The 55,765-nt window shown below is 72.7% G+C and carries 54 protein-coding genes and 1 pseudogene (1 of these 55 cut by a window edge); 9 read left to right on the top strand and 46 right to left on the bottom strand.

Features of this window, described 5'->3' with window-relative positions; all coding sequences use genetic code 11:
• The 14 genes from ACZ3YO_RS36160 to proS all read right to left on the bottom strand — a co-directional run.
• On the bottom strand, positions 1–481 hold the 5' portion of the coding sequence (locus ACZ3YO_RS36160; RefSeq protein ID WP_465578021.1) for a YraN family protein. 170 nt of this gene lie to the left of the window's left edge; 481 of the gene's 651 nt are visible here — the first part of the coding sequence; its start codon is at positions 479–481; its stop codon lies off the left edge, out of view.
• Positions 482–649: 168 nt separating this feature from the next.
• Positions 650–976 carry a DUF2469 domain-containing protein gene (locus ACZ3YO_RS36155; protein WP_030306725.1) on the bottom strand — a complete coding sequence of 109 codons (327 nt, stop codon included), beginning with the start codon at positions 974–976 and terminating at the stop codon, positions 650–652.
• Positions 977–1,031: 55 nt separating this feature from the next.
• Positions 1,032–1,505 (bottom strand): NUDIX hydrolase, encoded by a 474-nt coding sequence (locus tag ACZ3YO_RS36150; protein ID WP_465578018.1) that lies wholly within the window; start codon positions 1,503–1,505, stop codon positions 1,032–1,034.
• A 178-nt stretch (positions 1,506–1,683) separates the two neighbouring features.
• Positions 1,684–2,370, bottom strand: coding sequence for a signal peptidase I (lepB, locus tag ACZ3YO_RS36145; RefSeq protein WP_465552098.1), 687 nt, complete (start codon positions 2,368–2,370; stop codon positions 1,684–1,686).
• A 217-nt stretch (positions 2,371–2,587) separates the two neighbouring features.
• Positions 2,588–3,592, bottom strand: a complete 1,005-nt coding sequence (lepB, locus tag ACZ3YO_RS36140) for a signal peptidase I (RefSeq protein WP_465578016.1) — start codon at positions 3,590–3,592, stop codon at positions 2,588–2,590.
• A 245-nt stretch (positions 3,593–3,837) separates the two neighbouring features.
• Positions 3,838–4,602 carry a signal peptidase I gene (gene lepB / locus ACZ3YO_RS36135; protein ID WP_465578014.1) on the bottom strand — a complete coding sequence of 255 codons (765 nt, stop codon included), beginning with the start codon at positions 4,600–4,602 and terminating at the stop codon, positions 3,838–3,840.
• Positions 4,603–4,804: 202 nt separating this feature from the next.
• A complete protein-coding gene (gene lepB, locus ACZ3YO_RS36130) occupies positions 4,805–5,506 on the bottom strand; it encodes a signal peptidase I (protein WP_465578012.1) in 702 nt (233 codons plus the stop codon).
• Between the two features lie 365 nt (positions 5,507–5,871).
• On the bottom strand, positions 5,872–6,222 hold the full coding sequence (gene rplS / locus ACZ3YO_RS36125; protein ID WP_063347674.1) for a 50S ribosomal protein L19: 351 nt from the start codon (positions 6,220–6,222) through the stop codon (positions 5,872–5,874).
• A gap of 154 nt (positions 6,223–6,376) precedes the next feature.
• Positions 6,377–7,195, bottom strand: a complete 819-nt coding sequence (trmD, locus tag ACZ3YO_RS36120; RefSeq protein WP_465552103.1) for a tRNA (guanosine(37)-N1)-methyltransferase TrmD — start codon at positions 7,193–7,195, stop codon at positions 6,377–6,379.
• Positions 7,196–7,341: 146 nt separating this feature from the next.
• Entirely contained in the window at positions 7,342–7,899 is a 558-nt protein-coding gene (gene rimM, locus ACZ3YO_RS36115) for a ribosome maturation factor RimM (protein ID WP_465577992.1), read from the bottom strand.
• A gap of 142 nt (positions 7,900–8,041) precedes the next feature.
• Entirely contained in the window at positions 8,042–8,281 is a 240-nt protein-coding gene (locus ACZ3YO_RS36110) for an RNA-binding protein (protein WP_030306741.1), read from the bottom strand.
• A gap of 2 nt (positions 8,282–8,283) precedes the next feature.
• Positions 8,284–8,712, bottom strand: coding sequence for a 30S ribosomal protein S16 (rpsP, locus tag ACZ3YO_RS36105; RefSeq protein ID WP_396325485.1), 429 nt, complete (start codon positions 8,710–8,712; stop codon positions 8,284–8,286).
• Between the two features lie 581 nt (positions 8,713–9,293).
• Entirely contained in the window at positions 9,294–9,872 is a 579-nt protein-coding gene (locus tag ACZ3YO_RS36100; RefSeq protein WP_380327407.1) for a hypothetical protein, read from the bottom strand.
• A 598-nt stretch (positions 9,873–10,470) separates the two neighbouring features.
• Positions 10,471–11,883: a proline--tRNA ligase gene (gene proS, locus ACZ3YO_RS36095; RefSeq protein WP_465577989.1), complete on the bottom strand. Its 1,413-nt coding sequence runs from the start codon at positions 11,881–11,883 to the stop codon at positions 10,471–10,473.
• 219 nt (positions 11,884–12,102) lie between these two features.
• Between proS and ACZ3YO_RS36090 the strand changes: the two genes are divergently transcribed.
• Positions 12,103–12,927: a class I SAM-dependent methyltransferase gene (locus tag ACZ3YO_RS36090; protein ID WP_396325483.1), complete on the top strand. Its 825-nt coding sequence runs from the start codon at positions 12,103–12,105 to the stop codon at positions 12,925–12,927.
• Between the two features lie 311 nt (positions 12,928–13,238).
• Here the strand turns inward: ACZ3YO_RS36090 and ACZ3YO_RS36085 are convergent, their stop codons facing one another.
• The 6 genes from ACZ3YO_RS36085 to nsdA form a co-directional block, all read right to left on the bottom strand.
• On the bottom strand, positions 13,239–13,781 hold the full coding sequence (locus tag ACZ3YO_RS36085) for a GNAT family N-acetyltransferase (protein ID WP_465577987.1): 543 nt from the start codon (positions 13,779–13,781) through the stop codon (positions 13,239–13,241).
• A gap of 150 nt (positions 13,782–13,931) precedes the next feature.
• Positions 13,932–15,497 carry a signal recognition particle protein gene (ffh, locus tag ACZ3YO_RS36080; RefSeq protein ID WP_465578064.1) on the bottom strand — a complete coding sequence of 522 codons (1,566 nt, stop codon included), beginning with the start codon at positions 15,495–15,497 and terminating at the stop codon, positions 13,932–13,934.
• Positions 15,498–15,645: 148 nt separating this feature from the next.
• Positions 15,646–18,144 (bottom strand): [protein-PII] uridylyltransferase, encoded by a 2,499-nt coding sequence (locus tag ACZ3YO_RS36075; protein ID WP_465577985.1) that lies wholly within the window; start codon positions 18,142–18,144, stop codon positions 15,646–15,648.
• Between the two features lie 143 nt (positions 18,145–18,287).
• On the bottom strand, positions 18,288–18,626 hold the full coding sequence (locus ACZ3YO_RS36070) for a P-II family nitrogen regulator (protein ID WP_371479378.1): 339 nt from the start codon (positions 18,624–18,626) through the stop codon (positions 18,288–18,290).
• Positions 18,626–19,993, bottom strand: coding sequence for an ammonium transporter (locus ACZ3YO_RS36065; RefSeq protein ID WP_396325480.1), 1,368 nt, complete (start codon positions 19,991–19,993; stop codon positions 18,626–18,628). Before ACZ3YO_RS36065 ends, ACZ3YO_RS36070 begins: the two co-directional genes overlap by 1 nt.
• 333 nt (positions 19,994–20,326) lie before the next feature.
• Entirely contained in the window at positions 20,327–21,781 is a 1,455-nt protein-coding gene (gene nsdA, locus ACZ3YO_RS36060) for a transcriptional repressor NsdA (RefSeq protein WP_465577982.1), read from the bottom strand.
• Between the two features lie 621 nt (positions 21,782–22,402).
• Here nsdA and ACZ3YO_RS36055 point away from each other — a divergent pair.
• A complete protein-coding gene (locus tag ACZ3YO_RS36055; RefSeq protein ID WP_465577980.1) occupies positions 22,403–23,068 on the top strand; it encodes a bifunctional DNA primase/polymerase in 666 nt (221 codons plus the stop codon).
• A 66-nt stretch (positions 23,069–23,134) separates the two neighbouring features.
• Here the strand turns inward: ACZ3YO_RS36055 and ftsY are convergent, their stop codons facing one another.
• The 6 genes from ftsY to ACZ3YO_RS36025 all read right to left on the bottom strand — a co-directional run bounded on the left by ftsY (position 23,135) and on the right by ACZ3YO_RS36025 (position 31,504).
• On the bottom strand, positions 23,135–24,343 hold the full coding sequence (ftsY, locus tag ACZ3YO_RS36050; protein WP_465577978.1) for a signal recognition particle-docking protein FtsY: 1,209 nt from the start codon (positions 24,341–24,343) through the stop codon (positions 23,135–23,137).
• 241 nt (positions 24,344–24,584) lie between these two features.
• Positions 24,585–28,232: a chromosome segregation protein SMC gene (gene smc / locus ACZ3YO_RS36045; RefSeq protein ID WP_465577976.1), complete on the bottom strand. Its 3,648-nt coding sequence runs from the start codon at positions 28,230–28,232 to the stop codon at positions 24,585–24,587.
• Positions 28,233–28,427: 195 nt separating this feature from the next.
• Positions 28,428–28,631 carry a hypothetical protein gene (locus tag ACZ3YO_RS36040; protein WP_030243474.1) on the bottom strand — a complete coding sequence of 68 codons (204 nt, stop codon included), beginning with the start codon at positions 28,629–28,631 and terminating at the stop codon, positions 28,428–28,430.
• Positions 28,632–29,055: 424 nt separating this feature from the next.
• Complete coding sequence (locus tag ACZ3YO_RS36035; protein WP_396325475.1) at positions 29,056–29,355, bottom strand: acylphosphatase; 300 nt, start codon at positions 29,353–29,355, stop codon at positions 29,056–29,058.
• Between the two features lie 35 nt (positions 29,356–29,390).
• Complete coding sequence (locus tag ACZ3YO_RS36030) at positions 29,391–29,888, bottom strand: winged helix-turn-helix transcriptional regulator (RefSeq protein WP_465552128.1); 498 nt, start codon at positions 29,886–29,888, stop codon at positions 29,391–29,393.
• A 269-nt stretch (positions 29,889–30,157) separates the two neighbouring features.
• The gene (locus tag ACZ3YO_RS36025) at positions 30,158–31,504 is read right to left on the bottom strand and encodes a hypothetical protein (protein ID WP_465577973.1); all 1,347 of its coding nucleotides are present in this window, start codon (positions 31,502–31,504) and stop codon (positions 30,158–30,160) included.
• A 312-nt stretch (positions 31,505–31,816) separates the two neighbouring features.
• Here ACZ3YO_RS36025 and ACZ3YO_RS36020 point away from each other — a divergent pair, with 312 nt between their 5' ends.
• On the top strand, positions 31,817–32,740 hold the full coding sequence (locus ACZ3YO_RS36020) for a DMT family protein (RefSeq protein ID WP_465577971.1): 924 nt from the start codon (positions 31,817–31,819) through the stop codon (positions 32,738–32,740).
• Between the two features lie 7 nt (positions 32,741–32,747).
• On the opposite strand, the gene mutM is transcribed toward ACZ3YO_RS36020, so the two are convergent.
• The 10 genes from mutM to ACZ3YO_RS35970 form a co-directional block, all read right to left on the bottom strand.
• Positions 32,748–33,644 (bottom strand): bifunctional DNA-formamidopyrimidine glycosylase/DNA-(apurinic or apyrimidinic site) lyase, encoded by an 897-nt coding sequence (gene mutM, locus ACZ3YO_RS36015; protein WP_465577969.1) that lies wholly within the window; start codon positions 33,642–33,644, stop codon positions 32,748–32,750.
• Between the two features lie 93 nt (positions 33,645–33,737).
• Positions 33,738–34,526 carry a ribonuclease III gene (gene rnc / locus ACZ3YO_RS36010; protein ID WP_396325470.1) on the bottom strand — a complete coding sequence of 263 codons (789 nt, stop codon included), beginning with the start codon at positions 34,524–34,526 and terminating at the stop codon, positions 33,738–33,740.
• 20 nt (positions 34,527–34,546) lie between these two features.
• On the bottom strand, positions 34,547–34,720 hold the full coding sequence (gene rpmF, locus ACZ3YO_RS36005) for a 50S ribosomal protein L32 (RefSeq protein ID WP_030056747.1): 174 nt from the start codon (positions 34,718–34,720) through the stop codon (positions 34,547–34,549).
• A 2-nt stretch (positions 34,721–34,722) separates the two neighbouring features.
• On the bottom strand, positions 34,723–35,367 hold the full coding sequence (locus ACZ3YO_RS36000) for a YceD family protein (RefSeq protein WP_465577966.1): 645 nt from the start codon (positions 35,365–35,367) through the stop codon (positions 34,723–34,725).
• Between the two features lie 283 nt (positions 35,368–35,650).
• Positions 35,651–36,856, bottom strand: a complete 1,206-nt coding sequence (locus ACZ3YO_RS35995; protein WP_465577964.1) for an ATP synthase F0 subunit B — start codon at positions 36,854–36,856, stop codon at positions 35,651–35,653.
• 196 nt (positions 36,857–37,052) lie between these two features.
• Complete coding sequence (gene coaD / locus ACZ3YO_RS35990) at positions 37,053–37,544, bottom strand: pantetheine-phosphate adenylyltransferase (protein ID WP_465552142.1); 492 nt, start codon at positions 37,542–37,544, stop codon at positions 37,053–37,055.
• Between the two features lie 51 nt (positions 37,545–37,595).
• Positions 37,596–38,180 carry a 16S rRNA (guanine(966)-N(2))-methyltransferase RsmD gene (gene rsmD, locus ACZ3YO_RS35985; protein ID WP_465577962.1) on the bottom strand — a complete coding sequence of 195 codons (585 nt, stop codon included), beginning with the start codon at positions 38,178–38,180 and terminating at the stop codon, positions 37,596–37,598.
• Positions 38,181–38,393: 213 nt separating this feature from the next.
• Positions 38,394–38,927 (bottom strand): hypothetical protein, encoded by a 534-nt coding sequence (locus ACZ3YO_RS35980; protein ID WP_396325463.1) that lies wholly within the window; start codon positions 38,925–38,927, stop codon positions 38,394–38,396.
• Between the two features lie 103 nt (positions 38,928–39,030).
• Positions 39,031–41,250, bottom strand: coding sequence for an ATP-dependent DNA helicase RecG (gene recG / locus ACZ3YO_RS35975; RefSeq protein WP_465577959.1), 2,220 nt, complete (start codon positions 41,248–41,250; stop codon positions 39,031–39,033).
• Between the two features lie 52 nt (positions 41,251–41,302).
• The gene (locus ACZ3YO_RS35970; RefSeq protein ID WP_465577957.1) at positions 41,303–42,934 is read right to left on the bottom strand and encodes a DAK2 domain-containing protein; all 1,632 of its coding nucleotides are present in this window, start codon (positions 42,932–42,934) and stop codon (positions 41,303–41,305) included.
• Positions 42,935–43,233: 299 nt separating this feature from the next.
• Between ACZ3YO_RS35970 and rpmB the strand changes: the two genes are divergently transcribed.
• Complete coding sequence (rpmB, locus tag ACZ3YO_RS35965; RefSeq protein WP_014138233.1) at positions 43,234–43,419, top strand: 50S ribosomal protein L28; 186 nt, start codon at positions 43,234–43,236, stop codon at positions 43,417–43,419.
• 152 nt (positions 43,420–43,571) lie between these two features.
• Here the strand turns inward: rpmB and thiD are convergent, their stop codons facing one another.
• The 3 genes from thiD to ACZ3YO_RS35950 all read right to left on the bottom strand — a co-directional run bounded on the left by thiD (position 43,572) and on the right by ACZ3YO_RS35950 (position 46,598).
• Positions 43,572–44,399: a bifunctional hydroxymethylpyrimidine kinase/phosphomethylpyrimidine kinase gene (gene thiD, locus ACZ3YO_RS35960; RefSeq protein ID WP_465577955.1), complete on the bottom strand. Its 828-nt coding sequence runs from the start codon at positions 44,397–44,399 to the stop codon at positions 43,572–43,574.
• Between the two features lie 23 nt (positions 44,400–44,422).
• The gene (locus ACZ3YO_RS35955) at positions 44,423–45,448 is read right to left on the bottom strand and encodes an ATP-dependent 6-phosphofructokinase (protein WP_465577953.1); all 1,026 of its coding nucleotides are present in this window, start codon (positions 45,446–45,448) and stop codon (positions 44,423–44,425) included.
• Positions 45,449–45,632: 184 nt separating this feature from the next.
• Positions 45,633–46,598, bottom strand: coding sequence for a thiamine-phosphate kinase (locus ACZ3YO_RS35950; protein ID WP_465552153.1), 966 nt, complete (start codon positions 46,596–46,598; stop codon positions 45,633–45,635).
• Positions 46,599–46,805: 207 nt separating this feature from the next.
• Between ACZ3YO_RS35950 and ACZ3YO_RS35945 the strand changes: the two genes are divergently transcribed.
• A complete protein-coding gene (locus tag ACZ3YO_RS35945) occupies positions 46,806–47,039 on the top strand; it encodes an Lrp/AsnC family transcriptional regulator (protein ID WP_396325456.1) in 234 nt (77 codons plus the stop codon).
• A gap of 19 nt (positions 47,040–47,058) precedes the next feature.
• Positions 47,059–47,571: a DUF3515 domain-containing protein gene (locus ACZ3YO_RS35940; RefSeq protein ID WP_465577950.1), complete on the top strand. Its 513-nt coding sequence runs from the start codon at positions 47,059–47,061 to the stop codon at positions 47,569–47,571.
• Positions 47,572–47,675: 104 nt separating this feature from the next.
• Here the strand turns inward: ACZ3YO_RS35940 and ACZ3YO_RS35935 are convergent, their stop codons facing one another.
• The 3 genes from ACZ3YO_RS35935 to ACZ3YO_RS35925 form a co-directional block, all read right to left on the bottom strand.
• Complete coding sequence (locus ACZ3YO_RS35935; protein ID WP_465552157.1) at positions 47,676–48,818, bottom strand: D-alanine--D-alanine ligase family protein; 1,143 nt, start codon at positions 48,816–48,818, stop codon at positions 47,676–47,678.
• Between the two features lie 62 nt (positions 48,819–48,880).
• Entirely contained in the window at positions 48,881–49,882 is a 1,002-nt protein-coding gene (locus ACZ3YO_RS35930) for an NAD(P)H-dependent glycerol-3-phosphate dehydrogenase (protein WP_465577948.1), read from the bottom strand.
• The gene (locus ACZ3YO_RS35925; protein WP_465577946.1) at positions 49,879–50,709 is read right to left on the bottom strand and encodes a lysophospholipid acyltransferase family protein; all 831 of its coding nucleotides are present in this window, start codon (positions 50,707–50,709) and stop codon (positions 49,879–49,881) included. Before ACZ3YO_RS35925 ends, ACZ3YO_RS35930 begins: the two co-directional genes overlap by 4 nt.
• A gap of 220 nt (positions 50,710–50,929) precedes the next feature.
• Between ACZ3YO_RS35925 and cofC the strand changes: the two genes are divergently transcribed.
• Together cofC and ACZ3YO_RS35915 are read left to right on the top strand one after the other, a co-directional pair.
• Positions 50,930–51,637, top strand: a complete 708-nt coding sequence (cofC, locus tag ACZ3YO_RS35920) for a 2-phospho-L-lactate guanylyltransferase (protein WP_465577944.1) — start codon at positions 50,930–50,932, stop codon at positions 51,635–51,637.
• Positions 51,638–51,680: 43 nt separating this feature from the next.
• Positions 51,681–51,902 (top strand): hypothetical protein, encoded by a 222-nt coding sequence (locus ACZ3YO_RS35915; protein WP_396325450.1) that lies wholly within the window; start codon positions 51,681–51,683, stop codon positions 51,900–51,902.
• A gap of 99 nt (positions 51,903–52,001) precedes the next feature.
• On the opposite strand, the gene ACZ3YO_RS35910 is transcribed toward ACZ3YO_RS35915, so the two are convergent.
• The 4 genes from ACZ3YO_RS35910 to leuC form a co-directional block, all read right to left on the bottom strand.
• Entirely contained in the window at positions 52,002–52,718 is a 717-nt protein-coding gene (locus ACZ3YO_RS35910) for an HU family DNA-binding protein (RefSeq protein ID WP_396325449.1), read from the bottom strand.
• A 133-nt stretch (positions 52,719–52,851) separates the two neighbouring features.
• Positions 52,852–53,118, bottom strand: a complete 267-nt coding sequence (locus tag ACZ3YO_RS35905) for an SCO5555 family protein (protein ID WP_465552180.1) — start codon at positions 53,116–53,118, stop codon at positions 52,852–52,854.
• Between the two features lie 285 nt (positions 53,119–53,403).
• A complete protein-coding gene (gene leuD / locus ACZ3YO_RS35900; RefSeq protein WP_465577941.1) occupies positions 53,404–54,000 on the bottom strand; it encodes a 3-isopropylmalate dehydratase small subunit in 597 nt (198 codons plus the stop codon).
• Between the two features lie 5 nt (positions 54,001–54,005).
• On the bottom strand, positions 54,006–55,427 hold the full coding sequence (gene leuC / locus ACZ3YO_RS35895; protein WP_465577939.1) for a 3-isopropylmalate dehydratase large subunit: 1,422 nt from the start codon (positions 55,425–55,427) through the stop codon (positions 54,006–54,008).
• A 231-nt stretch (positions 55,428–55,658) separates the two neighbouring features.
• On the opposite strand from leuC, the pseudogene ACZ3YO_RS35890 reads away from it, so the two are divergent.
• Positions 55,659–55,765: pseudogene (locus tag ACZ3YO_RS35890) on the top strand (IclR family transcriptional regulator); the annotation flags it as partial.

Genomic DNA, 55,765 nt, shown 5'->3' with positions numbered 1-55,765 from the left:
CGGCCATCCAGCGCTCGGCGAGGCGCTGGAGCCGGGCGGCCTTGGCCCGGTCGATGGCCTCGCTAGGCTGCTGGAACCCCCGCTCGGAACGGGTTTTGACCTCGCAGACCGCGAGGGTGTCCCCGTCGAGGGCGACGATGTCCAGCTCACCCTCGACGCAACGCCAGTTGCGGTCCAGGATGCGAAGCCCGTCCTCGGCGAGGCGGCGGGCGGCCACCCGCTCCCCGTAGCGGCCGAGACCGTTGTTGGTACTGCGCCCGGCGCCTGCCCCGTCCGGACGCGGCCTCTCCGCGGCGGCTCCGGCCTCGCCGCCCCTGTCCGCTCCGGCCCGTTCCGCGCGCGGCGGAGCGGACCCACCCGGCGCGGACGGCCCTCCCTCCGGCCGTCGCGCCGCCTTGCGCCGGGGCTGAGCGCCCTGCTGGGCCTTCGGTGCCTGCGCCGACGGTGTCTGCTTGCGTGTGGTGCGCTTGGTGTCCTGCACGGTGACCACCTCCGCCGGGGAGGTTGCCGTGCGGCCCGGGACGGGACCAGAGAGTTGTCGATTCCTGTGGACAACTCAGGCCTGTGGATAACTTCTGTCACCCGCAGGGGTGGGAATCCCGGAATAGTCGAAATTCCCCTGGACACCGCGGGACCGGGCGGTCCAACGTCAGTTCCCGAAGCCCGGCTCGTCCGAGGGCAGCTCCAGATCGCTCTTCGCGAGCTCCTCGATGTTCACGTCCTTGAAGGTCAGCACCCGGACCTTGCGGACGAACCGGGCCGGCCGGTACATGTCCCAGACCCACGCATCCGCCATCGACACCTCGAAGAAGACCTCGCCCTGCACCGAGTGCACCTGCAACTCGTAGTCATTGGTGAGGTAGAAACGTCGCTCGGTCTCGATCACGTACTTGAACAGGCCGACGACGTCCCGGTACTCCCGGTACAGCTTGAGCTCCATCTCGGTCTCGTACTTCTCGAGATCTTCGGCACTCATCCAGGCGTCCCCTCAACTTGTCACGTCCACCCATTGTGGACCACCGCACCCGCCCTCAGAGCCTTACCGGAACGACTGGGGGCCCCTCGGCCACCAATCGCTCCAGGAAGTCCGCCAGCCCGACCGGGTAGACCGTCTCGGCGGTTTCCCTCAACTCCTCGATCGTCCACCAGTGCACCGCCAGCAGTTGCGCGTGCTCGTCCGCCCCCATTCCCGAGTGGTCGAGCACTGTCTCCGTGGTCCGCGCCAGATGGAACCACTGCTCCTGCTCGTAGCGCTGTCCCCGAAAGGAGAACGAAGCCGTGCCGTACGCGACCAGTGGACCGAGCTCCACGCCCCGCAGCCCGGTCTCCTCCGAGAGCTCCCGCACCGCGGCCTCGTGCACTCCCTCGCCGGCCTCCAAACCGCCCCCGGGGGTGAACCACCAGGTGACGCCCGGCACCGCCGGGTCGGAGCCCCGGAAGAGCAGGAGGCGGTCCTGCCGGTCGAGCAGCAGGATCCGGGCGGCCTTGCGGCGCTGCGGTTCCATGACGGCTCTTCCCCCTCCCCTCGTGTACCTCGCTGACTCTCCCGATCCTGCCACCCGGCACGACCGTGCGGGGCATTGTTCGGCAGAGCCACACGAGCGGCAGCGGGGCTGGCTGCGGCTGCCCCGGCTGCGGTCGCCGTTCCGGCTGACCCGACGGCGATCGCTGCGGCCGTGGTGGTCAGGCCTCCGCGCGGCGGCGGCCGAGCCGCCGGGCCAGGCCCGCCACCCCACCCACCGCGGAGGTCACCACGATCGTCGCCGCGCCTACAACGGTGGCGTAGAAGGCGGGCTCCAGCGGTCCCGGTTCACCGGCCTTCGGCCCGCCGATCCCGTCGAAGGCCGTTGTCCGGGCGAACATTCCGGTGCGGCCGAACGGCAGGACGGTGGCCTCAACCCGGGCCTGCACCTCACTGGCCGGGATCGTGCCTCCGTCGATCTCCAGATGGAGACGGGAGTCGAGCGACCCCTGCCGGTTGTCGCCCATCAGGAAGAGACGGCCAGGCGGTACTTCCACACTGAACGCGCTGCCCTGGGGTCCCTGCGCCGCCAGGTAGGGCTCATCCACCGGCTTGCCGTTGACGGTCAGACGCTGGTCGTCCCCGGTGGTGGCCACGGTGTCGCCGCCGACCGCGACCACCCGCTTGACCATGAGCTCACCGCCCCAGGCCTGGTCGCGGAAGACCACGACATCGCCCCGGCCGACGGTCTTGCCGTCGATCTGCCGGGCGACCACGGTGTCCCCGACCTTGAGCGTGGGGGTCATCGAGCCCGTCGGAATGCCGTACGGCCGGTAGTCGACCGCCATGACGACGAAGCCACCGACCATGAGCACCAGGCCGAGCCCGATCAGCAGGCCCTGAAGCATGGCCGCAGTCCGGCGCCGGGGCCGCGTGACGGCAGGCGGGCGATCCGTCGTCTCGTCCACGACACTGCTCATCGACACCGTCCAACCCCGACCGAACCGGAAACGCTGATGGCGCGCCGGGGCCACAGGCGGAAAACCCGGCGGGCCGTGGCACGTCCGAGCAGATTACTCGTCGGTACTACGGCCCGCGCAAGACCCGGGGTCGACCCGGCTGAGGTCAGGACGTCTTCTTGCGGTCCGCCCGGTCCCTCAGCCGACGCGTCAGCGGCAGCAGGCCGACGGCGCCGACGGCCCCGGCCACCGGCGGCACGAGCGGCGCGGCCGCCGCCAGCCCCTTCTGGTCGAAGGTGGCCGGCACCGGGAGCGTCGCCCAGTGATCGACCGGCCAGGCCACCACGAACGCGCGGCCGATCACGTCGTCCACGGGGACGGTGCCGCCGCCCGGCTGGTCCATGTGGAAGCGCGAGTCCAGCGAGTCCCCGCGGTGGTCGCCCATCACCCAGATCCGGCCCTCCGGCACCTTCACCGGGCCGAAGTCCTTCAGCTGGCAGGGGGTGTTGCCGGGGAAGACGTACGGCTCGTTAAGTGCGATCCCGTTGACCTTGACCGGCCCGTCGCCATGGCACTCGACGGTGTCCCCGCCGACGGCGATGACGCGCTTGATGAGGTCCTTCTCGTTGTCGGAGGGCATCAGGCCGACGAAGCTGAGCACGTCCTGGACGCCCCGGACAAAGGAGTTGCTGCTCTGACTGGTGGGCTCGTCGGCCAGCCAGCCGCCCGGATCGTGGAACACCACGACCTCTCCGCGCTCGGGCTCGGCCCCGAACCACGGGGTCAACTTGTCCACCAGGACACGGTCGCCGACCTGAAGCGTGTTCTGCATCGATTCCGACGGAATGGAGAACGCCTGGACGAAGAACGTCTTGATCACCAGCGCCAGGACGAGCGCGATACCGACCAGGATCGGCAGCTCTTTCCAGAAGGACCGCTGCTTGCGCTCCTGGTCGGCGGGCTTCTCCTCCGACTGCTCGGCCGACCCCGCCTCGTCCTGGAAGTCGTCCGGCACGTCACCGGTGCCGTTGCCCTGTTCGTCGGCGGACTGGGCCGCCGAGTCCTCGGCGGATGCCGAAGACACTGCGGACTCCGCGGACCGGGCCGCCCGGCCGCCGGAGCCCTCGGGCTCTCCGGCGCCTGAGCGGGCGCCGATCACCAAATCCCCCACAACGTCTCCTCCCTGCTGTGCGGACGCCTGTGCGCCCGCGCTCACAGTGCCGCACAGCGGGCACCACGCTCCACCATCGACCGTGAACGCCCCAGGGCCGCCCGTCTCGGGCACACCTGACACCAGCACAGCCTTCGGACGCGGCCGTTGTCGCACACCGGCCGCATCAGCACTTCTCTATCACTCCCAGACGTCCGGCTCGCGCTCCCACGAGCCCGGCCCGGCCGGTCACCGGCCGGCCCGCGCTACTCCGGAGATCGCTCCGGCCTTCGGCCTACAAGCGGAAGGATGCCCAACACACCCATAACGAGCGGAGGTTCCTCCGGAAGCGGCCCAACCCCCATCGAGTTCGGCGCAGTTCCGCGAGCCTCCGGAGCCCTCGCCACCTTGGAGAGTGAAGCCGGCACATCAAGTTGATGGACCCGACCCACCGGCCAGGCGATCACGAACGCCCGGCCCACCACATCGCTCAGCGGGATGGTTCCCTGTCCCTGATTCCCCATGTGGAAGCGGGAGTCGGCGGACACGTCCCGGTGGTCGCCCATGACCCAGAGCCGCCCCTCCGGCACCTTCACCTTGAAGGGCTGGCGTGACGGCGGGTTCCCCGGAGCCAGGTAGGGCTCGTCCACCGGGGTGCCGTTGACGCTCAGCCGGCCCTGCTCGTCACAGCACTCCACGGTGTCCCCACCGACCCCGATCACGCGCTTGATCAGATCCTGCTCGCCGGCGGACGGCAACAGCCCGACGTAGGTGAGGGCCTGCTTGGCCCCACGCAGAACCGGCCCGTCCGTGGACGGCTTGCGATCGGCCTCCAGCCAGCCGCCCGGATCCTTGAACACCACGACATCGCCGCGCTCCGGCTCGGCACCGAACCAGGGGGTGAACTTGTCCACCAGCACCCGGTCCCCGATCTGGATGGTCTGCTCCATCGAACCGGAGGGAATCACGAAGACCTGCACCATGAACGTCTTCATCACCAGCGCCACCACCAGCGCCACCAGGACGATCAACGGGAACTCGCGCAGCAGCGAGCGCTTGCGCCGGCGGGCCGCCCGGCGGGCGGTGCGACGGCGCTCGGCCCGGCCGCGTGCCGGCGCCTCCGGGGCGGCCGCACCCGTTGCCTCCGCCGCAGGCCCTGCGGCGGGCCGGTCGGCGAACCGGTCGGTGGAGCGGCCCGCCGCGCGGTCGGCCGGGCGGTCGGCCAGTCGGCCTCTACCTCTGGTCCCCATGTCCACCGGTCCCCCCTGTCGCGGCGAACGCCGCCGGCCGGTCCAGGCTGGTCCAGTGGCCGACCGGGAAGACCACCCACTCCGCCCGTCCGATCACCTTGTCCTCTGGGACGAACCCGCCACCGGGCTCGCCCAGGTGGTCGCGGGAGTCACGGGAGGCACTGCGGTGGTCGCCCATCACCCAGAGCGCGCCGGACGGCACCACCACATCGAAGGCCACGCTCGACGGATCGTCCCCCGGCGCGAGGTAAGAGGACTCGTCGATCGGCACGCCGTTGACGGTGATCCGCCCGCCCGGGCCGGTGCTCGTCACCCGGTCGCCGCCGACGCCGATGACGCGCTTCACGTAGATCGAGTCGCCGGCGGGGGCCAGTCCGAGGTCCTGGCCGAGCGCCCGCAGTCCGTCCCAGAAGCCGGACGGCTCGGCCGGCCCCTGCCGGAAGGAGCCCGTTCCGTCGAAGACCACGACATCGCCGCGCCGGGGGTGGCCACCGAAGGAGTAGGCCAGCTTGTTCGCGATCAGACGGTCGCCGGTGCGCAGGGTGTTCTCCATCGATGCGGACGGCACCGCGAACGGCCGTGCCACGAAGGCATTCACCAGCAGCAGGGTGAGCAGGCAGATACCGGCCAGCAGGAGGAGGTCACGCGACCGAGAACGACCCGGCTCTCCGACGCCCACGCCCACGTCCGCGTCCTCGTCACCGCCCTCATCAGCTCCCTCATCAGCGCCCTCTTCGGCACCCTCATCAGCGCCCTCTTCGGCACCCTCCGGGGCATCCCCTTCGGAATCCTCCGCCGCCTCCGCAGCCGCAGCCGCCCCGGCCGCCGGCTCACGCCGGAGCCCCTGCCCGGGCCCCTGCTCGGAGCCCGGCGCCGGGGCAACCGCAGAAACGACCGCGGACCGCGACGGCGAGTCCGCACCGGTGGGTGCGGGACTGCCGTCGCGGTCCGCGGATGGTTCGTGCGTGCTCATCGGGGGCTGAGCTTACCTTGCGGCAGCGGCGCCCCCCAGAGCGCTCCGATCCCCCGGCAGAACCAGGGGCCGGTGGATCAGCGGTCGCGCTTCTCCTTGATCTTCGCGGCCTTGCCGCGGAGGTCACGCAGGTAGTACAGCTTGGCGCGGCGAACCGCACCGCGGGTCACGACCTCGATCTTCTCGACGACCGGGGTGTGCACCGGGAAGGTGCGCTCCACGCCGACGTTGAAGCTGACCTTGCGGACGGTGAAGGTCTCACCGACACCGGCGCCGTGGCGGCGGATGACGACGCCCTGGAAGACCTGGACACGGGAGCGGTTGCCCTCGATGACCCGGACGTGAACCTTCAGGGTGTCACCGGCGCGGAAGGCCGGAATGTCGCTACGCAGCGAAGCCGCGTCGACAGCAGCGAGCTTGTTGCTCATGTTGCTCTCCATCGCAGGCGCCACGGGCCGCCCACGGAAGTTCGTCACAATGGGGTCAGCTGCGGGCCGCGTCGGTTGGCGATGAACCCCCCGTGGCGGGGGCACCGGACCACGTGACTCCTACAGGAGGAGCCCAGCGACAGACAGCAGCCGCCTATTCTTCCACACCATCGGCCACGGACCGAAATCGGCCGAGCCGCTCGTCCCAGGCCAGGCCGAGGATGCTGAGCGCCTCGCGGTCCTTCTTGTCGAAGGCGCCGTACTGCCAGCGTTCCACCAGGTCGGACCGGTTCGCCAGGGTGCGGGCGAACGCCTGCTCGCGCCGCCAGCGGGCGATCCGGCCGTGGTTGCCGCTGAGCAGCACGTCCGGGACGGTCCGGCCGCGCCACTCGGCGGGCTTGGTGTAGACCGGGCCTTCCAGCAGGTCGGCCATCGCACCGGGCGCGAAGGAGTCGTCCCGATGGGACTCCGCGTTGCCGAGCACACCCGGCAGCAGCCGGGCGATCGCCTCGACCATGACCAGGACGGCAACCTCACCGCCGGCCAGGACGTAGTCGCCGATCGACGCCTCGACCACCGGCATCCGGGTGGCCGCCTCGTCGATCACGCGCCGGTCGATGCCCTCGTACCGGGCCGGGGTGAAGGTCAGCCACGGACGCCCGGCGAGTTCCTGCGCGAGCTCCTGGGTGAACGGGCGCCCACTGGGGGTGGGCACCACCAGCGTGGGCACCTCGCCGGCCGGGCCCTGGCCGATGACGGCGTCCAGCGCCTCGCCCCACGGCTCGGGCTTCATCACCATGCCGGGGCCGCCGCCGTAGGGGCTGTCGTCCACGGTCCGGTGGATGTCATGCGTCCAGGTGCGCAGGTCGTGAACGTGGACGTCGAGCTGGCCGCGGGCGCGGGCCTTGCCGACCAGCGAGATGTCCAGCGGCTCCAGGTACTCCGGGAAGATCGTGACGACGTCTATCCGCATCCCGTCCTGCACGGACGGCGCAGGCGCGCCGGACGACGCAGGCCCGGCGGACGACGCAGGCCCGGCGGACGACGCAGGCCCGGCGGACGGCGAAGACGGGCCGGACGGCGCCTCGGGGCGCTCCTGCGGCGGCAGTCCCCCGGCGGTCACTCCGACTCCTCCGGCTCCTCCGCCGAGGCCACGACCTCGGCCTGCTCCGGGTCGATCAGCCCGGGCGGCGGGTCGATCACCACCTGCTGGTTCTCGAGGTCGATGGTCGGCACGATGCGGGTGACGAACGGCACGAGCACCTCCGTACCGTCGGGCTTCTCCACCGTGAGCAGGTCCTGGTAGGGCAGGTGGACGACCTCGGTCAGCTCGCCGACCCGGGTCCCGTCCAGCAGCACCACGTCCAGGCCGATCAGCTGGTGGTCGTAGTACTCCTCCGGGTCGTCCGGGCTCTCGTCCGGGTCGACCTCGGCGATCAGGATGGTGCCGCGCAGCGCCTCGGCGGCGTTGCGGTCCTTGACGCCGGCGAAACGCAGCAGCAGCCGGCCGCTGTGCACCTTGCCGGACTCGACGGTCAGCGGTCCGGCCGACGCGGGGTCGGTGAGCACCACAGCACCGGGGCCGAGCCGGAGTTCCGGCTCGTCGGTGCGGACCTCGACGCTGACGTCCCCCCTGATGCCGTGGGCGCGGCCGATCTTGCCGACGACGAGCTGCACGGTGATCGTTCTCCTGGATGGGTGCTAGGGAAGGCCTAGGGAAGGCAGAGCAAATGAAAAGACTGGAGAAAACGGCGAAGGCCGGCCGGGACGACATGCGTCCCGACCGGCCTCAAGCCTGACGGCTGAACGAGCAGCAGCGTCAGCGAATGCTGTCCACGTCGACCAGGTCGACCCGGACGTTGCGACCGCCGAGGGCGCCGACCACGGTGCGCAGTGCGCGCGCCGTGCGGCCGCCCCGGCCGATCACCTTGCCGAGGTCATCGGGGTGCACTCGCACCTCGATGGTGTTACCCCGACGCAGGTTGCGCGAACGCACCTGCACCTCGTCGGGGTGCTCGACGATGCCCTTCACCAGGTGGTCGAGGGCGTCCTCGATCACGATCAGGCCTCGGCGGCGGCGTCGGCCTCAGCCTCGGCCTTGTCCGACTTCTTGGCCTTCGGGGTGATGGCAACACCGGTGGTGGCGTCCTCGAAGCCGGCGACGGCCTTCGCGAACAGGTGCGAGAAGTCCTCGACCTTGGGCTCGGCCACCAGCAGCGGAGCCGGAGCCGGCAGGCCCTTGAACTTCTGCCAGTCGCCGGTCAGCTTCAGGATGGCGAGCACCGGCTCGGTCGGCTGGGCGCCGACGGACAGCCAGTACTGAGCGCGGTCGCTGTCGACCTCGATCTTCGAGGGGTTGTAGGTCGGCTGGTAGATGCCGATCTCCTCGATCGCGCGACCGTCACGCTTGGTGCGGGCGTCGGCGACGACGATGCGGTAGTGCGGGGAGCGAATCTTGCCGAGACGCTTGAGCTTGATCTTGACTGCCACGGGAGTGGATTCTCCTGGTGTTGACGTGGGTGAGCAGCCTTGCCCTCGCGTGGGGTTGCGGGGGTGGGCCGTTCAAGGGACACGCCAGCCGTAGGAGAGAGGGGTCCTGCTCGGCTGCCGAGTACTCAGCTGTCCATTCTGCCACACCGCCGCGAACCGCCTTGACCGACCTCCGGCGGACCGACAGGGACGGACACGGCCCGGCACGGCCCAACACGCACCGACACGGACCTCGACGGCTCGGAGCCGGCAGCCCGGAGCGGCCGGAGCGGCAGGGAATCCCGGAAAACGACGCCGGGGACGGGCCGGGTGCAAGAGCAGGCACGGCGCTAGAGAAGACACGGCGCTAGAGCAGGCAGGGCGCCAGACCGGAAAGGGAGCTAGAGCGGGGAGAGAGCGGGGGTGGAGCAAGAAGAGCGCGGGGCGCAGGGGCTGGGAGGGACAGGTCGACCGGGAGCCCCCGCTCCCGGTCAGCCCAACTCACCACCACTGATCGGCCGAGTGCCGATCGGCGCCGCGCAGATTCGCTCCGGCCGGACCAACTGCCCGCACAGCTGCCGGCCGTTTCTCCTGGCCGCCGACTACGCGATCTTGAACGGCTGCTGGCAGGCGCCGCAGACGATGGACGCCTGCGCGAGCACCGACGGAACAACCCGGACGTTGCGCCCGCAGCCGCAGACCGCCTTGACCCGGACGCCGCCCCCGGAGGAGCCGTGCCGAGCGGCCGGGCCGCGGAAGGCGCGCGACGCACCGTCGCCGGTCACCGCCTCCTGGTGCGCGCCGAGGGCGCGGTCCAGGCGCTCGATGGTCTCCGCGTACCGCTCGCGCGTCTCCTTGAGCATCGTCACCTGGGAGAAACCGCTGCTCGCGTGCGGTTCGACCGGGTGCGCCAGGCCCAGCTCCGAGGCGAGGAGCAGGAAGCGTCGGTTGTGGTAGCGGCCGGCGCGCGAGGTGTCCCGGATGTCCCGGGCCGCGGCCAGACCGTGGGCAGCCTCGTGGAGGAGCCGCTCGAAACCGAGCCGCGTGCCACAGGCCGAGGAGGACTCGCCGATCAACGCCTCGGGCGAGGCGAGGTCGGGGAGGTCCTGATGGAAGGCCTGGATGTCGCTCCAGGCGGCGGCCAGTTCGGCCGCGAGAACGAGGGGCTGTGTCGTGCTCACGCTAGACCAACGATGGAGTGCGAGCCGATGTTCCGCGTGTTCCCGTTCCCCGGGAATTCCCAGGAAACTCTCAGGAATGTACGAGCGCGCGCAAATTGCGCGTTCCGGATCTGACGCAAGACCAACCCCCTGCACGTTTGGGCCCGTCGCAGTCGGCGGGCCTCGTCCTTTTCCGCCTCGGGGAACGGGCTGTCGACCCCCGGACGTACGTACGGCCCATGATCCTGTCGAGTTGACAGGGCCACGGGCCGTACACCGTACCGCTATTCCGTTAATACCGGGAGTTGACCGGTCAGTAGGTATGTCGTCAGTTGAGACAACGCCCGTGCGGTTACCGCCGGAATTCCCGGCGATGGTTGTCGGCGCCCGTCACTACTCATCAGTACATGTCGGTTTCCGACAACCCGGACGCCTCGAAAACACGACGAACACCCCGAACCGCTCAGTACCGAAACCAAACCGTCCAGTACGGAACCGTCCAGCACCGAACCGCTGCCGCCGGTCGGAACCATCCAGCGAGCACCGAACCGCTGCCGCCGATCCGAACCCTCCGGCAAGCACCGAACCGCTGCCGCCGGTCCGCCCGCTACTGAACTGATCAGTAGGCGCGCGCGACGATGGCGATGTTGCCGTCCTGGTCGTCCGTCGCCGGCACCGAGCCGTCGGCGGCCACGATGCAGCGCACCGAGACGCCCTGCTCGGCCAGCTTGGCCTCGCCCTCCGGCCCCAGCTCGGCCCAGGAGATGCGGCCCCAGCCGGTGGCGGCGGCCTCGACGGCCTCGTCGAGGTTGCTCACGTCGACGGTGCGGGCCTCGCGGCGCTCGCGGGACTGGCGCAGCAGCAGCGCCTGGTCCTCCTCCAGCACGCCCGGCAGCAGCGACGCCAGGGCGTCGATCGAGACCGGCTCCTTGCCGCCGGGGATGCGGCGGGCCAGCATCGCGGTGCCGTTCTCCAGGTCGCGCGGGCCGACCTCGATACGCAGCGGCACGCCCTTGAGCTCCCAGTCGACCGCGCGGCGGCCGAACGGCGTGTCGGTGCGGTCGTCGACGACCACCCGGATGCCGGCGGCCTCCAGCGTGGCGCCGATCTCGCGGACCTTGGCGATCACCGCGTCGTCGCCCTTGATGGCGAGGACGACGGCCTGCACGGCGGCCAGCCGCGGGGGCACCCGCAGGCCGTTGTCGTCGCCGTGGGACATGATCAGGCCGCCGACCATACGGGTCGAGACGCCCCAGGAGGTCTGCCAGACGTACTCGCGCTCGGCGCCCTGGAGCTGGTAGGTGGTGTTGAAGGCCTTGGCGAAGTTCTGGCCCAGCTCGTGGCTGGTGCCCATCTGCAGCGCCTTGCCGTCGCCCATCATGCCTTCGAGCGTGAGGGTGTTGATGGCGCCGGCGAACCGCTCCTTGGCGGTCTTGCGGCCGAGCACGACGTCGATGCCGAGCACGTTGGTCATGAAGTCGCCGTAGACCTGGGTGTGGATCATCGACGCGTAGTCACGGGCGTCCTCGTAGGTGGCGTGGGCGGTGTGGCCCTCCTGCCAGAGGAACTCGGTGGTGCGCAGGAAGACGCGCGGGCGCAGCTCCCAGCGGACCACGTTGGCCCACTGGTTGATCAGCAGGGGCAGGTCGCGGTGGCTCTGCACCCACTTGGAGAAGTACTCGTTGATGATCGTCTCGGAGGTGGGCCGGACGACGACGGGCTCGTCCAGCTGCTTGCCGCCGCCGTGGGTGACCACCGCGAGCTCGGGGGCGAAGCCCTCGACGTGCTCGGCTTCCTTGGTCAGGTAGGACTGCGGGATGAACATCGGGAAGTAGGCGTTCTGCGCGCCGGCCTTCTTGATGCGGGCGTCCATCTCCTGCTGCATCCGCTCCCACAGGCCGTAGCCGTACGGTCGGATGACCATGGTGCCGCGCACCGGACCGTTGTCGGCCAGCTCGGCCTTGTTGATGAGGTCCTGGTACCAGCGCGGGAAGTCGTCCGCCTGGGGGGTGAGAACGGGTGCCTTTGCCATGGGGCGAATGTTACGGCGCCAGGAGCCCCGACTTCGAATCGGTACCGGCCCGGCGAACGGGACCGGTGACGCGGCTGCTGCCGGGGGGCGCACGACCGCGACACGCGCGCACCACCCTGCACCCCTCTGGACGCCACGCCCGAGCCGCTGTTCGCTGGAGTGGGGCGGGACTTTGGGGGAGCCGTAGCAGCACACCGAAGGACCGGATGGGAGGCCGCGATGGCTTCAGCTCGAACGACCGGCACAACCGTACGACCCGCGGGCGCACGACCGCACGACCCGCTGCCCGCGGCAGCGTGGCCCGCGCGGGCGCGCGACTGGGCGGAGATCCAGGAACGCATGCTGGTGCCGCTCTACGAGGCGGTCTACGACCGCCTGGAGGTCGGCCCGGCGACCAGCGTGCTGGGTCTGGGCTGCCGGTCGGGCCTGGCCCTGCTGCTGGCGGCCGGGCGGGGTGCGCAGGTCGCCGGACTGGAGCCGGAGGACGAGCTGCGCGAACTGGCCCGGGGCCGCCGGCTCCAGGTCGGCGCGAGTGCCCGGACGGCGGCGGCCGTCCCCCGGTCGGCCCATTCGCTGGTCACGGTTTTCGAGCAGCTGCCGGGGGCCGCCGACCCCCAGCGCGAGGTGACCGAGGCGGCCCGGCTGACGCTGCGCGGCGGTCATGTGGTGCTGGCCGCCTGGGGCCCGCCGGAGCGGTGCGAGAGCGCGGCCGTGCTGGACGTGGCCCGTCGGATGGCGGGGCGCACCACGGCGCGTGACCCGTTCGGGCTGAGTACGCCCGGCGCACTGGAGGATCTGCTGGCACCGGCCGGCCTGCGCCCGGCCGGCAGCGGCCGGGTGAGCTGCCCGTTCGCCTACCCGGATCTGGACAGCGCGGTCCGCGGACTGCTCTCGACCGGCCTGTACGACGCGGCGGCGGAGTTCTCGGGGCTGCCGCTGGTGGCGAAGGAGCTGGCGGAGGTGCTGCACCCGTACCTGCGCCCGGACGGATCGGTACGGATGGAGAACGTCTTCCGCTACCTGGTCGCCGAACAGCCACGCTGACCGCCGGGCTGCTCAGGCTCAGCACCGACCGGCCCGGCACCGACAGCCACACCACCGCCCCCGGCACACCACCCCCCGGGCACAGCGCCCCTGGGCAACAGCACCCACAAGCACGGCGTGCCACACCGAAGGGGCGCTCGCAACCTCGCGAGCGCCCCTTCGAAGGCCACCCCGAGAGCCACCGCGAAAGTCGGGAGTCACCCCGAGAGCCGCCTCCGGCGACGGCGGTGAGCCGGCCGCGCTGGCAGGACCCGGCGCACGAGCAGCGGCCGCTCCCGGGAGCGGAGAGGGCGGCGCCGAGGGCCCGGCCGCTACCGGTCCCGCCCCGGCCACTCCTCGGCGGTGAGCGCGAACCGCTCGTGATCCCGCCAGGCGCCCTGCAGGAACAGCATCCGCGGCGTGAACCCCTCGTGCCGGAAGCCCAGCCGCTTGGCCAGCCCGATCGAACGCCCGTTGTCCGGCTGCACGTTGATCTCCAGCCGGTGGAGCCCCAGGCCGCCGTCCGTCTGCGGGGCGAAGCAGCGGTCGAGCACCAGCCGCATGCCCTCGGTCATCCGGCCGGTGCCGGCGAACGGCAGGTACGAGTCGTAGCCGAGCGCGGCGTTGCAGAACCGCCCCATCACGATGTTGGCCACGTTGACCTTGCCGACCAGCCCGCCGGTCTCCTGATCGAGTATCAGGAAGGTGCGCAGCCCGGCCCCCTGCCGCTCCAGGAGGTCCGGCAGCCCGTCCGGCTCGACCGGGTTCCATCGTCCGATGTGATCGGCGGACCGTCGGACCGCCTCGGCGTACGCAACCTCGTCCTCGGCCCGCGGGGCCCTGATCGTCACTCTCACCCCCTCATCATCGGACATGCGAACGGCCCGCCGCCCGGAGGAGCCGGACGGCGGGCCGTTCACCCGCGACAGGGAGGGGCCCTACAGGCCTGAAGCCCCACGGAGCCCCTACGGCGCCCTTCGGAGCCCTGCGGGGCCCCACGAGGCCCCACGAGGCCCCACAGGCGCCTACAGCAGGTCCTTGAACTCCTTCGGCAGCTCGAAGTCGGCCGGGCCCTTGCCCGCGCCGAGTCCGAACGCTCCGCCCTGGGCCGGGGCCTGGCCGCTGCCCGGGCCGAGCGCGCGGCGCTCGGCGGCCGCGGCCTCCTCCTGCGCGCGCTTCAGCGGGTTGCCGCTCTTGCGCTTGCCCTTGGCCGCCGGTGCCTTCTTCGCGGACTTCTTCGAGCCGCCGCCCATGCCCGGGATCCCCGGCATGCCGGGGATGCCCTTGCCGGAGGCCATCGCCGACATCATCTTGCGGGCGTCAAAGAACCGCTCGACCAGGTTGTTGACCTCGCCGACCTGGACGCCGGAACCCTTGGCGATACGGGCGCGGCGCGAGCCGTTGATGATCTTCGGGTCGGTCCGCTCGGCCGGGGTCATCGACTTGATGATGGCGCCGACGCGGTCGACGTCCTTGTCGTCGATGTTGTTGATCTGCTCGCGGATCTGCCCCATGCCGGGCAGCATGCCCAGCAGCTTGGAGATCGAGCCCATCTTCCGGACCTGCTCCAGCTGGGCAAGGAAGTCGTCGAGGGTGAAGTCCTTGCCGCCGCCCTGCAGCTTGGAGGCGATCTTCTCGGCCTCGGCCTGCGAGAAGGTCTGCTCGGCCTTCTCGATCAGCGAGAGCATGTCGCCCATGCCGAGGATGCGCGAGGCCATCCGGTCCGGGTGGAAGGCGTCGAACTCGTCGACCTTCTCGCCGTTGGAGGCGAACATGATCTGCCGGCCGGTGACGTGCGCGACCGACAGCGCGGCACCACCACGGGCGTCGCCGTCGAGCTTGGAGAGCACCACGCCGGTGAAGTCGACGCCGTCGAGGAAGGCCTGGGCGGTGGTGACCGCGTCCTGGCCGATCATCGCGTCGACGACGAACAGGACCTCGTCCGGGTTGACCGCGGCCCGGATGTCGGCGGCCTGCTGCATCAGCTCGGCGTCGATGCCGAGGCGGCCGGCGGTGTCGACGATGACGACGTCGTACTGCTTCTGCTTCGCGTACTCGATCGAGTCGCGGGCGACCTGCACCGGGTCGCCGACGCCGTTGCCAGGCTGCGGGCCGTAGAAGGCCACGCCCGCGCGGTCGGCGACGACCTGGAGCTGGTTGACGGCGTTGGGGCGCTGGAGGTCGCAGGCGACCAGCAGCGGGGTGTGCTTCTGCTTCTTCAGCCAGTGGCCGAGCTTGCCCGCGAGGGTGGTCTTACCGGCACCCTGGAGACCGGCGAGCATGATCACCGTCGGGCCGCTCTTGGCGAACCTCACCCGGCGGGTCTCGCCGCCGAGGATCGCGATGAGCTCCTCGTTGACGATCTTGATGATCTGCTGCGCCGGGTTCAGCGCGCCGGAGACCTCGGCGCCGAGCGCCCGCTCCTTGACCTGCTTGATGAAGGCCCGCACGACCGGCAGCGCGACGTCCGCCTCCAGCAGCGCGATGCGGATCTCGCGGGCGGTGGCGTCGATGTCCGCCTCGCTGAGGCGGCCCTTGCCCCGGAGGTTCTTGAACGTCGCTGCGAGGCGATCGGAAAGGGTGTCGAACACGTCGTCGCGGGTCCTCTGCGGCATCGGTATCAGTACGGTCGTCGCCCCCAAGGGTATCCGGCCGCCCTGGGAACGGTCTCCACCCCCGGGACGACCTGCCCCGGAGGATGCCCGGAGGGGGCCTGACGTGCCCTCCCCCGGGCGGGCTTCAGCCCAGCGCCGCCCGGACGGCGGCCGCCACCTCCCCGGCCCGTTGGGCGGTGAGCGGCCGCCCCGCGTCGTCGGTGAGGTAGAAGGAGTCGACGGCATCGGCGCCGAGCGTGGAGACGTGCGCGGTCCGGACCCGGACGCCGGCGCCGTCCAGCGCCCGGCCGATCCGGTGCAGCAGGCCGGGGGCGTCGTGGGCGCGCACCTCCAGCACGGTCGCGGTGGCCGAGACCACGGCGGGCGCCACCGCGACCAGCGGCGGCGGGGTCGGGATGCCGCGCCGGCGCGGGGCGGCCGCGTCGCGCTCGGCGAGCCGGCGCGAGACGTCCAGCGAACCGTCCAGCGCCCGGCGCAGGTCGGCCCTGAGCCGAGCCGCCTCCGGCAGCTCGCCGAACTCGGCGGCCACCGTCCAGGAGAGCAGCAGCACCGGGCCGGCGCCGATCGGGTCCAGCTCGCGCAGGCCGGCCGAGCGGACGGTCAGCCGGTGCAGCGCCAGCACCCCGGCGACGGTGCCGAGCAGCCCGGGCCGGTCCGGTACGGCGAGGGTCAGCCGGACGCCCATCGGCTCGGTGCCCGGCTCGCCCGCGCCCGGCCCGCCCGTCACCCCGGCCCGGCCCGCGGTCTCCGCCCGGCCTCCCGACTCCGCCTGGGCCGCCACCTCGGCCTGGGCCAGCAGCGAGAGCGCCGGACCGCCCGTCCGGGCGGCCTCCACCGCGAGCCGCTCCTGCTCGGCGGTCGGCGCGGCCTCCCCCGGGGCGGGGTACGCGCCGGCCAGCTGGGCGGCGGCCCGGGCGGCCAGCCCGTCCACCAGCGAGGCCCGCCAGCGGCTCCAGGCGGCCGGGCCGGTCGCCGTCGCGTCGGCCTCGGTCAGCGCGTGCAGCAGCTCCAGCTGCGGCAGGGTGGCGACCACCTTGGTGATCGCCTCCACGGTGGCCGGATCGTCCGGGTCCCGCCGGGTAGCGGTGTCCACCAGGGTCAGGTGGTGGCGGACCAGCATCGCCAGGGTCTCGACCGACTCCCGGTCGAAGCCCATCCGGACCGCCACGTCGCGGACGATCACCTCGCCCGCCTCGCTGTGGTCGCCGGGCCAGCCCTTCCCGATGTCGTGCAGCAGCGCGGCGACCAGCAGGAGGTCCGGCCGGGCCACCCGGCGGGTCATCGCGGCGGCCCGCACCGCCGTCTCCACCAGGTGCCGGTCCACCGTCCAGCGGTGCACCGCGTTGCGCTGCGGACGGCAGCGGACCCGCTCCCAGTCGGGCAGCAGCCGGGTGATCAGCCCCTCCGCCTCCAGCGCCTCCCAGACCGGCAGACAGGCCTCGCCCGCGCCGAGGAGCGTGACCAGCTGTTCGCGGGCCTCGTCCGGCCAGGGCACCGGCAGCGGACGGCACTCGGCGGCCAGCCGGCGCACCGTCGCGTAGGAGATGGTCAGGCCGTTCTGCGCGGCGGCGGCCGCGGCGCGCAACGGCAGCACCGGGTCGGCGGCCGGGCGGGCGCCCTGGGCGAGCACCGCCTCGCCGTCCTGCTCGACCACGCCCTCGGCGAGCGGACGGCGCTCGACGGCGCCCCGGGCCACCGCCCCCGCGCCACGCCCGGAGCCGGTGAACGGGAAGGAGAGCCGGGAGGTTCGCCGGCCGCGGCCCGAGCGCGCGGCCAGCACCCGGTCCACCGCCCGCCAGGTGACGTCACTCGCGTAGGCGACGGTGCGGGCGGCCTCGTAGACCTGGCGCAGCAGGGTGTCGGCGTCCAGCACGCCGAGCCGCTCGGCGACCTGGTCCTGGTCCTGGAGGCTGAGCCGCTCGGTGGCCCGGCCGGTGACCAGGTGCAGCGCGTCCCGGACGTCCGCCAGCCGCAGCGCGGCGGCGTCCAGGCCGTCCCGCGGGGCGTCGGCCAGCCAGGTGGCGGCGATCGCGTTGAGCGCGACGATGTCGCGCAGGCCGCCGCGGGCCTCCTTGAGGTCCGGTTCCAGCAGGAACGAGAGCTCGCCGTGCCGCTCGGCCCGCTCCCGGCCGAGGTCGCGCAGCTCGGGCAGGCGTGCGGGGGCGGCGGCGCGCCAGTCGGCGAGGACGGCGGAGCGCAGCCCGGCGGTGAGCGCCGGGTCGCCGGCGACGTGCCGGGCGTCCAGCAGGCCGAGCTGCGCCTTGAGGTCGGCGGCGGCGACCGCGCGGGCCTCGGCGGGGGTGCGTACCGAGTGGTCGAGGGCGGTGCCGGTGTCCCAGACCGGGTACCAGATCCGTTCGGGCAGCGCCGGGTCGAGCGGGCCGTCGTGCAGCAGCAGCACGTCGAGGTCGCTGCGCGGGGAGAGTTCACCGCGCCCGTAGCCGCCCACGGCGACCAGGGCGACGCCGGGCGGGGCTCCGGCGGCCGTGAGCAGACCGGCCAGCCAGTCGTCGGTGAGCGCGGCCAGTGCGGTGCGGCGGGCGCTGCCGGCGGGGCCTGGTTCGCCCAGCAGCCGGGCGCGGGCGGCGCCGTAGTCGCAGGGGTCGTCGGTTTCGGTGGCCATGCGGAGTCCCCGTCCGTCGTGCGGTTGAACCAACGGCGCCGATACGCCGTCAGCGGACCTGCGACCGTGGGCCGGTCGCAGGTCCGCCTGCGTGATCAAGCTGAACGAGCTGAATGCTAGGTCCTGCCCGGGCCGGGCCTGGTTCAGAGGGCGTCGGGGCCGCGCTCGCCGGTCCGGACCCGGACGGCGGTTTCGACCGGGACGCTCCAGACCTTGCCGTCCCCGATCTTGCCGGTCCGGGCCGCCTTGACCAGGACGTCGATCAGCTGTTCGGCGTCGTCGTCCTCGACCAGGACCTCGATTCTGACCTTGGGCACCAGGTCCACGGTGTACTCCGCGCCCCGGTAGACCTCGGTGTGGCCGCGCTGACGGCCGTAGCCGCTGGCCTCGGTCACGGTCAGACCGTGCACCCCGAAGGCCTGCAGGGCGGCCTTCACGTCGTCCAGGCGGTGCGGCTTGATGACCGCGGTGATGAGCTTCATCAGGCGTCGACCTCGGTCTTCTCGGTGCTCTTGTCGGTGGTCTTCGCGGCGGCGGACCCGGCGGGGGCGGCGACCACGGCCGCGGCCGGGGCCGGGGTGGTCCGGGCGAGCCCGGAGCCCAGCGCGCTGAAGTCGTACGCGGACTCGGCGTGCTCGGCCTGGTCGATACCGGCGACCTCGACCTCCTCGGCGACCCGGAAGCCGACCGTCTTGTCGATCGCCTTGGCCAGCAGCCAGGAGAGGACGAAGGAGTACGCGCCGACCACGGCCACGCCCATCGCCTGCTTGCCGAGCTGCTCCAGGCCGCCGCCGTAGAAGAGGCCCTTGGCGGTCTGGCCGACGGTGCCGGTGGCGAAGAGCCCGACCAGCAGCGAGCCGATCGCGCCGCCGACCGCGTGCACGCCGACCACGTCGAGCGAGTCGTCGAACCCGAAGCGGTACTTGAGGCTGATCGCGGCAGCGCAGACGGCACCGGCGATCAGGCCGATCGCCACCGCGCCGAGCGGGCTGACCGAGCCGCAGGCCGGGGTGATGGCGACCAGGCCGGCCACCGCGCCGGAGGCTGCGCCCAGCGTGGTGAACGCGCCGTGCCGCAGCTTCTCGTAGACCAGCCAGCCGACCAGCGCGGCCCCCGTGGCGACCTGGGTGTTGACCAGGGCCATCGCGGCGACGCCGTTGGCGGCCAGCGCCGAGCCCGCGTTGAAGCCGAACCAGCCGAACCAGAGCAGCCCGGAGCCGAGCATGACCAGCGGCAGGCTGTGCGGGCGCATCGGGTCCTTCCGGAAGCCGACCCGCTTGCCCAGGACCAGGCAGAGCGCCAGGCCCGCGACGCCCGCGTTGATGTGCACGGCGGTGCCGCCGGCGAAGTCGATCACGCCGTTGCGGTCGCCGAGCCAGCCGCCGTTGCCGCCGTCGAAGAAGAAGACCCAGTGCGCGACCGGGAAGTAGACGACGGTCACCCAGAGGGCGATGAACAGGCCCCAGGCGGTGAACTTGGCGCGGTCCGCGACCGCACCGCTGATCAGCGCCGGGGTGATGATCGCGAACATCAGCTGGAAGGCGGAGAACGCGGTGACCGGAATCGTGCCGGCCAGGTCGTTCAGCCCGATCCCGCGCATCCCGAGGAAGTCCAGGTTGCCGATCAGGCCGGCGCCCGCGTCGGGCCCGAAGCTGAGCGAGTACCCGTAGAGGACCCAGAGCACGCTGACGATGCCGAGCGAGAGGAAGCTCATCGCCAGCATGTTGAGTGTGCTCTTGGCCCTGACCATGCCTCCGTAGAAGAAGGCCAGGCCCGGGGTCATCACCATGACCAGGGCCGCACAAATGAGCACGAAGGCGGTATCGCCCGCGCTGAAGCCGTCCGGCATCGGCGTCTCCTCATGAATGGAAGCCGCTCCACACCCGGGTTACCTGTCCCGTGCCACCCGGGGTGTCGGCGATGAGAAGGAGAGTGCCGAAGGCTGGTTTCGGCCGATGCGGCCCGTTGTTTCGCGACCGTGACGACGGCGACGCAGGGGTTACGCCTGCGTGAACCACGGCCGTGCCGCGCCGCCGAATGGGTTACCGTGCCGCCGCGCGACACGAGGAGTGCGGCAACGGCCACCGACCGTGGCGGCGGCGGCCGTCACGGTCGGCGGGGTCCTCGGGGGCGCCCGGCCCAGGCCCGACCGGGCAGGCGGACGGGCAGGCAGGCAGACGGGTCAGACCACCGAGACGTACTCCGGGATGTCCTGGACCACCCGCTCCTTGAGCCGGCTCACCGCGTCCACGCCGTTGAACCGGACGGAGGCGGCCTCCGTGGTCTTGCGCACCCGCGAGTTCAACCGCTCCGAACGGACCTTGCCGGCGATCTCCACCGCCTGCTCGGCGTACTCCACGGCCTGCTCCGGCTCCTTCTGCAGCAGGTGGACGCTGGCCATGCCGATCAGGTTGAAGGCGTACGAGCGGACGTGGTCACCGTCCTGGCGGAAGAGGTCGACCGCGCGCTCCATCACCGGGGCGGACATCGAGGCGTACAGCTCGGCCCGGTCGGAGTGGTAGGCGAGGTCGCGGAAGGAGTGCGCGTTCTCGGCGTTCAGCTCGGCCGGCGAGAAGAACTTCAGCCAGTCCGGGTCGCCGTCGCCCTCGCGGATGTCGGTGAAGGTGTCCTCGGCCAGCCGGACCGCCCGGGCGCAGCGGTTCACCTCGCCGATCGTGGCGTACGCGCGTGCCTCCATCGCGTACAGCAGCGACTGCTGGCGCGGGGTGGCGGTGTCGCGGCTGCCGTACTGGGCCAGGTGGATCAGCTCCAGGGCGTCCTCGCCGCGGTTGAGGTGGATCATCTGGCGGCTCATGTCCGTGAGGATCAGCGCGCCGAACGGGCGGTCGCCGGCCTCCTTGGCGGCGTGCAGCGCCAGCACGTAGTACTTCTGCGCGCTCGGGTGCATGCCGACGTCGTACGACATCCAGCCGGCCAGGTGGGCCAGCTCGGCGGTGAGCCGGAAGAGCCGCCGGGTGGTCTGCTCGGGGTACGTCTCCTGGAGCAGGTCGGTGACCTCGTGGAGCTGGCCGACGACGGCCTTGCGGCGCAGCCCGCCGCCGTTCTGGGCGTCCCACTGGCGGAACACGACGGTGGTCTGCTCCAGCAGTTCCAGCTCGGGCTCGGAGAGCCGGCCGGTGAAGGGCTCGCCGCCGTTGGCCGCGGTGAGGATCGGGGTGGGCATGCCGGTCGGGCCGGGGGCGAGCCAGCGCTGCATCGGCTCGATGAGCGCGGCGCCGGCCGTCAGGGCGAGGGAGGTGCCCAGGAAGCCGCGCCGGTTGAGCATCAGGTCACTGCGCGAGTAGTCGCTGATCAGCTGGACGGTCTGCGGCGCGCTCCACGGCAGGTCGACGCCGCCGCCCACGGTGGAGACGGGGATGGCGGCCCGCAGCCCGAGGTCCTCGATGGAGACCACGGAGCCGAAGCGCTCGGAGAAAAGCTCCGACATGATCTTGGGGATCGGCTCGCGGGGCTGCTCGCCGTCGAGCCAGCGGCGCACCCGGGAGGTGTCGGTGGAGACGTGGTGGGCGCCGATCTGGCGGGCCCGGCGGTTGACCTGACGTGCCAACTCGCCCTTGGACCAACCGCTGCGGGCGAACCACGTGGTCAGCTTCTCGTTGGGTTGCTTCTCTGCCATGGGAACGTCCCCATCCCGCCCGGCCCCTGCTTCGGGGCCCCCGATCGTGACCGCCCGACGGTTGCGGGCTCTTGCCAGACGTGCCGCACCTGAGTGCTGCCGAACCGCTCGTCGAACCGTTGGTCGTACTGGTGTGCCATCCTGGCGGACGAGCCGTCAGCTTCCCCAACTCCCGTCCCCCAAGGGCCTGGAGCGGACTCTCCGACGGTGTCCGTGTGCTGAACGTAATGCCCCGCGTGGTACCCGTGGGAGCGGCCCTGGCGAAACGCCACCTTTCGCCACCCCCAGGAGTGAACCGAAGCAAGTCGGCACACGCTTCACTGAGTAGTCCCGACGGTCCGGCATATGCGGGCCGCCAAGTCCCCACCGGCACTCCTGCTCAGCGCGGCAATCCACAGCGGCCACAGGCGAGTTTGCCGCCCGCCCCGATCGACGGCCGTCCGCGCACACGACGATCCGACATCGGCACCGCCCGCCACAAGGCGGCGCCCGAGGCGCAACCCCGCAACTGGCGCACGCCACGCGCTGCGCGCCGCCACCGCACAACGCACCACGCAACGGACAATCAACACAAAGTCACCATCCCGTAACCATCGGCAACGAGAACCTGTTGGGGGAGGCATGGACAACCTGTTCGGCGAACTTCGACTGGGGCACCTGCGGTTGGCCCCGCTGGGCGCGCGCCGCCGCACCCGGGTCACCGCGTCCCAGGCGGCCGCGGAGTACACCGGCCGCTGGGGCTGGGCGGTCGCCGTCGGCAGCCCGAACGGTGCCGCGGCCCGCTGTCACTGCGGCACCCCCCGCTGTGCGGCGCCCGGCCTGCACCCCGCCCCCGGCGGCGAACCGGCCGCCCGCTCCGGTGCGGACGTCTCGGTACTGTTCCCCACCGGCCGCGCCTTCGACGTCCTGGACGTCCCCGAGCAGGCCGGCCTGCAGGCGCTGGTCCGGCTGGAGCGGATGGGCACCCAGATCGGCCCCGTGCTGGCCGCGCCCACCGGCCGGCTGCAGTTCCTGGTCGCCGCCGGCACCGCCCGCCGGCTGCCCGACCTGCTCTACCGGATGGGCTGGGACGACGCCGCGCTCGACCTCACCTGCCACGGCGAGGGCAGCTACGTCGCCGCCCCGCCCACCGTCCTCGGCGGCCTCGGCCCGGTCCGCTGGCTGCGCCGGCCGACCCGCGACAACGCCGGCTGCCCGCCCGAGGCCCGGCTGCTCCTCGGCACCCTCGCCTACGCCTGCCACCGCGGCCGCGAGCGCACCGCCGAGCCCGCCTGGCTCGCCTCGTAGACACCGGCGGAGAACGCCGAAGGGCCCGCCCCTCGCGAGGCGGACCCTTCACCGGCAGGCCGGGGATCAGTCCCCGATCAGCGCGTCCACGAATGCACCCGGCTCGAACGGCGCCAGGTCGTCCGCGCCCTCGCCGAGACCGATCAGCTTGACCGGCACGCCCAGGTCCCGCTGGACCGCGACCACGATGCCGCCCTTGGCGGTGCCGTCCAGCTTGGTCAGCACGATGCCGGTGATGTCGACCACCTCGGCGAAGACCCGGGCCTGGATCAGCCCGTTCTGGCCGGTGGTGGCGTCCAGCACCAGCAGCACCTCGTCCACCGGGCCGTGCTTCTCGACGACCCGCTTGACCTTGCCCAGCTCGTCCATCAGGCCGGTCTTGGTGTGCAGCCGGCCGGCGGTGTCCACCAGCACGGTGTCGGCGCCCTCGGCGATGCCCTCCTTGACCGCGTCGAACGCGATCGAGGCCGGGTCGCCGCCCTCCGGGCCGCGCACGGTGCGCGCGCCCACCCGCTCGCCCCAGGTCTGCAGCTGGTCGGCGGCGGCGGCACGGAAGGTGTCGGCGGCGCCGAGCACCACCTTGCGGCCGTCGGCGACCAGGACCCGGGCCAGCTTGCCGGTGGTGGTGGTCTTGCCGACGCCGTTGACGCCGACCACCAGGACGACGGCCGGGCCCTCCTCGTGCTTGGTGGAGTGCACGGTGCGGTCGGCGTCCTTGCCGATCAGCTCGACCAGCTCCTCGCGGAGCAGTCCGCGCAGCTCGTCCGGGGTGCGGGTGCCGAGCACCTTCACCCGGGTGCGCAGCCGCTCGACCAGCTCCTGGGTGGGGGCCACGCCGACGTCGGCGGTCAGCAGGGTCTCCTCGATCTCCTCCCAGGTGTCCTCGTCGAGGTGCTCGCGGGAGAGCAGCGAGAGCAGGCCCTTGCCGAGCGAGTTCTGCGAACGGGAGAGCCGGGAGCGCAGCCGGACCAGCCGGCCGGCCGTGGGCTCGGGGACTTCGAGGGCCGGAGCCTCCTCGACCTCCTCGATCGTCGCGGGGACGGCCTCGGCTTCGGGAAGCGGGAGCTCGACCTCCTCGACGGTGCGTCGGGGCTCCTCGGTCGGCGGCGCGGCCTCCTCACCGACCTGGGGCTCTTGCGGGGTCGGGGGCGCCGTGATGACCGGCGCCTGCGACTTCGGGGGCAGCTGCTGGCGTCGTCTGCCGGAAACGACGAGGCCGGCGATCGCGCCGATGGCGATCACGGCGATGACTACGGCAAGGATCACGTATTCCACATCAATCTCCTTCTCGGGATCCCACGACAGAGTGATCCTTCGGCCACCGACGCACGGAGCGTCGCCGCCTCCCTTACGCTGACGCTGTGCCGTCCGGCACCGGTCAGGGCTTGGCCGTCATGAGGTCGTCAAGCGGCTGAGTGAGAAGCCCCCTCGCGCGCGAGGGGGAGGAGTCACAACCACCCCAGTATCCGTGATCGGGGGTCGTCCGCGGGCATCTGCCCCGGCGTCGGCCGATGGATCAGTCCATCGGCCCGGAGGCGGTCGCCTCCTCGCGCTGCCGGGGCTGCACCGTGCGAGCTCCGCGCTCCCGGTGCTCTCCCCCGGCCTGGCGGGTGGGAGCCCCCACCCGCAGGCGCTGGCTGATCACCTGGGAGATGCCGTCGCCCTTCATGGTCACGCCGTAGAGGGCGTCGGCCGACTCCATGGTCAGCTTCTGGTGGGTGATCACGATCAGCTGGGAGCTCTCGCGCAGCTCCTCCATGATCCGGATCAGCCGGCGCAGGTTGGTCTCGTCCAGCGCGGCCTCCACCTCGTCCATCACGTAGAACGGGCTGGGCCGGGCCTTGAAGATCGCCACCAGCAGCGCCACCGCGGTCAGCGAGCGCTCGCCGCCGGAGAGCAGCGAGAGCCGCTTGACCTTCTTGCCCGGCGGGCGGGCCTCCACCTCGACGCCGGTGGTCAGCATGTTGTCCGGGTCCGTCAGCACCAGCCGCCCCTCCCCGCCGGGGAAGAGCCGCGAGAAGACGCCCTCGAACTGGGCGGCGGTGTCGTGGTACGCCGAGGTGAACAGCTGCTCGACCCGCTCGTCCACGTCCTTGACGATGTCGAGCAGGTCGCGCCGGCTCCGCTTGAGGTCGTCCAGCTGCTCCCCGAGGAACTTGTGCCGCTCCTCCAGCGCCGCGAACTCCTCCAGCGCCAGCGGGTTCACCTTGCCGAGCTGCTGGTACGCCTTCTCGGCGGCACGCAGCCGTCGCTCCTGCTCGGCCCGGTCGTACGCGCGCGGCTCCCCGGGCTCCCCGCCGTCCTCGGGGGTGGGCGGCGGGACGAGCTGGTCCGGCCCGTACGCGGCGAGCAGTTCGCCGCCCTCGATGCCGAACTCCTCCAGCGCCCGGGCCTCCAACTGCTCGATCCGCAGCCGCTTCTCGGCCCGCAGCACCTCGTCCCGGTGCCCGGCGTCGACCAGCTTGTCCAGCTCGGCCTTGAGTTCGCGGCCGTGCTCGCGGTGCTCCCTGAGCTCCGCCTCACGGTCGGCGCGCGCCTGCTCGACGGCGGCCCGCCCGGCGTCCGCGCGGGCCAGCGACACCTCCAGGCAGGCCAGCAGCTGCCGGGCGCCCGCCGCGACGGCGTTCGCCACCGTGGCATCGTGCTCGGCGCGCCGGCGGCGCTCGGCGGCCCGGGCGCGCGCCTCGCGCTCGGCGCGGGCGGCCCGGTCCAGCTGGTCGGCGCGGCCGTTCAGGGCGCGCACCCGTTCCTCGTGGGTGCGCACGGCGAGCCGCGCCTCCAGCTCGGTCTGCCGGGCTGCGGTGGCGGCCTGGGCCAGCCGTTGCTGCTCGGCGGCGTCCGGCTCGTCCTCCCCCGCGTCCGCCGACTCCTCGGCCGCGGCGAGCCGTTCGGCCAGCTCCTCGGCGGTGGCGAGCAGCTGGGCGAGCCCCTCCTCGGCCCGGCCGGCGGCAGTGGAGAGCCGGTCGGCCTCGCCGGCCGCGGCCCGGGACTGCCCGCCGAGCCGGCCGAGCGCGCCGGCCACCTCGGCCCGCTCCTTCGCGGCCTGCCGCCGGTGGGCGGCCAGTTGCTCCAGGCCGGCGGCCGACTCCCGGCGCAGCCCGGTGAGTTCGGCCAGGCGTCCGGCCGACTCGGCACAGCGGACGGCCTGCCGCTCGATCGCCCGGGCGGTCTCGTCCACCGCGGCCTGGGTCTCCATCAGGCTGGGCGCGCCGCCCGAGCCGCCGTGCGCGAAGGCCGCGCCGAGCCGGTCTCCCTCGGCGGTGACGGCGGCCAGGCCCCGGTCCGCAGCGACCAGCGCCACCGCCTCGTCGAGTGTGCCGACCACCACGACGCCGGCCAGCAGGGCCCGCACGGCCGGCAGCAACTCGGCGGGCCCGTCGACCAGTTCGGCGGCCCAGCGGGCGCCGGCCGGCAACTCCCCCGCGACGCGGGCAGGTTCGGGGGCGCCGGCGATCAGCAGCGCGGCCCGGCCGGCGTCCTCCTTGCGTAGCAGCCGCAGCGCCTCGGCGGCGGTCGCCGGCGAGTCGACCGCCACCGCGTCCGCCGCCGCGCCGAACGCCGCCGCGACGGCGGCCTCGTGGCCGGGGGCGATCCTCAGCAGTGCGGCCGCCGGACCGATCAGCCCGGCCAGCCGGTCGCCGGCCGCCAGCAGCGCGCCGCTGCCGTCCTTGCGGCGCAGCCCGAGCGCCAGCGCCTCGTGCCGCGCCGTCAGCCCGGCCCGCTCGCGCTCGGCGGCGCCGGCGGCGTCGCGGGCGGCGGCCAGCTCGCGTTCGACGGCGGCGAGCCGCTCGCGCGCGGCCTCGTGTTCGGCGTCGGCGCGTTCGTCGTCCCCGGCCAGGCCCTCGACCTCCGCGCGCAGCTCCTCGTACTCCTGCCGGGCGGCCTCGGCGCGCAGCAGCGCCTCGTCCCGGGCCTCGGTGAGCCGGCCGATCTCGGCCTGCGCGGCGGCGGCCTTGGAGCGGGCCGCCGCAGCCTGTCCCTGGAGCCGGGCCAGGCCCTCCCGGCGGTCGGCGATGGCCCGGGCGGCGTCCTTCAGCCGCCGCTCCTCCGCGGCGAGCGCGCGTTCCAGCCCGCCCCTGGTCTCGACCGCCTCGGCCAGGGCGTACTGGGCCTCCTCCAGTGCCTCGGCCAGCGCGGCCTCCTCCTCCCGGACCCGCTCGGCCTCCCGTTCCAGCTCCTCGGGGTCCCGCCCGCGCCGTTCCTCGGCCTGCCCGCCGGCGGCCGCGTGCCGGGCCCGGGCCTCGGCCAGTCCGACGGTGCCGCGGGTGCGTTCGGCCAGGGCGGAGAGCCGGTACCAGGTCTGCCGGGCCGTCTCCAGGCTGGGGCCGAGCTGTTGGACCTGCGCCTCCAGGACGGCCTCGCGCTGCAGCGCGCGGGCCAGCTCCTGCTCGACGGTGGAGCGGCGCAGTTTGAGCGCCAGCTCGTCGGCGACCTCGGCCTCGACGGCCCGGCGCAGGGTGAGCAGGTCGTCGGCGAGCAGGCGGAGCCGGGCGTCCCGCAGGTCGGCCTGGATGCCCGCGGCGCGGCGGGCGATCTTCGCCTGCCGGCCGAGCGGGCCGAGCTGGCGGCGGAGTTCGGCCACCAGGTCCTGGACGCGGTTGAGGTTGACCTGCATCGAGTCGAGCTTCCGCAGCGCCTTCTCCTTGCGCTTGCGGTGCTTGAGGACGCCGGCGGCCTCCTCGATGAAGGCGCGGCGGCCCATCGGGTCGGCGTGCAGGACGGAGTCGAGCTGCCCCTGGCCGACGATGACGTGCATCTCGCGGCCGATGCCGGAGTCGGAGAGCAGTTCCTGGATGTCGAGGAGCCGGCAGGTGTCGCCGTTGAGCGCGTACTCGCTGCCGCCGTTGCGGAACATCGTCCGGGTGATGGTCACCTCGGCGTACTCGATCGGCAGCGCGCCGTCGGAGTTGTCGATGGTGAGGCTGACCTCGGCGCGGCCGAGCGGGGCGCGCCCGCTGGTCCCGGCGAAGATGACGTCCTCCATCTTGCCGCCGCGCAGCGACTTGGCGCCCTGCTCCCCCATCACCCAGGAGAGCGCGTCGACGACGTTGGACTTGCCGGAGCCGTTGGGGCCCACCACGCAGGTGATGCCGGGCTCGAACCGTAGGGTGGTGGCGGAGGCGAAGGACTTGAACCCGCGCAGCGTCAGACTCTTCAGGTGCACGCGCCGGTCTCCTCATCGCTCGCCAGGGCCCCGGCTTGCGACTGTATCCGGCGGTGACCGGCGGATACGCCTCCGGACACGACGACGCCTCCGGACACGACGAAGGGACGCCACTCAGGGCGTCCCTTGCAAGCTGCGTCCCTTTCGGGGCGGCTCAGTGCACAGCGGCGTCGATCTGCGAGGACCGGGCGGGACTCAGGTGAGAGCCGGCTCCCGCTGATCCAGATCGATGCTGTTGAGCAGCGAGTGCTCGTCAGCGACAGCGGTGAGAGCGTCGTTCTCAGCCTGCATCCGAAGGAGCTCGGACTCCAGGTCCTGGACGCGCTGCTGAAGCCGTCGCATCTCGGAGAGCATTCGCGGGTCGGGGCCGCCGACGTACCCGAGAAGCGCCTTTGCCATGATGAATGGTCCTCCACGCTGAGTGACCGAACCGGAACGGTACAGGTCTAGGGGGAAGGGGGACGCACGCGCGGCGCGCCACCGGCAGTGCTGGCTGGGCACCACGGCACAACCACCGTGAGCTGGGCCCACGGGGTATACGCCTACCGGATAAACGCGGTCGTGTGCGCGGGCTTCAAGCGTCTCACCAAAGACGGAAAGGGTCAACACGATCACCCCACGCTACCGCGCCCCTGTCACCTGCATGGCGGTGTGGTCACGCCAGGCGGTCTCGGGCCGGTCTCCACCAGGTGCTCGTGGATCATCGTTCGATGCGGAGTCAACCACGAGTCTGCCCCGATGGCAACCGTATGACACCGACAGTTGCCGATCGTTTCGCGTACGCCCCGCGCGGCCGGGCCCACCACCCGCCCCGCCACCCGGTTCAGCGGATCTCGAAGCTCTCGTAGCCGGCGCCGACGGCCGTCCAGATCTCGGTCACACCGGATACCCCGCCGGGCGTGTCGGGGCCGCGCAGCAGGGCGAGCAGCTCCTCGCAGTCGGCGGCGAGACCCTCGGCCACCACCTGGACCCGGCCGTCGCCGAGGTTGCTCGCGTAGCCGGTCAGGCCGATCTCCAACGCGCGCGCCCTGGTCCACCAGCGGAAGCCGACCTGCTGGACCTTGCCCCGCACCCAGGCGGTCACCCGGACCGGTTCATCGCTGTGCGCGTCACGACCGTGCATGCCCCCGACCCTATCCGGAGCGGGATCACCACGCGTCACGGCGCAGCGGGGCCCTCCATCGTCCAGCCCGGGCTGTGGATCTCCACCTGGAGGTCCCCGCGCCGCCCCTCCTCCCCGCAGGTGCGGCAGACCCAGGCCGGGTCGTACGGGTGCGGCTCGTGCCCCTGGGGCGTGTGCCCGAAGCTGACCGGCGGCTCGGGCAGCAGCCAGCGGTCGCCCCAGCCGAGCAGCGCCTGGGTGAGGGGCGCGAGGTCACGGCCGGCCTCGGTGAGGTGGTACTCGTACCGCGGCGGCCGCTCGCTGTAGGCGCGGCGCTCGACGACGCCCGCCTCCTCCAGCGCGCGCAGCCGTGCGGTGAGCCGGTCGCGCGGCGCGCCGGTGTTGCGGGCGATCCGGTCGAAGCGGTGGTTGCCGTAGAACAGCTCGCGGACGGCGAGCAGCGCCCACTTCTCGCCGACCACGTGCAGCGTGGCGGCGATCGAGCAGGGCCGGCCGGGCAGGGAGGGCGGGGCCGAAGGCGTGTGGGAGGTCACAGAGCCAGCCTGCCACACAGGGTTGCGTTCTCAAACCCATCAGCCCCCGCTCCCCCGGACGGCCCCGGACAGCACTGCGGCCCCGCCGGTGGGTGGCGGGGCCGTGGTGCCGTTCGACCGCGTCGGGCGGGGTCGGCAGCGTCAGCGAGTCGGGAGCGTCGACGGCTCGGGAGCGTCAACGGGTCCGCAGCGTCTACGGGTCGGGAGCGTCAACGGGGCGGGGCATCACCGGGTCGGGGACCCGTCCGGTGCGGGATGCCGCGCCGGCGTCAGAACCCTCCGCCGAAGTCGCCCCCGCCCCCGCCGCCGAAGTCGCCGCCGCTGTCGAAGCCGCCGCCGAAGTCACCGGAGTTGTAGTCGGCACCCGAGTAGTCGCCGCCGTCGTAGTCGGAGCCGCCGTCGACCGGGGCGCCGTAGGCCGGGGTGCTCATCATCGAGCCGAGCATGGTGCCCACCAGCAGGCCCGGCAGCAGGCCGCCGCCGTAGCCGCCGAAGTAGCCGCCCGCCCAGGGCCCGTAGGCCGGGCCGGCGTTCCAGTACGGCTGGGGGCCGTGCTCGGTCGGGACGGTCCGGATGTCCGGATCCTGGCCGGTGGCCAGCCGGTCGGCGTCCGCCCGGCAGACCGGGACGGTGCGCGCGGCGCCGCCGGCCGGGGCCCAGTCGGCGTCCTGCACGGACGGGCCGTGGCGCGGGTCGAAGAAGCACGGCGGCCGGCGCTCCGGCAGCGGCAGCTTCTCCCGGCGGGCGGCCAGCGTGGCCAGCGCGAAGCGGCCGTCCTCCAGCGCCTCGGTGACCGGCTTGACGTCCTCCGGGCCCTTGGCCTCGTCCATGCTGCGCTTGGCCCGCTCGTAGGAGTCGAGGGCGTGCGTGTAGTCGGCGCGCTGGACGTCGTCGGCGTCGGCGGCGCCCGGGTTGAAGTCGAGCCGGTCGAGCTCCTCGCCGAAGGCCGTGATGTCCTCGTCCACCACCCGGCGCAACTGCGCCAGTTCAGCCTGCCGCTGCTCCTCCTTGCGCTTCTTCGCCCGACGGAAGAGCAGGAAGACGCCGGTGCCGGCCAGTGCCAGCAGGGCCAGCGGGACGACGATCGCGGCGGTCGACAGGCCCCCGCCGGAGCTGTTCACGCCGTGGCCCTTCACCTGCGGCGCGGCGGTGTCGACGAAGTCGTTCAGGGTGGCGTCGATGTCGCCGGGGTGCGAGCGGAAGGCCGCGCCCGCGATCCGTTCGGCGCTCGCGGTGGGCAGCGCCTCCCGGTCCGAGCGGGCCTGGAACTGGTCGCCGCGCCAGACGCCGTAGGTACCGGTGATGCCCACCTTGGTGCGCAGGTCGTTGAAGACGGTCTGGGCGCCGTACGGGTCGGCGGCCGGGACGACCGCGATGAAGACCGGCTTGTCCGCCTTGCGGATCTTCTCGGTCAGGGCGTCGGCCTGGCTCTGGCTGAACCGGCCCGTCATCGCCGGGTCGACGTACACCCGGCCCTGCTTGAGCGTCGCGGTGGCTTCGTCCAGCCCGCCGGCCGCGGACGCCGCCGGCGCCAGCAGGAGCAGCAGCCCGAGCAGCGCCGCCACCAGGGCCAGGGGCCCGCCGCCCCGGGAACGTCGTCGAGCAAGGGTTCTCATGTCACCGACGCTACCCCCACCGGCGTCCGGGCAGGGCATACCCTTCGCGTACGGGCCGGCGGACGTACCCCCACCGTCCGCCGGGGGCGCTCCCCTCCTCGGGGATGATGTTTCCCCGGCCGCCCCCGAACCGTGCCGGCGGCGGGAACCCGGCCACCGGCCCGGACGTACGTTCCGGCAGGCGCAGCCCGGTGGCGGAGCGCTCCGACGCTGTCCCGCGACCGGGCATAGTGGTGGCCGTACCTCGGTCCCTTGACCTTCTCTTGACCACTTCTCTCGTCCCTCGACCACTTCTCTCGATCGGAGCACTGGGTGTTCATCGGCCTCGTCACCGCCGTGGCGGCCTCCGCCTGCTACGGCACCGGTTCGGTCCTTCAGGCCGTCGGATCACGGCGCTCCGCCCGGGAGGAGGCCGCCGCCGGGGGCGCCTCGGCCGGCACCACCGCACACGGCGGGCCCAGCCTCGCCTCCACCGCGAAAGCCGCCGTCACCTGGGAGTTCATCCTCGGCACGGTGCTCGACTTCATCGGCTTCGGGCTCGGCGCGCTGGCCGCACGGCTGCTGCCGCTGTTCCTCTCGCAGACCATCATCAGCGCCAACCTGGTGATCACCGCGGTGCTGAGCATCAAGCTGCTCGGAATCCGGCTGAAGCAGCTGGAGTGGGCGTCGATCGGCGTCCTCTGCTCGGCGCTGGTGCTGCTGGCCGTATCGGCCGGTCCTGAGGGCGGCCACCACGCGGCGGTGTCCTTCCACTGGTGGCTGCTGCTGATCACCACCGTGCTGCTGGTGGGCGGCAGCCTGCTGGTGCGGCGGATGGGCGCCAACGGCGCGATCGTCGCCGGTCTGCTCTCCGGCCTCGGTTTCGGCGCGCTCGGCGTCGGCGTGCGCATCCTCAACGGCGTCGACCCGTTCGAGCTCGGCAAGCTGCTCTCCGACCCGGCCCTGTACGCGATCCTGGTCGGCGGCCTCGGCGGGATGTACGTGCACACCGTCGCGCTGCAGATCGGCTCGGTGAACGGCGCGACCGCCGCCCTCGTGGTCGGTGAGACGGTGCTGCCCGGCGCGGTCGGCGTCATCTGGCTCGGCGACTCCTCCAAGGACGGTCTCGCCTGGCTGGGCGTCGCCGGCTTCCTGCTCGCCGTCGTCTCGGCGGTCGGTGTCGCCTACTTCGGCCAGGACACCCACGGCGCCGCCCCCGACTGCAGCGCCGCGGAACCCGAACTCTCCAAGCGGTAGGGCGGGATCAGCCCCCGCTGCGGGCGCGCGGGACGCGCTGGCAGCGGGGGCAGAAGTAGCTGGAGCGGTTCATCCAGGGGGCCCGGCGGATCGCGGTGCCGCAGCGGCGGCAGGGCTCGTGCTCGCGGCCGTAGGCGTCGAGGTCACGGGAGAAGTAGCCGCTCTCGCCGTTCACATTGACGTAGAGGCTGTCGAAGCTGGTGCCGCCGACGGCGAGGGCCGCGGTCATCACGTCCCGGGCGTTGGCCAGCAGGACGGCGGCCTGCGGGCGGGTGAGCGCGGCGGTCGGGCGGTCGTAGTGCAGCCTGGAGCGCCAGAGCGCCTCGTCCGCGTAGATGTTGCCGACCCCGCTGATCAGGGTCTGGTCGAGCAGCGCCCGCTTGACCGTGGTGCGCTTGGCGCGCAGCGCGGCCACGAAGGCGCCGTCGTCGAAGCGCGGGTCGAGCGGGTCGCGGGCGATGTGCGCGAGGGAGACGGGGGTGCCCTCGGGGTCGCCGTCCTCGGCCTCCTCGACGGCCAGCCCGCCGAAGGTCCGCTGGTCGACGAAGCGCAGTTCGCGCCCGCCGTCGGTGAACCGCAGACGGACGCGCAGGTGGGTCTCGCCGGGCACCGCCGGGTCCTGGACGAGGAGTTGGCCGCTCATCCCGAGGTGGCCGATCAACGAGAACCCTCCCCCGGCCTCCGGCGTCGCGCCGGGGCCGGTGAGCGGGACCCAGAGGTACTTGCCGCGGCGCTGCGCGGTGCCGAGCGTGGTGCCGGTGAGCCGGGCGGTGAAGTCGGCCGCGCCGGCGGGCTGGCGGCGTACCGCCCGCGGGTGCAGCACCTCGACACCGGCGACCGTCCGCCCGGCGACCCAGTTGGCCAGGCCTCGGCGGACGACCTCTACCTCGGGGAGTTCGGGCACGGGAACAAGCCTCCTGCGACGGGGATCTGCAGGAGGAAGGTTACTGCGCTCACGGGAGGGCCCGCCGCGGTGTCCGCGGCGGGCAGCACCGGATCAGGCCCCGCTGGGGAGCCGGTCGGCGTACTTCTCCTTGATCGCCCGCCAGGCGCTCTCGGCGGCCTTCTGCTCGGCTTCCTTCTTCGAGCGGCCGACGCCGCTGCCGAAGTCCTCGCCGGCCACCCGGGCCGCGGCGGTGAAGGTCTTCTCGTGGTCCGGGCCGGACTCCTCGACCACGTACTCCGGCACTCCGATGCCCACCGAGGCGGTGAGTTCCTGGAGGCTGGTCTTCCAGTCCAGGCCGGCGCCCAGCTGCGAGGACTCCTCGATCAGCGGGTCGAACAGCCGGTGGACGAACTCGGTGGCCGCGTCCAGACCCTGGTCCAGGTAGACGGCGCCGATCACGGCCTCGACGGTGTCGGCGAGGATCGACGACTTGTCGCGGCCGCCGGTACCCTCCTCGCCCTTGCCAAGGCGGATGAACGTGCCGAGCTCAAGGCCCCGGCCGACGTCGGCGAGCGCGCGCGAGTTGACCACCGCGGCGCGCAGCTTGGCGAGCGTGCCCTCCGGGACGTCCGGGTGGACGCGGTAGAGGGTGTCGGTCACCACCAGGCCCAGCACCGAGTCGCCGAGGAACTCCAGGCGCTCGTTGGTGGGCAGCCCGCCGTTCTCGTACGCGTACGAGCGGTGGGTCAGGGCACGCACCAGAAGGGCGCGCTCGAGTGTGTACCCGAGGCGCCCTTCCAGGACGTCGTATTCGGTCGAAGCCGGCCCGCCGGCCTTTCCGCCGCCCGAAGAAGCCTTCGGGGCAGTGGCCGCCTTGCGGGAGGAGTTACCGTCCGACATCGATCCGTACACCCTGCCGATCAGACCGAGAGGACCTGGCGACGGTTGTACGTGCCGCAGCTCGGGCACGCGATGTGGCCGAGCTTCGGCTCGTGGCAGCGGTCGCACGCCACGAGGGCCGGAACGACGGCCTTCCAGTTGGAACGGCGGTGGCGCGTGTTGCTGCGCGACATCTTCCGCTTCGGAACAGCCACGGCTACTTCTCCTGGTTCTCGGCGGCACCCTCACGGGTGTCGCTGTTCGTGATTCCGTCACCCTCGTCGCCGGGGGCGGCGGAGAGTCCCTGCAGAGCCGCCCACCGGGGGTCGACGGCGTCGTGGTGGTGCGCCGGGTCGTCGCTCAGGCGCGCTCCGCACTCGGAGCACAGGCCCAGGCAGTCTTCCTGGCACACCGGCTGCAGCGGCAGTGCGAGCACCACCGCGTCACGCAGCACCGGCTGGAGGTCGAAGAAGTCGCCCTCCAGACGGTAAGTCTCTTCTTCCGAGTCCTCGTCGAGGTCCTCGGCCCCGGCGGTCCGGGCGCGGTGACGCTCGTCGGACTCCGGGTAGTAGTACAGCTCCTGGAAGTCGACGTCGATGTCGTCGTCGACGGGCTCCAGGCACCGCACGCACTCGCCCTCGACGTGGGCCTCGGCGGTGCCGGTCACCAGCACGCCCTCGACCACCGACTCCAGGCGGAGCTCCAGCCGGATCTCGCTCTTCTCCGGGACGCCGATCACATCGATGATCCCGAGGCCCTCGGGGGCCTCCAGGGTGCGGGACACCTTGCGCAGCGAGCCCGGGCGACGACCGAGCTCGTGCGTGTCGAACACGAGGGGGTCGCGGTGGTCGAGGCGGTTCAAGGTGTCCTGACTTCCTGAGAAAACTGATGCGCGGCGCTGCTCACCGGACGATGCGCGGGCAGACCGACGGCCCGACACGGAGAGGCCGGAGTGGTCAGACTACCGGAGTCTCCCGCCAGGCCCAACTTCGGTCCTTCCGGCCCGACCTGCCCACCCCCTCACGAGCCGAAGGGTGCACCGGTGTCGTGCGGGAGGAACGAGGAGGCGGGCGCCGGCGGGCGCGGTGCCGACGATCGTCGGCACCGGGTCCGCCCGCGCCCGGAGGCGGGTGAGGAACTGCTCCTCACCGGCCGCCGAGCTCCCGCAGGCGAGTCATGTCGATCATGCTGGTGTCGAAGAAGCTGGTCTCGTCCAGACCGGCCTGCTGCTGCGGCAGGACCGGCGGGTTGGCCGGCTGCTGCGGGTAGCCTCCCCCGGCCTCCGGCTGGGGGTTCCCCCAGGCGTCGTACTGCTGCGCCGCGTACCCCTGCTGCGGGTAGCCGTAGCCGCCCTGTTCCTGCCCGGCCGGGTAGCCCTGCGGCGGCTGCTGGGGCGGTTGCTGCTGCCCGTAGCCGTACTGGGCTCCGTACGGGTCGGCCTGGCCGGCCGGGTCGTAGCCGCCGCCGTACACCTCGGCGTACTGCCCGCCGGGCTGCTGCGCGACCGCCGCGTACTGGTCCGTGCCGGGGGACTGCCAGTCGGCCGCGGCCGGGGTCTGCTCGGGCCAGGACTGCTGCTGCGGCACCTCCTCGCGGTACCACGGCACCTCCTCGCCGTCGGCGTCGACGGCGGTGGCGAAGCCCGCCGCGACGGCCTCGGCGCGGTCCTTGGCCTGCTGGGCCTGGTCCGCGGCGGCCAGGTAGGCGCCCAGCTCGTCGATCGGGGCCTTGCCGAGCAGCTTGTCGCGGCCCTTGCCGACGGCCTCCAGGGTCGCGCTGAGCACGTTCTCCAGAGTGGCGAGCTTCACATCGACGTACTCGTCGACCTCGGGGCTCGGGGTGATCCGCGGCTGCGGCCGGAACTCCTCGCCGTCGCTCTCGCCGTCGTACTCCGTCTCGAAGACACTGGAGTCACCGCGCAGCTTGGTCCGGCCGCGGCCGACCGCGCCGAGTGTCTTGGTGAGCACGACCTCGAAGTTGGCGAGCTTGCTGTCCACGTAGTCGTCGGCCTCGGCGCGCTTGGTCTCGACCTCGGCGCGCGCCTCCGCGAGGATGCGGTCGGCCTCGGCCTGCGCCCGGCGGACCACCTCGGTGTCGGAGATCAGCGAGCCGCGCTCGGCGTGCGCGCCCTGGATGATCCGCTCGGCCTCGGCCTCGGCGTCGGCCACCACCTGCTCGTGGTCGGCCATCACCGACTGGGCGTGGGCCAGCTCGGCGGGCAACGCCGACCTGAGGTCCTGGAGCAGGCCGACCAGCTCGGCCCGGTTCACCACGCAGGAGGCCGACATCGGCATCGAGCGGGCGTTCTCGACGGCCGCGACGATCTCGTCGACCTTGTTCTGCACGTCCACGGGGCTTCGTCTTTCCGTGTGCCGCCGACGGTCCGGCGGAGGCAGGCCCGGCGCGGTGGACCTCACCGCAGGGCAGGGAGTACAGACTGTACGGCCACTGCGGGGCGAGGTCACAACGCCCGGACCGGCCCGCCCGGCCACACCCGGGACAAGTCGTGACGAACCGGCAGAAACGGACGCGTCCGGTCCGCGCCGGCTACTGCTGCGCCTTACGCTCCGCGATCCGCTCGACCAGCCTGCGGTGCACCGTCTCCGGCAGCAGGTGCGAGACGTCGCCCCCGTACGAGGCGACCTCCTTGACCAGCGTGGACGACAGGAAGCTGTACGTCGGAGAGGTCGGCAGGAAGAGCGTCTCGACGCCGGTCAGCCCGTGGTTCATCTGGGCCATCTGCAGCTCGTAGTCGAAGTCGCTGACGGCGCGCAGGCCCTTGACGATCGCCGGGATGTCGCGCTCCCGGCAGAAGTCCACCAGCAGGCCGAGGTGCGACTCGACCACGATGTTCCCGTACTTGGCGGTCGTCTCCTCGATCAGGGCGATCCGCTCGTCGATGGTGAACATGCCCTGTTTGTTCCGGTTGATCGCGACCGCGACATGCACCACGTCGTACAGCTTCGAGGCCCGCTCGATGATGTCGAGATGACCGTTGGTGATCGGGTCGAACGATCCGGGGCAGACGGCGCGGCGCATGGCGTGGATGCTCCCTCGTGGGGTGACGGTCCGGCGGGCCTCCTCGGCCCCCTACGGGTTCTGGCGGGCCTCGGCGGCGGCGCGACCGTACCAGAGCGTGCCCTCGCCGTAGCGGCGGGACCGCAACTCCTCGAAGCCTTCGGGCCAGCCGAACGCGCCGCCTCGGGTGCTGCGCTCCACGGTGACGAGTGCTTCGTCCGCGAGCCAGCCCCCGGCGACGAGTGTGATCAGCATCTCGCGCACCTCGTCGTCCGTGACGACGTACGGCGGGTCGAGGAAGACCAGGTCGTACGGGGCCTCCGGGGCCGGGCCGGCGATCACCTTCTCGGCACGGGCCGCCTGCACCACCGCGCCGGTGAGGCCGACCGTCCGCACGTTCTCCCGGATCACCCGGGCCGCCTGTCCGTCCGCCTCGACCAGCAGGACGTGCTCGGCGCCGCGCGACAGCGCCTCCAGGCCGACCGCGCCCGATCCGCCGAAGAGGTCCAGCATCCGGGCCCCGTGCAGGGTGCCGCGGAGCGCCTCCAGGGTGGAGAACATCGCCTCACGGGCCTTGTCGGAGGTCGGGCGGGTGCCCCGGCCGGGCGGTACGGCCAGCCGGCGGCCGCCGGCCGCCCCGGCGATGACGCGGGTCATGGTGGTGGGAGGTCCTTTCGTCGCTGCCCGACCACGCTATACGGCCGCGTCCCGACCCGGCTCGAAGGGGCGCGCCGGTGCCGGAAGGGGAGAAGCGAGGAGGCCCCGAGGCGCGAGGGGCATCGGAGCGCCGGCCGCCCGCCCGCCTCCGGGCGCCCGGAGGCGGGCGGGTCGCAGCCCCGCCGCACGGAGCGGCGGGGCTGCGACCCGGGGTCAGCTCGCGTCCGCCGCCGGGGCCTGGGCCGGGACCGCCGCGCCGAGCAGCGCCGGCGAGGCGTAGCGGGACCACGAGAGGCAGCCGTCGGGCGGGCAGAACTCGGGGCGGCGCGGGTCGTGCCCGAGCTCGCGCAGCTTGGTACGGACGGAGTCGGGCGTACGGCCGAAGCGGGCGGCGATCCGGGCGACGGTCTCGCCGTCGTGGAACCGCCGGACCAGTTCCTCCTCGTGCTGCGGCACCCAGGGGGCGCCGTGGCCGGGGTACAGCTCGCGCAGCACGTCGCGGTCGGGGATGGGCTCGGAGACATCGGCGACGATCGCCAGCGCCCGGAGCGCGCGGTTGAGCGCGATCCGCAGCGAGGCGACGTCCTCGACCGGCAGGCGGAGCTTGCCGGAGGCGAGCGGCGACGCGGCCGCCCCCTCACGCCAGCCGGTCAGGGTGAGGGTGACCTCGCGGTCGTCGTCGCTGGCGAGTTCGATCCGGAAGACCTTGTCGCCCAGCGGGAGCTCGTTGAGATGACGGAATGCCATGGCAGGACCCCCAAGTGTCGTGCCAGGTACGCACCTTGGGGGTGCGCCCTGAACAACTACATTCTCTCGCGGGGGTCTGACAATCGGCCGGCGCCGGCCGCGGTCAGCCCTTCTCCATGTAGGCGGCGCGGTCCGCGTCGAGCAGGCTCTCCAGCGCGGTCCGCAGGTCCGCGTGGGCGGCCAGCTCCCGGTCCTCGGCGACCAGCCGGGTGGCCTCGGCCCGGGCGGTCACGATGACCTCCTCGTCCTCCAGCACCGAGAGCACCTTCAGCGAGGACTTCACCCCGGACTGCGCCTGGCCCAGCACATCGCCCTCACGGCGCTGTTCGAGGTCGATCCGGGACAGCTCGAAGCCGTCCAGCGTGCCGGCCACCGCGTCCAGCCGGGCCCGGGCGGGGCTGGCCGCCGGCATGTCGCTGACCAGCAGGCAGAGGCCGGGCGCGCTGCCTCGCCCGACCCGGCCGCGCAGCTGGTGCAGCTGGGAGACGCCGAAGCGGTCGGCGTCCATGATCACCATCGCGGTGGAGTTCGGGACGTTCACCCCGACCTCGATCACCGTGGTGGCCACCAGGACGTCCAGCTCGCCGGCCGCGAACCGGCGCATCACCTCGTCCTTGGCGTCGGGCGCCAGCCGGCCGTGCAGGATCTCCACCCGCAGCCCGGCCAGCGGGCCCTTCACCAGCATCTCCGCGGTCTCCACCACGGAGAGCGGCGGCCGCCGTTCGTCGCTCGCGGCGCCCACGTCCTCCAGGTCGTCCTCTGCCGCGGAGGCCTGGCGCTTCTTCTTCGCCGCCTTCGGGTCGGCGGGCTCCTCGTCCCCGATCCGGGGGCAGACCACGTACGCCTGGTGGCCCTTGGCCACCTCCTCGCGGACCCTCTCCCAGGCCCGGGCCAGGAAGTTGGGCTTCTCCACGGCCGGGACGACATGGGTGGAGATCGGCGAGCGGCCGGCCGGCAGCTGGTCCAGTACGGACGTCTCCAAGTCCCCGAAGACGGTCATCGCGACGGTGCGCGGGATCGGCGTCGCCGTCATCACCAGCAGGTGCGGCGGCTGCTCGCCCTTGGCGCGCAGCGCGTCGCGCTGCTCGACCCCGAAGCGGTGCTGCTCGTCCACCACGACCAGGCCGAGGTCCTGGAACTGCACCTTGTCCTCGATCAGCGCGTGGGTGCCGATCGCGATGCCCGCGTCCCCGCAGGCCATGTCCAGCAGCGCCTGGCGCCGGGCCGGGACGCCCATCGAGCCGGTCAGCAGCACCACCCGGGTGCCGAGGTCGGAGCCGCCGAGCATGCCGCCCTCGGCCAGGTCCCCCATCATCTCGACGATCGAGCGGTGGTGCTGCTGGGCCAGCACCTCGGTGGGCGCCAGCAGCACGGCCTGGCCGCCCGCGTCCACCACGGCGAGCATGGCGCGCAGCGCGACCAGTGTCTTGCCCGAGCCGACCTCGCCCTGGAGCAGCCGGTGCATCGGGTGCTCGCTCGCCAGGTCGGCGGCGATCTCGGCGGAGACCTTCTCCTGGCCCTCGGTGAGGGTGAACGGGAGCCGGGCGTCGAAGGCGTCGAGCAGGCCGCCCTCGCGGGCCCGGCGCGGCTTGGCGGGCAGGGCGGAGTCGGCGGCCCGGCGCTGGGCGAGCGCGACCTGGAGGACGAACGCCTCGTCCCAGCGCAGCCGGCTCTGGGCGCGCTCGCGGTCGGCCTGGCTGCGCGGGCGGTGGATCAGCTCCAGTGCCTCGGGCAGCGGGATCAGGTCGTGCCGCTCGCGCAGCTCGGCCGGCAGCGGCTCGCCGACGTCGCCGAGGTGCTTGGTGAGGGCCGTCTCGATGCAGATGGACAGCTTCCAGCTGGGCATCTGGGCGCTGGCGCCGTAGACCGGGATGAGCCGGCCGGCGAACTGCCGGGCGGCGTCGGACCCTGCCTCCTCGTCGAGGAGCTGGTAGTCCGGCGAGACGAGCTGGCGGGTGCGGTTGAAGACCCCGACCTTGCCGGCGAACAGGCCCTGGGCGCCGGCCTTGAGCTCCTTCTGCCGCCAGCCCTGGTTGAAGAAGACCAGCGAGAGCCGGCTGCGGCCGTCGGTGACGACCACCTCCAGGCGGTCGCCCTTGCGGCCGCGGAACGGGATCAGGGTGACCTTCTCGATCCGGGCCAGCACGGTGACGTGCTCGTCGATCTCCAGCTCGTCCAGGCTGGTGAGCTGGCCGCGTTCGACGTAGCGGCGCGGATAGTGGTGCAGCAGGTCCCCGACCGTGCGCAGCTTGAGGCTGTCGGCGAGCACCTTGGCGGTCCGGTCGCCGACGAGCTTGGTCAGTGGTTCATCGAGAGCGCCCATCAGGCCCTTGTTTACACCACCGGACCGACAATCCGGGCACGGCCCAGCCGGGCTACTCCACGCCGATGAGCACCGGCGCGGATCCCTGCCCGCCGTGGAAGACCACCGCGTCGACCTCGGGCCGCCGGTGCCGGGCGTGCGCGACCAGCTGGTCGGCGAGGCCCTGCGGGGCGCCCTGGCCGAGGATCAGGGTGACCAGTTCGCCGCCCGCGCCGAGCATCCGGTCCAGCACCATCGTCCCGACCTCGGCCGGTCCGGTGCCGATCACCACGACGTCCCCGTCGATCAGCCCGAGCACGTCCCCTGCCTGGCAGACCCCGGCCATCGTCCAGGACTCCCCCTCGGCGACGGCGAGTTCGGCGTACCGGGTGGCGCCGGCGGCGGAGGTCATGGCGACCACGTCCTCGTCGAAGCGCCGGCCGGCCTCGTGCACGGCGAGCGCGGCCAGGCCCTGCACCGGCGAACGGGTGGGCAGCACGGCGATCCGTACGCCCTCCTCCCGCAGCTGGTCGGCGGCGGCGCCGGCGGCGGCCCGCAGTTCGGGGTCGTTGAGGAGCAGCACGACCTCGCGGGCGCCGGCCCGGCGGACGGCGGCGGCCAGTTCGGCGCTGGCCGGCGGGCGGTCCGGGTCGGCGTGCAGGACGACGGCGCCGGCCTGCTCGCAGAGTTCGGCCAGGCCCGCGCCGGAGACCACCGACAGCACCGCGCGGGTGCGCTCCTCGCGCTCGCCCCGGTCGTCGGCGGTGCCGGAGCGGGCGGCGGCCTCGGCGAAGTGGGTGATCCGGATCTGGTGCGGCCGCCCGGCCTCGACCCCGGCCTCGACGGCGGCGCCCGCGTCGTCCACGTGCACGTGGACGTTCCAGAGGCCGTCGCCGCCGCCGACCACCAGCGAGTCGCCGAGCCCGGCGAGCCGCTCGCGCAGCGCCGGCAGCGCCGTGTCGGGGGCGTCCAGCAGGTAGATCACCTCGAAGGCGGGGTGGCCGGGGCCGGGCGGCCGGACGTGGCTCTCGCAGCTCTCCGCGATCCGGACGTCCCCGCGCAGCGCGACCGGGCCCATCGGCTGGTGCCCGGCGACGGCGTCGGCGAGGGCGCCGAGGACGGCGACCAGGCCGCGCCCGCCGGCGTCCACCACCCCGGCCTCGGCCAGGACGGGCAGCTGCTCGGGGGTGTGCCGCAGGGCGTCCCGGGCGGCCCGGTAGGCGGTGTCGGCGACCTGGGCGAGGCCGTCCCCGGCCCCGACGGCCTCCCGGGCGGCGACCCGGGCGACGGTCAGCAGCGTCCCCTCGACCGGCTCGGCGACGGCCTGGTAGGCGGAGTCGGCGGCCCGCTGGAGGGCGGCCCGCAGCTGGTCGGCGCCGCCGCCCTCGGCCAGCGTCTCGGCGGTGCCGCGCAGCCACTGGGCGAGGATCACCCCGGAGTTGCCGCGCGCGCCGATCAGCGCGCCGCGGGCCATCGCCCGGGCGGTCTCGGCGAGGCCTGGCGCCGGCCCGGCTTCCGGGTCGGTGAAGCGGCTCTCCACGGCGGCGGCGGCCGACTCGACGGTCAGGTACAGGTTGGTGCCGGTGTCGCCGTCCGGGACGGGGTAGACGTTGAGTGCGTCGATCTCCTCGCGGGCCTGGCCGAGCGCACGCAGGGCCAGCTGGCACCAGCTGCGCACGGCCGGGGCGTCGAGCGTGTGCAGCACCAGGTCTCCTCCGGATGGGACGCCGTGATGGCCTGGGGGGCAGCAACACCTTCAGGACAGCGGCGAGGGGTGATACCGGCAGATTATCGGTGGCCGGGGGCGGGTGCCGGGGGCAGCGGACGCAGCGATCACCTGCGCGGTCGTGGTAGTTTCGTTGAACGGAAGCAAGCGTTGTATGCTCTTCCGGTTGCCTGGAACAGTCCAGGCTCACCCCCTTGGTCCGGTCTGGTTCACGTGAGTGCTCCGGTGGGTCGGCGGGGTTTCGAACGTAAATGATCTGAAGTCTTGGAGTGACTCCTGTGGCTGCCAACTGCGACGTCTGCGGCAAGGGGCCGGGCTTCGGCAACAGCATCTCCCACTCTCACCGCCGTACCCCCCGTCGTTGGAACCCCAACATCCAGACGGTGCGCGCTGTGATTGGGCGGACGCCGAAGCGGCTCAACGTCTGCACCTCGTGCATCAAGGCCGGTAAGGTCTCGCGCTGACGCGCAGACCGGTACGCCGGTCCTCCAGTCAGCCGGTTCATCCTCGGATGGACCGGCTTTCTGTATTCCGGTGCCGTACCGACCTCGGTTGACGGGCGGGCCCTCGGGCCCGCCCGTCATCCGTTTCCGGAGCGGTTCCGGCGGCGGCGCTCTCAGCGCCAGCGCCAGGCGTGGTCGACCGGGCCGATGCCGGCGCCCAGCGCGAAGCCCGCGGCGATCGCGCCGGTGATGTACTCCTTGGCCGAGGCCACCGCCTCCGGCAGCGGCTCGCCCTTGGCCAGCCCGGCGGCGATCGCGCTGGCCAGCGTGCAGCCGGTGCCGTGGGTGTGCCGGTTGTCGAGGCGCGGCGCGCGGTACCAGTACTCCTCCCCCGCCCCGCCGTAGAGCAGGTCGGCGGCCTCCCCGTCCAGGTGCCCGCCCTTGACCAGCACCCAGCGCGGCCCGAGGTCGAGCAGTGCCTTGGCCGCGTCCAGCATCTGGCCCTCGTCCTCGACGGTGCGGCCGGTGATCTGCGTCACCTCGTGCAGGTTGGGTGTGGCGAGGGTGGCGACCGGCAGCAGCTTCTCCCGGACGGTGGCGACGGCCTCGGCGGCCAGCAGCGCGTCGCCGTGCTTGGAGACGCCGACCGGGTCGACCACCACCGGGGCGTCCACCCCGGCCAGGAGTTCGGAGACGGTCTCGACCAGCTCGGTCGAGGCGAGCATGCCGGTCTTCACGGCCTGGACGCCGATGTCGTCCACCACGCTGCGGAACTGGGCCCGGACGGCCTCGGCCGGCAGCTCCCAGTACCCCTGGACGCCGACCGAGTTCTGCGCGGTGACGGCGGTGATCACGCTCATGCCGTGGACGCCGAGGGCGAGCATCGCCTTCAGGTCGGCCTGGATGCCCGCGCCGCCGCCGGAGTCGGAGCCGGCCACCGTCAGGACGCGCGGAGGTGCCGTGCGAGCGGGCGCCACGCTGGGGGGTGCAGTCGAAACCATGAGGTCAACCTACCCCCGCCCGGTCAGAGCACGGCCTCCGATTCCGCCCAGCGGTCCTGCGGCACGGTCTTGAGCCGGGTGATCGCCTCGGCGACCGGCACCAGCACGACGTCGTTGCCGCGCAACGCGGTGAAGTGGCCGAACGCGCCCTGGTGGACGGCCTCCACCGCGTGCCAGCCGAACCGGGAGGCGAGCACCCGGTCGCGGGCGGTGGGGGCGCCGCCGCGCTGGGTGTGACCGAGGATGACCGGCCGGGCCTCCTTGCCGAGCAGGTTCTCCAGCTCGTGGGCGAGGCGGTTGCCGATCCCCCCGAAGGTCTGGTGGCCGAACTGGTCGACGTCGCCGTGGTCGAAGCGCATGGTGCCGGGCAGCGGGGCGGCGCCCTCGGCGACGGCGATGATGGCGAACTTCTTGCCGCGGGAGAAGCGGTCCTCGACCATCCGGGCCACCGCCTCGATGTCGAACGGCTTCTCCGGGATCAGGATGCCGTGCGCACCGCCCGCCATGCCGGCGGTGAGGGTGATCCAGCCGGTGTGCCGGCCCATCAACTCCACCACCATCACCCGCTGGTGTGATTCGGCGGTGGTCTTCAGCCGGTCGATCGCGTCGGTCGCGACGTGCACCGCGGTGTCGAAGCCGAAGGTGACGTCGGTCGCGTCGATGTCGTTGTCGATGGTCTTCGGGACCCCGACCACCGGCAGCCCGGCGTCGCTGAACATCTTGGCCGCGGTGAGCGTGCCCTCGCCGCCGATCGCGATCAGCGCGTCGATGCCGATGGTCCGGGCGAGGGCCTGCGCGTTCTCCACCGCCCAGGCGATCCGCTCGCGCTGGACCCGGGCCGAGCCGAGGATGGTGCCGCCGAGGGTCAGCAGACCGGTGACGTCGTCGTGCGAGATCGGCCGGGTGCGGCCCTCGATCAGGCCGAGGAAGCCGTCCTCGATGCCGACGATCTCGTCGCCGTGCACGTCCGTGCCCCGGTGCACCACCGAGCGGATCACCGCGTTGAGGCCGGGGCAGTCGCCGCCGCTGGTCAGGACACCGATGCGCATGGTGGCTGTGCTCTCCCGCTCCGCAGTGGTTCAGACCACCCGCGCCGGACGAGCGGGCGGGCTGGGTTCGGCGCAAGCCTACGCGTCCGCCCGCCGCGGCCCGTGCTCCGCACGCCGGAGCGCCGCGCGCCGTCCGCCCCCGGGCACCGGCCGCCGAAACGCCGGCCGCCCCCGGGCGGGCCGGTCACTCGGCGAAGTGGTCCCAGCCGCCGACCCGGTCCCAGGCCGCGCCGTCCACCGTCACCCGGCCGCCGCGGGCCGCCCGGGCGCGGGCCGTCACCTCGCCCACCACCCGCCAGCGGGCCGGGAGTTGGACACCACGGGGGAAGGTCGCCACGATCGCGTGGTCCTCGCCGCCGGAGAGCACCCAGACCAGCGGGTCCACCCCGACCGCCTGGCCGATGTCGGCCATCTGGGCCGGGACGTCGAAGTCGGCGGCGCGCAGGTCGATGTCCACGCCGCTGGCCCGGGCGACGTGTCCGAGGTCGGCCACCAGCCCGTCGCTCACGTCGACCATCGCGGTGGCGCCCAACTCGGAGGCGGCCGGGCCCGCGTGGTACGGCGGCTCGGGCCGGCGGTGCGCCTCGACGAAGGCGCGCGGCGAGCGGAAGCCGCGCTGGAGCACGGTCAGCCCGGCGGCGGACCAGCCGAGCCAGCCGGTGACCGCGACCACGTCGCCCACCTGAGCCCCGGCGCGCGTCACCGGCGCGCGCCCCTGAAGATCTCCGAGCGCCGTGATGGCCAGCGTGATGACATCGCCGCGCACCACATCGCCGCCGACCACCGTCGCGCCGGCCACCTGGCACTCGTCGCGCAGCCCGTCCATCAGCTCGGTGGCCCAGGTGGTGGGCAGGTCGGCGGGGGCGACCAGACCGAGCAGTATCGCGGTCGGCACCGCGCCCATCGCCGCCACGTCGGCGAGGTTCTGGGCGGCGGCCTTGCGGCCCACGTCGTAGGCGGTCGACCAGTCCCGGCGGAAGTGCCGGTTCTCGATCAGCACGTCCGTGGTGGCCACCACCCGGCCGTCCGGCGCCTTCACCACGGCGGCGTCGTCGCCCGGGCCGAGGTCGACCGCGTCGGTGAGCGGTACCCGGGCGGTCAGCTCCCTGATGAGGCCGAACTCGCCGAGCTCGCCCACGGTCCCCTGCATCTGCCGTCCTCTCGCGTTTCCATCAGAACTCGTTGTCCGCGCACCCCCGCGCGCAGCGTACGCCCTCCGGAGGTGCAGAGGTCTCCCCTCCCCGGCCCGCTGCGCGGTAGCGTGGTGATCAGACTGCCGGTGAGCCCGCCTCCCACCCTGATGCGACCGGGCGATCACGGCGGCTATCCGCGTACCCAGCCGCCGGGAGGTCCTTCCGTGGTACAGGCATACATCCTGATCCAGACCGAGGTCGGCAAGGCCACCGCCGTGGCCGAGGCCATCTCCAAGATCCCCGGCGTCCTCCAGGCCGAGGACGTCACCGGCCCCTACGACGTGATCGTGCGGGCCGAGGCCGAGACCGTGGACGACCTCGGCCGCCTGGTCGTGGCCAAGGTCCAGCAGGTCGAGGGCATCACCCGCACCCTCACCTGTCCGGTGGTCCACCTGTAGGCCCGGCTACCATCGGCGGGTGGCCCGACAACTCCGCGTCCCCCGTTTCCTGGCGGCACTGCCGGCCCCGGTCCGGTGGCTGGCGCTGCCGCTCGCGCTGAGCTGCACCGTGGTGGTGCTGCTCGGCAGTTGGAGCGCGCCCGCGAAGATCGACGTGCCCGAGCCGACGGGCAGGGCGGCCGGGTACTGCCAGGCGCTCGCCGCCTCGCTGCCGCAGGAGCTGCTCGGCCACGCCCGCAAGGACCCGTCGCCGGCCTCCCCGTACGTGGCCGCCTGGGCCAGCTCGCCGCGCACCGTGCTGCGTTGCGGCGTGGACCGCCCGGAGGCGCTGAACGGCCCCGCCGCGTCGGACTGGTCCCCCACCATCAACGACCTGACCTGGTGGCCGCAGAAGCTGGACGACGGCGGCTACCGGTACACCTCGGTGATGCGCAAGGCCTACGTCGAGATCACCGTCCCCGCCGGCGCGTTCACCAACCCGCTGGACCCGGTCTCCGCCCTCTCCGACCTGGTGAAGGCCAGCATCCCGTAGGCGGGGACGACACCGGGGCCGACAGCGGGACCGACGGCAGGGCACCCGCGCGAAGGGCGGGCCGGGAGCTTCCCGGCCCGCCCTTCGTCCGTTCGTGCGCGTGGTTACCGCAGACCGGTCGAGCGGCGCAGCGCCGCCTGGAGCAGCCGGTCGATCAGCTCCGGGTACGACAGCCCGGTGGCCTCCCACATCTTCGGGTAGGCCGAGATCGGGGTGAAGCCGGGCATGGTGTTGATCTCGTTGATCATCCAGCTGCCGTCGTCCAGCAGGAAGAAGTCGACCCGGGCGAGGCCCTCGCAACCGAGCGCCTCGAACGCCACGACCGCCTGGCGGCGGATCTCGGCCGTCTCCGCCCCGGTGAGCTCCGCGGGGACGCGGACCTCGGAGGAGTCGATGTACTTGGCCTCGAAGTCGTAGAACTCGTAGTCGCCGCCGACCAGCACCTCGGCCGGCACGCTGGCCCGCGGACCGTCCTCGAACTCCAGCACCCCGCACTCGATCTCGCGGCCGGAAACGCCGGCCTCGATGATCAGCTTGGGGTCGTGGCGGCGGGCCTCCTCGATCGCGGCGTCGAGGTCGGCGAGGTCCTTGACCTTCGTGATGCCCATGCTGGAGCCGGCCCGGCACGGCTTGACGAAGAGCGGCAGACCCAGCCCGGCGGCCCGCTCGCGGACGCCGGCCCGGCCGGCCTCGGTCTCCCACTCGCGCGGGCGGACGATGGTGTAGCGGCCGACGCCCAGGCCGTGCGAGGCCAGGATCCGCTTGGTGAACTCTTTGTCCATGCCGACCGCGCTGGAGAGCACGCCGTTGCCGACGTACGGCACGCCGGAGAGCTCCAGCAGCCCCTGAAGGGTGCCGTCCTCGCCCCAGGGGCCGTGCAGCAGCGGGAAGACCACGTCGACCTCGCCGAGCGCCTTGGGAGCGGCTCCGGGCTCGCTCCAGACCACCTCGCGGCTGCCCGGGCTGACCGGCAGCGCGACCTGGCCGTCGAGGGCCTCGGCGACCTGGGCGACGTCCGGCAGCCGGCCGTCGGTGATGGCCATCCGGGCGGGCTCGTCGCTGACCAGCGCCCAACGGCCCTCGTGGGTGATGCCGATCGGCAGCACGTCGTACTTCTCGCGGTCGATCGCCCTCAGCACGCTGCCCGCGGTGGAGACCGAGATGGCGTGCTCGGAGCTGCGGCCACCGAAGACGATCGCTACGCGCGGCTTCGCGGACGGGTTCTGGGAGGTCTGTTCGATGCTCATATCGCGTTTGAGAGTACCGTGCGGGGTGTTTCCGGAAAGTCAGCCACCCTGGACGGACCGGCTCAGTGCCGTTCCGCCTTGGCCGAACGGGACATCAGGGCCTGCAACGCCTCCTGGGTGGGGCGCCCGTTGTGCACCACGTCCACCACGGCCTCGACGATCGGCATGTCGACGCCGCTGCGCCGGGCCAGGTCGAGCACCGACTCGCAGGACTTGACGCCCTCGGCGGTCTGCCGGGTGGCCGCGATGGTCTCGGCCAGCGACATCCCGCGGCCCAGGTTGGTACCGAAGGTGTTGTTGCGCGACAGCGGCGAGGAGCAGGTCGCCACCAGGTCGCCCATCCCGGCGAGCCCGGCGAAGGTGTGCGGGTCGGCGCCTAGGGCCGTCCCCAGCCGGGTGGTCTCGGCCAGTCCGCGGGTGATCAGGGTCGCCTTGGTGTTGTCGCCGAGCCCCATGCCGTTGGCCATGCCGACCGCCAGGCCGATCACGTTCTTCACCGCGCCGCCCAGCTCGCAGCCGATCACGTCGGTGTTGGTGTACGGGCGGAAGTACGGGGTGTGGCAGGCGGCCTGGAGGCGCTTGGCGACGGCCTCGTCGGTGCAGGCCACCACGCTCGCGGCGGGCTGCCGGTTGGCGATCTCCCGGGCCAGGTTCGGGCCGCTGACCACCGCGACCCGCTCCGGGCCGACCTTGGTGACCTCCTCGATGACCTCGCTCATCCGCTTGGCGGTGCCGAGTTCGATGCCCTTCATCAGGCTGACCAGCACGGTCTGCGGCTCGATCAGCGGTGCCCAGGCCGCGAGGTTCTCGCGCAGCGTCTGCGAGGGCACCACGAGCACCGCGAAGTCGGCGCCGGCCAGCGCCTCCGCGGCGTCGGTGGTGGCCCGGACCGAGGCCGGAAGCTCCACGCCCGGCAGGTAGTCCGGGTTGGTGTGGGTGGCGTTGACGGCGTCGGCCAGCTCCTGGCGGCGGCCCCAGAGCACCACCTCACAGCCGGCGTCGGCCAGCACCATCGCGAACGCGGTCCCCCAGGAACCCGTCCCGAACACGGCGCATCGGGTCACTTGCCGGCCTCCTCGGTACCGTTGCCGCGCTTGCCCGCGGCCCGATGCCGCTCGGCCGCGGCCGTCGTGGCCCGCTGCCGGGCCGCCGTCCTCATGTCGAAGCGCTCGGCCGGCGGCTCCTCGCCGCGGATTCCGGCCAGCACGTCGGTGATCGCCCGCATGATGTCCTCGGTGGCGTCCCGGAGCACCTGCGAGGTGAGCTCCTGGCCCGCGTACCTGCTCAGGTCCACGGCCGGGCCGGCCGCCACCGTCACCTTGTGCCGCGGGAACAGGTTGAATCTGCCCTTGCCGGAGGCGCCTCTGCCGTACGGCGGGATGATCTCCTGCGCACCCCAGTGCGCCACCGGGATGACCGGCGCGCCGGTCATCAGTGCGACCCGGGCCACGCCGGTCTTGCCCGTCATCGGCCACAGGTCCGGGTCCCGGGTGAGCGTCCCCTCGGGGTAGAACTGCACGCACTGGCCGTCGTTCACCGCGTCGACCGCGGCCCGGAACGCCCGCGCGGCGTCGGTCGACTCCCGGAACACCGGGATCTGGCGGGTCTTGCGGAGCATGAAGCCGATGAACGGCACCGAGAACACCGAGGACTTGCCGAGCATCCGCGGCGGGCGCCCGCTGTTGTACTGCCAGTGCGCGTAGATCACCGGGTCGATGATCGAGTTGTGGTTGACCGCGGCGATGAAGCCACCCTCCTGCGGAAGGTGCTCCCAGCCCCGCCAGTCGGGCTTCACCAGCGCGGTCGTCACCGGCTTCACCAGCACGGCCGCGAAGCGGTACCAGACGCCGTAGTCGGCGTTGCCGAAGCTGGCATACGAGCGGCGGGCCACCCCAGGTCCTCCTCATCCGGTGCGGCACGTGGGGTGCCGCAGTCTCTCGCCATCCGCGACCCCCCTGTTCGGGGGCCCGGAGCGCGGAACAGTCTCGCCCGACCGCGAACCGGCTGTCGAGCAACCCCGCCAGCACGTCGGGGCGGGCGTGACCAAACGCACGTCCGCACAGCTCGGACGGCCTGGCGAGGGTTCCGGGACCGGCGTCACAATGACGCCGATGACCCAGGACACCGTACGCCCCAGCGGGCCCGTCGCGCCCGCCGCACCCACCGCCGGCTGGTCGCTGGTGCTGCCACTCAAGCCGCTAGCCCTGGCGAAGACGCGGCTGGCCCCGTTCGCCGGTGAGCACCGCCCGGACCTGGCACTCTGCTTCGCCCTGGACACCGTCGGCGCCGCGCTGGCCACGCCCGGGGTGGCCCGGGTCCTGGTGGTCACCCGGGACGCCACGGCCGCCCGGCGGCTGGCCGCGCTCGGCGCCGTCGTGGTAGGCGACGAGCCGGGCGGCGGACTCAACCACGCACTGGCGCACGGCGCGGCGGCCGCGCTGGCGCTCGCGCCGCGCGCCCCGCTGGCCGCGCTCTCGGCGGACCTTCCGGCGCTGCGCCCGGCCGAACTGGCCCGGGTGCTGGCAGCCGTACCGCCGGCCGGCCGGGCGTTCCTGGCCGACGCCCCGGGACTGGGCACCACCCTGCTCGCCTGTGCCCCCGGCAGCCCGCTCTCCCCCGCCTTCGGTGACGGCTCGCGGGCCCGGCACGCGTCCGGCGGCGCCCGCGAACTGCGGCTGGACGGCGTGGAGTCGGTGCGCCGGGACGTCGACACCGGTGCCGACCTCGGCGAGGCTCTGGCACTCGGCGTCGGCCCGCACACCCGCGCCCTGTCGGCCCGGCTCGGCTACGCCCCGGGCGCGCCCGCCGAACACGGCTGAGACAGCGCCCGGCTCTGTCGGTACCCCTCGCTATGCTGCTTCCATGCAGGCCACCGCGTTCACCTTCGACCCCGCCACCCGGGCCGGCTCCGTGCTGCTCGACGACGGGACCCCGGTGCCGTTCGACGCCGCCGCCTTCGACGCGGGCGGCCTGCGGCTGCTCCGCCCCGGCCAGCGGGTGCGGATCCGCACCGAGGGCGCCGGCGAGGCCCGCCGCGTGGTCTTCCTGACGCTGCAGACCTTCCCGGACCCGGCCGGGGGCTGACGCCCCACCGCCCTGCCCGAAAGCCGAAGAGCCGTGGCGGCCCGTCCCCCCGGGGCTCCGGGTGGAGGTGCGCCACGGCTCTGGAAGGCCGTCCGTCGACTACTTCGCGGTGGTCTTGCGCGCGGTGGTCTTGCGGGTGGCGGTCTTCTTCGCCGGAGCCGTCTTCTTGGCCGTGGCGGTCGCCTTCTTGGCGGCGGTGGCCGTGGTCTTCTTGGCGGCGGCGGTGGTCGCCGTCTTCTTCGCGGCGGCCGCGGTCTTCTTGGTGGCGGTCGCGGTGGTCTTCTTCGCGGCGGCCGTGGTGGTCTTCTTGGTGGCGGTCGCCTTCTTGGCGGCGGTGGCCGTGGTCTTCTTGGCGGCGGCGGTGGTCGCCGTCTTCTTCGCGGCGGCCTTCTTGGTCGCGGCCGGAGCCGCGGCGGCGGCCGACGCGGCGCGCTTGGTGGCGGCGCGCTTGGCGGCCGGGGTCGCGGCGACGCCGCTCTTGCCCGGGGTGAGGGAGCCCTTGGGGGCCTTCTTCACCGAGGGGCCTTCCTTCGGCAGCTTCTTGCTGCCGCTGACCAGGTCCTTGAAGCCCTGGCCGGGACGGAAGCGGGGCACCGAGGTCTTCTTGACCTTGACCTTCTCGCCGGTCTGCGGGTTGCGGGCGAAGCGCGCGGAGCGCTCCACCTTCTCAAAGGTGCCAAAACCGGTGACCGACACCCGGTCACCGGCCACAACGGCGCGGACCATGGTGTCGAGCACTGCGTCGACGGCCTCTGCGGCAGCCTTGCGACCGCCCAGCTGCTCGGCCACCGCTTCGACAAGCTGAGCCTTGTTCACGTCTTCCCCTTCGGAAACGGGCGCCGGATGATTCCATCCGTTCTTTTCGCACGTTAGGTATGTATCTGCGGACTTTCAATTACCAAACGCGCGAATCACCCTAGTGTCGCAATGGATTTGCGCATCGGCGACCTCAGACGACGGGCGGGCGCCCCTCGTCGAGGTCCTGCACAAAGCGAGCCAACCGCCTTGCCGCCCCCGGAAGATCGCGCTTGGCGGTCTCCGTGACGATGAGGAGTTGTCGGGTGAGAGCGGTCTTTGCATCGGCAGACACGTTCAGCGCATGCACGCGGGCGTGAGCTTGCTTCAACCGCTCGGCCACAAGCGCGTAGAGCGCTGCGACTTCCGGGTCGTCCGGCCCCTCAGCAGGTGAGGTGGCGGCGTCCGGCCGATCGTCAATTCGGCGTTCGGATCCCCGGCCCGTGGACTCCGGTGACGCGGGTTCGCCGCCCGCGTACGGAGGTTCATGGTGCCGGTGCATGTACTGATTGTGCCATCTACCCGCAGTTGTGCTTGCCCGGGGCCCTCTGCGGCAATGCCAAATCGGCAATCGGGGGCCGGACGGGGCGGCGAACTCCGGCTCCGGAACGGCGGATGGTCCGCCCCCCCGACGGGGGGACGGACCATCCGGCGGAACGTCAGAATGCTTGTTCCCAAGCGGTTCCCAGGATCTCGGCGGGTTCTCTCAGGCGACCGGCAGAGTGCGCGGCTTGAACGCCGGCCGGGTGGCCTCGAAGGCCGCGATGTCGCCTTCGTTCTGCAGGGTGATGCTGATGTCGTCCAGGCCGTTCAGCAGCCGCCAACGCACATTGTCGTCCAGCTCGAAGGAGGCCGTGACGCCCTCGGCGCGGACCTCGCGGGTCTCCAGGTCGACGGTGATCTCGGCGGTCGGGTCGGCCTCGGTCAGCGCCCAGAGCCGCTCCACGGTCTCCTGCGGCAGGACGACGGTGAGCAGGCCGTTCTTCAGCGAGTTGCCGCGGAAGATGTCGGCGAACCGGGACGAGATCACGGCGTGGAAACCGTAGTTCTGCAACGCCCAGACCGCGTGCTCACGGGAGGAGCCGGTGCCGAACTCGGGGCCGGCCACCAGGACGGTGGCGCCCTGCCGCTCCGGCCGGTTGAGGATGAACGACTCGTCCTTGCGCCAGGCCTCGAACAGCCCGTCCTCGAAACCGGAACGGGTGACCTTCTTCAGCCAGTGGGCCGGGATGATCTGGTCGGTGTCGACGTTGCTGCGGCGCAGCGGAACGGCCCGGCCGGTGTGGGTGGTGAACTTCTCCATGCTGCTCAGGCCTCCACAGCGACGTTGGACGAGAGATCGGCGGGCGCGGCCAGCCGGCCCAGGACGGCGGTGGCGGCGGCGACCTGCGGGGAGACCAGGTGGGTGCGGCCGCCCTTGCCCTGGCGGCCCTCGAAGTTGCGGTTCGAGGTGGAGGCGCAGCGCTCACCGGGGGCCAGCTGGTCGGGGTTCATGCCCAGGCACATCGAGCAGCCCGCGTGGCGCCACTCGGCGCCGGCGGCGGTGAACACCTTGTCCAGGCCCTCCTCGACGGCCTGCAGGGCGACCCGCACCGAGCCGGGGACGACCAGCATCCGCACGCCCTCGGCGACGGTGCGGCCGTCCAGGATGGCCGCGGCGGCCCGGAGGTCCTCGATCCGGCCGTTGGTGCAGGAGCCGACGAAGACGGCGTCGACCTTGACCTCGCGCAGCGGGGTGCCGGCCTCCAGGCCCATGTACTTCAGGGCGTTCTCGGCGGCGGTCCGCTCCTGCGGGTCGGCGAAGGAGGCCGGGTCCGGCACGTCGGCGCCGAGCGGGGCGCCCTGTCCCGGGTTGGTGCCCCAGGTGACGAACGGGGTCAGCCGGGTCGCGTCGATGAAGATCTCGTGGTCGAAGACCGCGTCCTCGTCGGTGACCAGGGTCTTCCAGTACTCGACCGCGGCGTCCCAGTCCTCGCCCTGCGGGGCGTGCGGGCGGCCCTCCAGGTAGTCGAAGGTGGTCTGGTCCGGGGCGATCATGCCGGCCCGGGCGCCCGCCTCGATGGACATGTTGCAGATGGTCATCCGGGCCTCCATGGAGAGGCTGCGGATGGCCGAGCCGCGGTACTCCAGGACGTAGCCCTGGCCGCCGCCGGTGCCGATCCGGGTGATGATCGCCAGGATCAGGTCCTTGGCGGTCACGCCCTCGGGCAGCTCGCCCTCGACGGTGATCGCCATGGTCTTGAACGGGGCCAGCGGCAGCGTCTGGGTGGCCAGCACGTGCTCCACCTGGCTGGTGCCGATGCCGAACGCCAGGGCGCCGAACGCGCCGTGGGTGGAGGTGTGGGAGTCGCCGCAGACCACGGTGGTGCCGGGCTGGGTCAGGCCCAGCTGCGGGCCGACCACGTGCACGACACCCTGCTCGACGTCGCCGAGCGAGTGGATCCGGACGCCGAACTCGGCGGCGTTGCGGCGCAGCGTCTCCAGCTGCACCCGCGACACGGGGTCCGCGATGGGCTTGTCGATGTCCAGGGTGGGGGTGTTGTGGTCCTCGGTGGCGATCGTCAGATCGGTCCGGCGGACCTTGCGCCCGGCCAGCCGGAGGCCGTCGAAGGCCTGCGGGCTGGTCACCTCGTGGAGCAGGTGCAGGTCGATGAAGAGCAGGTCGGGCTCGCCCTCCGCGCGCCGCACGACGTGGTCGTCCCAGACCTTCTCTGCGAGTGTCCGTCCCATCGGATTCCCTCCAGCCGGCCGCGTTGCCGGCCTTCTCGTGTCGTCGAGGTCAGTGCTTTCGCCGCCCTGTGAGGCTCGCGTCGCGCGACCTGCACGCCGGATCGGTGTCCACGATGCGGACGGCCTGTTGGGGCCGCATCCTGGATGTCTCCCGGGCTGCTGCCTCCAGGGTGGCGCTTTTCGCGGAAGATTGAACTTGCGTCTCGCGGAATGAGACTGCAGTCTTAGGGCATGGACAACTCTAGCGGCGTCGGCGTTCTCGACAAGGCCGCTCTGGTGCTCAGCGCACTGGAGTCGGGCCCCGCCACGTTGGCGGGGCTGGTCGCCGCCACCGGTCT

The sequence above is a fragment of the Kitasatospora sp. NPDC022785 genome, from assembly GCF_055561295.1.
This window is presented reverse-complemented; position numbering and strand designations above follow the sequence as displayed.

What these genes read in the sequence shown, in the direction of transcription:
- ACZ3YO_RS36155 (WP_030306725.1), bottom strand. Translation starts at nt 976, where the DNA reads ATGAGTGCCGAAGATCTCGAGAAGTACGAGACCGAGATGGAGCTCAAG.
- ACZ3YO_RS36150 (WP_465578018.1), bottom strand. Translation starts at nt 1,505, where the DNA reads ATGGAACCGCAGCGCCGCAAGGCCGCCCGGATCCTGCTGCTCGACCGG.
- lepB (WP_465552098.1), bottom strand. Translation starts at nt 2,370, where the DNA reads ATGCTTCAGGGCCTGCTGATCGGGCTCGGCCTGGTGCTCATGGTCGGT.
- rplS (WP_063347674.1), bottom strand. Translation starts at nt 6,222, where the DNA reads ATGAGCAACAAGCTCGCTGCTGTCGACGCGGCTTCGCTGCGTAGCGAC.
- trmD (WP_465552103.1), bottom strand. Translation starts at nt 7,195, where the DNA reads ATGCGGATAGACGTCGTCACGATCTTCCCGGAGTACCTGGAGCCGCTG.
- proS (WP_465577989.1), bottom strand. Translation starts at nt 11,883, where the DNA reads ATGGCAAAGGCACCCGTTCTCACCCCCCAGGCGGACGACTTCCCGCGC.
- ACZ3YO_RS36090 (WP_396325483.1), top strand. Translation starts at nt 12,103, where the DNA reads ATGGCTTCAGCTCGAACGACCGGCACAACCGTACGACCCGCGGGCGCA.
- ACZ3YO_RS36085 (WP_465577987.1), bottom strand. Translation starts at nt 13,781, where the DNA reads ATGTCCGATGATGAGGGGGTGAGAGTGACGATCAGGGCCCCGCGGGCC.
- ACZ3YO_RS36075 (WP_465577985.1), bottom strand. Translation starts at nt 18,144, where the DNA reads ATGGCCACCGAAACCGACGACCCCTGCGACTACGGCGCCGCCCGCGCC.
- ACZ3YO_RS36070 (WP_371479378.1), bottom strand. Translation starts at nt 18,626, where the DNA reads ATGAAGCTCATCACCGCGGTCATCAAGCCGCACCGCCTGGACGACGTG.
- ACZ3YO_RS36065 (WP_396325480.1), bottom strand. Translation starts at nt 19,993, where the DNA reads ATGCCGGACGGCTTCAGCGCGGGCGATACCGCCTTCGTGCTCATTTGT.
- nsdA (WP_465577982.1), bottom strand. Translation starts at nt 21,781, where the DNA reads ATGGCAGAGAAGCAACCCAACGAGAAGCTGACCACGTGGTTCGCCCGC.
- ACZ3YO_RS36055 (WP_465577980.1), top strand. Translation starts at nt 22,403, where the DNA reads ATGGACAACCTGTTCGGCGAACTTCGACTGGGGCACCTGCGGTTGGCC.
- ACZ3YO_RS36040 (WP_030243474.1), bottom strand. Translation starts at nt 28,631, where the DNA reads ATGGCAAAGGCGCTTCTCGGGTACGTCGGCGGCCCCGACCCGCGAATG.
- ACZ3YO_RS36035 (WP_396325475.1), bottom strand. Translation starts at nt 29,355, where the DNA reads ATGCACGGTCGTGACGCGCACAGCGATGAACCGGTCCGGGTGACCGCC.
- ACZ3YO_RS36025 (WP_465577973.1), bottom strand. Translation starts at nt 31,504, where the DNA reads ATGAGAACCCTTGCTCGACGACGTTCCCGGGGCGGCGGGCCCCTGGCC.
- rnc (WP_396325470.1), bottom strand. Translation starts at nt 34,526, where the DNA reads ATGTCGGACGGTAACTCCTCCCGCAAGGCGGCCACTGCCCCGAAGGCT.
- coaD (WP_465552142.1), bottom strand. Translation starts at nt 37,544, where the DNA reads ATGCGCCGCGCCGTCTGCCCCGGATCGTTCGACCCGATCACCAACGGT.
- rsmD (WP_465577962.1), bottom strand. Translation starts at nt 38,180, where the DNA reads ATGACCCGCGTCATCGCCGGGGCGGCCGGCGGCCGCCGGCTGGCCGTA.
- ACZ3YO_RS35980 (WP_396325463.1), bottom strand. Translation starts at nt 38,927, where the DNA reads ATGGCATTCCGTCATCTCAACGAGCTCCCGCTGGGCGACAAGGTCTTC.
- recG (WP_465577959.1), bottom strand. Translation starts at nt 41,250, where the DNA reads ATGGGCGCTCTCGATGAACCACTGACCAAGCTCGTCGGCGACCGGACC.
- thiD (WP_465577955.1), bottom strand. Translation starts at nt 44,399, where the DNA reads ATGGTTTCGACTGCACCCCCCAGCGTGGCGCCCGCTCGCACGGCACCT.
- ACZ3YO_RS35955 (WP_465577953.1), bottom strand. Translation starts at nt 45,448, where the DNA reads ATGCGCATCGGTGTCCTGACCAGCGGCGGCGACTGCCCCGGCCTCAAC.
- ACZ3YO_RS35950 (WP_465552153.1), bottom strand. Translation starts at nt 46,598, where the DNA reads ATGCAGGGGACCGTGGGCGAGCTCGGCGAGTTCGGCCTCATCAGGGAG.
- ACZ3YO_RS35935 (WP_465552157.1), bottom strand. Translation starts at nt 48,818, where the DNA reads ATGAGCATCGAACAGACCTCCCAGAACCCGTCCGCGAAGCCGCGCGTA.
- cofC (WP_465577944.1), top strand. Translation starts at nt 50,930, where the DNA reads ATGACCCAGGACACCGTACGCCCCAGCGGGCCCGTCGCGCCCGCCGCA.
- ACZ3YO_RS35915 (WP_396325450.1), top strand. Translation starts at nt 51,681, where the DNA reads ATGCAGGCCACCGCGTTCACCTTCGACCCCGCCACCCGGGCCGGCTCC.
- leuD (WP_465577941.1), bottom strand. Translation starts at nt 54,000, where the DNA reads ATGGAGAAGTTCACCACCCACACCGGCCGGGCCGTTCCGCTGCGCCGC.
- leuC (WP_465577939.1), bottom strand. Translation starts at nt 55,427, where the DNA reads ATGGGACGGACACTCGCAGAGAAGGTCTGGGACGACCACGTCGTGCGG.